Raw genomic sequence first — 56,281 nt, 5'->3', positions numbered from 1 at the left:
CGGCTCGCCGTCGCGAGGGCGGAAAGCGGAAGCCGGTTGCGGTTGATACCCATGTGACCGCCATCCGCGCCATGGAAAGGCACCACATGACAGGGGATCCTCCGCCCCGCCCCGCTGAGTGTTTCGACGAGGTCTTCGACGCCTACTTCGCCGAGATCCACCGGTACGCGGCCAGGCGGCTCGGCCAGGACGCCGCCGCCGACGTCGCGGCGCAGACGTTCCTGGAGGCGTTCCGGCAACGCCGGCGCTACGACCCGGAACGCGCGAGTGTGCGCACCTGGCTGTACGGCATCGCGACCAAGGTGGTGGGCAGGCACCAGCGGGCTGAGACGCGCGCGCTGCGGGCCCGCGCCCGCCTCGGCCCGGGCCGCGACGCCGAGGAGCACACCGAACGGATCGATGCGCGGGTCAGCGCCGAGGGACTGCGCGGCAAGCTCGCCGGGGCGATCGCGGCGCTGCCGCGCGGCCAACGCGACGTGTTGCTGCTCGTGGCCCTGGCCGACCTCAGCCACGACGAGATCGCGGCGGCGCTGGGGATCTCCTATGGCACGGTCGGCTCCCGGCTGAACCGTGCCCGGACCACGCTGCGCAGGGCGCTGGGCGGGACCAATCCGATACTCACTTTGGAGGAACAACATGGATGAAGTGCGGATGGTCCGGGGTCACTATCCCGAGCCCGCCCCACCCACCGCCCAGGAGATCGCCCGGGCGAAGGCGCTGTTGAAGGAGCCGCAACGCCGTTCCCTGCCCCGGCTGCGGTGGGGGCTGGGCGGCATGGTCGCGGTAGGCGTAGCGGCGGCCGTGGCGATCACGCTCGCCGGAGGGAACCCACCCGCGCCGCCCGGTCCGGTGCACCTGGACGACAGGGGGATGTTCCTGGCGGCGGCGGAGAAGGCGGAACGGCAGCCGACCGGCAACTACTGGTACGTCAGCCAGATCGGGGGCCACTCCTACATCATGCGTGCGAGGACCGGGACCTACGCGGTCACCGGTGCGCACACCGAGTCGTTCAGCTGGTGGGGCGCGAAGCCCGGCATGGGCGAGGCGTTCCACAGCCGGGTCATCCCGGCCCGCCCGCCGACCGAACGGGACATGGCGCTGTGGCGCAGGGCCGGGTCACCGTCGAGTTTCCGCGTCTGGTCGGCCGACAGCTACTCCACTTACACCACCAGGGCGGAGAAGTGGCGGGTGGACACCCGCAGCGGCGGCGGGGAGTTCCCGGGCGGGCTGTCGTCCGGGGACCTGCGGAGCCTGCCGACCGCACCGGCCGAGCTCGCCGAGAGGTTCCTGAGCCGGACGGCGATGCGGGCCGCGGGCGCGCTCCGGCCGTCGGCCGGGCGGGAAGCGGAACTCGCCGGCACCAAGTTCATGAGGGTGGCCTCGCTCCTGGCCGCCCCGGTGCCACCGAAAACCCGAGCCGGCCTGATGCGGGCGCTGACGACGCAGCCCGGCGTCCATGCGGTCGGTCGCGCCACCGACCCGCTGGGCCGCCGCGGCATCGCGCTGGCCTCCGACGGCCGCGCCACGACGGTCACCGGTGAGTTCGGTGCCCCGAAGGCCGAGCAGGGGACCTACCACTCCCGTGCAGTGATCATCTTCGATGAGCGCACCGGCGCGCTGCTGTCCCAGCAGGAGGAGCTGACCAGGCCGGGCGGGCCGTACGCGGAGATGAAGCCGGGCTTCGTCATCAACTACTGGACCATCCGCTCGGCGGGGTGGGCCGATGCCAGGCCGACGCTCCCGACCGGACTGCCGTTTGGCTGACCCTCCGGCCAGGTCCCGCCAAGTGGGACATGGACCTGCGGTTCCGCCCCGCCTGACCCGACTGAGCCGGCCCCCCGGGCGGGGGCCGGCTCAGTCGGTGCCTGACTCCAGCGCGACGTGGTCGAGCAGCGCGTCGTCGGGGACCTCTCCGGTGGAGGCGATCGCCTCGGCGCCGCCCTCGGACATCGCGCCGATCAGCCCGGTCGAGGCCGCCTGCGCGGCGCCGATCATGCCGAGCCGGGCGTACTGCTCCAGTTTGGCGCGGGAGTCGGCGATGTCGAGGTTGCGCATGGTCAGCTGGCCGATGCGGTCGACCGGGCCGAAGGCGGAGTCCTCGGTCCGCTCCATGGAGAGCTTGTCCGGGTGGTAGCTGAACGCGGGCCCGGAGGTGTCCAGGACGGAGTAGTCCTCACCGCGCCGCAGCCGCAGGGTCACCTCGCCGGTGACCGCCGTTCCGACCCAGCGCTGCAGTGACTCGCGCAGCATCAGCGCCTGCGGGTCCAGCCAGCGGCCCTCGTACAGCAGCCGGCCCAGGCGGCGGCCCTCGGTGTGGTAGCTGGCGAGGGTGTCCTCGTTGTGGATCGCGTTGACCAGCCGCTCGTAGGCCGCGTGCAGCAGCGCCATTCCCGGCGCCTCGTAGATGCCCCGGCTCTTGGCCTCGATGACCCGGTTCTCGATCTGGTCGGACATGCCCAGCCCGTGCCGGCCGCCGATGGCGTTGGCCTCCAGCACCAGGTCGACGGCGGAGACGTACTCCTTGCCGTTGATGGTCACCGGACGGCCCTGCTCGAAGCCGATCGTGACGTCCTCGGCGAGGATTTCGACCTCGGGGTCCCAGAACCGCACGCCCATGATCGGTTCGACGATCTCGATGCCCGCGTCGAGGTGTTCGAGCGCCTTGGCCTCGTGGGTGGCGCCCCAGATGTTGGCGTCGGTGGAGTAGGCCTTCTCGGTGCTGTCCCGGTAGGGCAGGTCGCGGGCGAGCAGCCACTGCGACATTTCGGTGCGGCCGCCGAGCTCGTGGACGAAGTCGGCGTCCAGCCACGGCTTGTAGATCCGCAGGGAGGGGTTGGCGAGCAGGCCGTACCGGTAGAACCGCTCGATGTCGTTGCCCTTGAAGGTGGAGCCGTCTCCCCAGATCTGGACGTCGTCTTCGAGCATCGCGCGCACCAGCAGGGTGCCCGTGACGGCCCGCCCGAGCGGGGTGGTGTTGAAGTAGCCGCGGCCACCGGAGCGGATGTGGAACGCCCCGCAGGCCAGGGCCGCGAGCCCTTCCTCCACGAGGGCGGCCCGGCAGTCGACCAGCCGGGCGACCTCCGCGCCGTACGCCGTGGCGCGCCCCGGCACCGAGGCGATGTCGGGTTCGTCGTACTGGCCGATGTCGGCGGTGTAGGTGCACGGCACTGCACCCTTCTCCCGCATCCACGCGACGGCCACCGAGGTGTCGAGGCCACCGGAGAAGGCGATCCCGACGCGTTCACTGACAGGCAGAGAGGTGAGCACCTTAGACACAGCTCGGAGTATATGCACAACAGTGCATGAACATGCAAAACGGCTGGGCTTGCAGCGCCGGAACCCGGACGGCGCCGAACGATCAGCCGCGTTCATCTCGCGCGGCCGCCACGACGAACTCGACCGGTCAGGCCCGGTAGTGCCGGAGGACGACCGACCAGCTGCCGGAGTTGTCGCTGGTGCGGGAGTCATTCATGATCGTGTAGAGGAACGTCGCCTGCGGCGTGGTGTTCATGATGCAACCGCTGTTGGTCCCGAAGAAGAGGAACCTGTCGCGGTTACCGAAGTTCATCCCCATCTGGCCGACGAGGGCGTAGCGGCGCTGCGCGGCCGGGAACGAGGCGTCGCCCAGCTGCGAAGTGCCCTCCGGGCCGAAGCTCGGATCCCACGGCCAGCCACCGATCTTGATGGACCCGCTCGCCGTCAGCCGCACCACGTCCCCGGGCCCGATGCCGACAGGGTGCCCGAAGAAGTGCCACGGCGGCGCGGCTGGCGAGTTTCCGATGGTGAAGGGCACCCTGCCGCCCGACGGCTCGGCGTCGTTCAGGCACGCCTGCATGGCCGGCGTGATCGCGCTGTGCGCCGTGGGCGCGGCGACCCCCAGCCCGCCCACCAGACCGGCCAACACGAGAAAGGACACACGACGGCTGGGCATGACGACTCCTCGGCTTGCTCACGCTCATCTAGCCGAAGTGTGCCGATGCGCATCCGATCTGTTTGTGACAGATGACGCACAGGACGGTGAATACCGCCTCGGGGCGGCGTCGATCTTCAGGGGCATCCGGTACCCGGTGGACGGGCGGGAAGCGGGCCGGGTCCACCGGGCACCGGACGGAGTGGGCGGTCGCTCCGGTTGCGAGGACCGCTCCGCACCCGTTCGGTTCCGGTTGTGGGCACCGCTACCGGCCTCCGAATCGGGCATGTTCGTTATGGTCTGGATTCCTCGTAAGCCGGGGAGTTACCTCAAACGGAGCTAAAGCGTTGTAATGCGTAGTCAGGGCGGATCGTCGCCAGGCGCGTGAACAGTGCAGGAAACGACGTGTCACCCGCCCGGCGCGCCTTCGGACAGGTGACGGCGCCGTCAGCCGGGCCACCGGGTCGCGTCCGGCGTCGAGCTCGCGGACGGTGAGCGTCCCTTCGGGGTGTCGGCCCGGCGGGGCAGGACGTTCCGTACGGCCTCGAAGACCCGGGCGAGCAGGTGCGCGTGACCGGCCATCACGGGACCGAGGACAGCCAAAACAAGAACGTAGCCCGCGATGAACGGCGCGAGCCGGCCGTCGAGCCCGGCGCCGGCCGCCATGGCGGCCAGGATCAGCGCGAACTCGCCCCGGGCCAGCAGGATGGTGGCGATGTCGGCGGCGGGCCGGGACCCGTAGCCGTACAGGCGCGCGGCGAGGAGCCCCGCGGCCACGTTCATGGCGATGGTCAGCGCCGCGGCCGCGACCACGGGGATGGCGACGGAGGCGATGTCACCCGGGTCGATGGCCAGGCCGAAGGCGAAAAAGAAGATCGCGGCGAAGGCGTCCCGCAGCGGATGCACCAGTTCGCGGATCCGCGGCCCGGAGGAGGTGCTGCCGAGGATCAGGCCGACCATGAAGGCGCCGATCGCGTCGGCGACCCCCAGGACTTCGGAGACGCCGGCGACGATGACGGCGATGCCCAGGAAGCTGATCACCAGCAGTTCGTCGTCCCGGACCGAGACCAGGCGCCCGATCAGCCGGGTGCCGTACCGGGCGGCCGCGGCCAGCACCAGGAGGAAGGCGAAGGCCTTGGCGGCCTGCAGAATCGTCTCCACGGCGCCGTGGGCGTCGCCGATGACGGGCTGTAGCGTCGCCAGGTACAGGGCGAGGAAGATGTCCTCCACCACGATGACGCCCAGGATCAGGCGTGTCTCCGGGCGGCCGATGCGCCCCAGATCAATGAGGATCTTGGTGACGATCGCGGACGAGGAGATGCCCAGCACCCCGGCCAGGACGAGCGCCTCCCGGGTGCCCCAGCCCAGGGCGAACCCGAAGCCCAGACCCGCGCCGACGTTCAGCAGCAGGTAGATCCCTCCGGCGGCCAGCAGGCGCCTGCCGCCGCTTTTGAGGTCGTCCAGGTGGAATTCCAGGCCCAGGTAGAACAGCAGCAGGACCAGCCCGAGCGCGGACAGCATTTCGAAGTCGTGCGGATCGTCGACCAGGACCAGGCCGGGGGTGTACGGGCCGAGCAGGATGCCCGCGAGCGTGAACAGCGGGATGGTCGGCAGCCCGATCCGGCTGCCCAGCCGGGCCAGGATGGCGGCGGCCAGGAAGGCGCCGCCCAGGGCGAGCAGGGTCTCAGCGTGTCCCACGGGTCACCACCTTCGGCGCGGCAGGCGAAGCCGGAATCGTGCGGTCGTGCGCGGCCGGATGGAGTCCTCCCATGGTCGTGGCGTCCTCCCTTCATCATCACTCGCGCGGGGACGCGGTAACCATCGGTGCCACCACCCATTTCCGCAGGTGACAGACCCCCACGACCCCGGTGCGCGAATGGGTGGCGGCACCGATGGACGCCGGGCCGCCCGCCCCGCAGGCTGGACGTGACGGCCGGGCGCCGGTCGCCCGGCCGTACCGGGGATAGTGGGGACCAGGGGAATGCCAGGAGAACGGAGGAGGTGGTGCGCGGTGCCCCTGTTTTGGCGGATCTTCCTGCTCAACGCCGTGGTGCTGATCGTCGCCATGGCTCTGCTGCTGGGGCCGGTCACCGTCTCCACCCCGGTCCTGCTCACCGAGGCCGCCGTCCTCACCGCGGGCCTGGTCGCCATGCTCGTCGCCAACGCCGTCCTGCTGCGCATCGGTCTGGCCCCGCTGCAACGGCTCACCCGCGCCATGACCACCACCGACCTGCTGCGGCCGGGTGCGCGTCCCGCCGCCGGCGGCCAGGGTGAGGTCGCCGAACTGATCGCGACCTTCAACACCATGCTCGACCGGCTGGAGACCGAACGCGCCACCAGCGCCGCCCGCGCCCTGTCCGCGCAGGAGGCCGAGCGCCGCCGCATCGCCCGCGAACTCCACGACGAGATCGGCCAGACCCTCACGGCCGTGCTCCTGGAACTCAAGCGGGTGGCCGACCACGCACCACCCGACGTCGGCCGGGAGATCCGCCAGGTCCAGGAGACCACCCGGGCCAGCCTGGAGGAGATCCGCCGCATCGCCCGCCGCCTGCGCCCCGGCGTCCTGGAGGAACTCGGCCTGGCCAGCGCGCTCAAGGCTCTCGTCACCGAGTTCTCCGCGCCCGGGCTGGCCGTGCACCGCCGTATCGACGCGGACCTGCCGCCCCTGGACGAGGAGGCCGAACTCGTCCTGTACCGCGTCGCCCAGGAGGGCCTGACCAACACCGCCCGCCATGCGGGCGCCCACCGCGTCGACCTCACCCTCCGCCGCACCCCGGCGGGGGTGGAACTGCGCGTCCGCGACGACGGCCGCGGCATCGGCCGGGCCGCCGAGGGCGCCGGCATCCACGGCATGCGCGAACGCGCCCTGCTGGTCGGCGCCGACCTCGCCGTCGGCCCCGGCCCCGACGGCGGCACCGAGGTGCGCCTGACCGTCCCCGCCCCGCACGGGAGGCACTGACCATGCCCGAGGAGACCGCCACCCGCATCCTGCTCGCCGACGACCACGCCCTGGTCCGCCGCGGGGTGCGCCTCATCCTGGACGGCGAACCCGACCTGACCGTCGTCGCCGAGGCCGGGGACGGCGCCGAGGCCATCGAGGCCGCCCGCGCCCACCGCCCGGACCTGGCCATCCTCGACATCGCCATGCCCCGGCTGACCGGCCTGCAGGCGGCCCGCGAGCTGTCGCGCATCCAGCCGGACCTGCGCATCCTCATCTTGACCATGTACGACAACGAGCAGTACTTCTTCGCGGCGCTCAAGGCCGGGGCCTGCGGCTACGTCCTGAAATCCGTCGCCGACCGCGACCTGGTCGAGGCCTGCCACGCCGCCATGCGCGGCGAGCCGTTCCTCTACCCGGGCGCGGTCAACGCCCTCATCCGCAACTACCTCGACCGCGCCCGGGAGGACGGCGCCGTCCCCGAGCGGGCCATCACCGAGCGCGAGGAGGAGATCCTCAAACTCGTCGCCGAGGGCCACACTTCGCAGCAGATCGCCGACATCCTCGTCATCAGCGTCAAGACCGTCGAGCGGCACCGGGCCAACTTGCTGCAGAAACTCGGCCTGAAGGACCGGCTGGAACTCACCCGCTACGCGATCCGCGCCGGGCTCATCGAACCCTGACCGGCCCCGTCAGCCGCGCGGCGCGTACATGATGACCGCGACGCCGAGCAGGCAGATCGCGCAGCCGGCCAGGTCCCACCGGTCGGGCCGGAACCCGTCGGCGGCCATGCCCCAGGCCAGGGAGCCGGCCACGAACACCCCGCCGTAGGCGGCCAGGATGCGGCCGAAGTGCGCGTCGGGCTGGAGGGTGGCCACGAACCCGTACACGCCCAGCGCGGCGACCCCGGCGCCGATCCACCACAGGCCGCGGTGCTCGCGGACGCCCTGCCAGACGAGCCAGGCACCACCGATCTCGGCGAGCGCGGCCAGCGCGAACAGCAGCAGGGACCGGGCGACCGTCATGCCCCAGACGCTACCGGTCCGGTGTGGAACGGGCTCCGCCGAACTACCGGAATTGTGGGGCATCGGCGCCGGCCGCGTCCGGTGCTCCGGCCTGCGCGCCGTTGAGGGTGAAGTCGGCCACCCGTTCGAGGAAGGCGTCGTCGAGTTCCCTGCCCAGCATGAGCCAGTGGAAGTAGAGCGCGCCGGAGAGCACCTCCAGGAGGAAGTCGGGGTCGGTGCCGGCGGGCAGCTCGCCTCGTTCGACGGCCCGGACGAAGATCGCCCCTGCTACCTGGAAGCGTGCCGGCCAGAACTCGTCGAGGAGTTCGTACAGCTCGGTGTTCTCGGCGGTGCGCGGCCCGGCTTCGCGCAGCAGCGCGGCGACCCAGGGGATCTTCAGGCCGAGCCGGATCTCCTTGAGGAGCTCGATGAGGTCCCCGCGCAGGCTCCCGGTGTCGGCGGGCGGGACCAGCTCGCCGCGCCGCTCGATGATGGCCGTGGACACCAGGCCGGCCTTGGTGCGCCATCGGCGGTAGATCGTCGTCTTGTTGACGCCCGCGCGCTCGGCCACCGCGTCGATCTTCAGCGCGGCGTACCCGACCTCGCCCAGCTCGGTGATGGTCGCGTCGATGACCGCCTGGCCCACGCGCGCGGTCCTGCCGCCTGGCCGGGCGGTCGCGGTGTCGGCGCGCGGATGCTGAGCGTTTTCGAGCGGGTGTCCTGCCATAGGGCCAGCGTAGAACCCTCCGAACGCTAGATGCAACAACTTGGTGCGTTAAGGGCGCCACTAACGCACCGATAGGTTGCGTTAATGGCTCGCGGCACCTAGGGTCACAAACGCAACAACGAGTTGCATCAATGTGCATCGAAGGAGAACCGTCATGATCTACCACCAGGTCCGTCTGGCTCTGCGCCCCGACGCCCCCGCCGACCAGGTCCAGCACGTGCTCGGCCTGATGCGCGAGCTCGGCGACAAGCTCGACGTCGTCGAGTACCACCTGGTCGGCCGCGACCTCAGCGACGACTTCGAGTACGGCGCGATATACGCGCTCAAGGACGTCGACGCCTACCGCACCTACATGTACGACCCGCTGCACCGCCAGATCGACTCCCTCGGCCTGCCGCTGGTGGCCAACATGACCTCGCACGACCTCACCGACGACCCCGACCCCGAGATCGACGCCAAGATCGCGCAGGTGCACAGCGACCGCTTCACCGACCACCCCGAACTGCTCGACCTGGTCGGCGGCCTCGGCTCCTACGAGGGCAGCGGCGTCCCGGACGGCGACGCTCCGAAGAGCGCGTGACACGGCGCCGCCGGCGTGCGGGCGGCGGCATCGAACCTCACGCAGAGCTCCCCTGCACCAGGGCGGCGAGGAGGTAGGGCAGGGTTCCGGCGGTGATGCCGGCGAAGGCCGCGGCGGCGCGGGTGCGGCGGAGCAGTGCGGTTACGCACAGGCCGAGGGGGCCGATCAGCGCAGCGTAGATCACCGTGATGGGGGAGAGAGCGAGCGAGAGCGCGGCGCTCACGGCGAAGATCAGCCAGTGTGTCCGGTCCAGGGACGGCATGGGGTCGCTCACGGTCCCTTCATTCCACAGGGGCGCGGGGCGCGGCGCGCCGGTCGAGGATGGCCAGGGCCTGCCGGCCCCAATGCAGGTTCTCGCGCTCGAACGCCAGCCCGCGCATCAGGGTGAGGTAGGGGCCGATGCGGTCGGCGGTGGCCAGGTGCTCTTCCTCGGTGCGGCCGTCCAGGAGGCGGACGCGGAGGCGTTCGTAGCGGGCGATCTTGGCTTCGGCCCAGGTCACGCGTTCCCGGATGGCGTTCTTGACGGCTTCGGTATCGCCCGCGTCGATCGCCTGGACCTGGACCATCAGTTCCTCGCGCATCGCGCCGGGGCGCGGCGGGGCGGCGGTGAACTCGTGCAGGGTACGGCGGCCCGCGTCGGTGAGGGAGAACAGGCGTTTGTTGGGACGGCGTTCCTGGTGGACGACGCGCGCCTGGACCAGGCCCGCGGCGGCCATCTTCTCCAGTTCCCGGTAGAGCTGCTGGGGAGTGGCCATCCAGAAGTTGGCCACCGAGGCGTCGAAGCTCTTGGCCAGGTCGTATCCGGACGCCTCGCCCTCCAGAAGGGCGGCCAGCACCGCGTTGCGCAACGACATGCCCCGAGCATAACGCGGCACATAGTCACATCGACCATTACTCAACTATGCGACTAGCTCGACCCTCGCCTGCGACCTCGCCGCCCTGGCGGGAGAGCCGTACCGCCGGGAGGCGCCCCGACCCTCCCCTCAGCGACGCGGGCGGAGCCCGTTGAGGGCGGTCTCGACAATGCTGTCGGCGTAGGCGGGGGTGAGCGCCCCGCTGCGCTGGAGCCATCGGTTGAGCAGTGGCCCCCAGAGCATGTCGACGGCCACGTCGAGGTCGAGGTCTTCGGTCAGCTGCCCGGCCCGCTGGGCGCTGCGCAGTCGTTGTTTCTTCAGTTCCCGCATCGGGCCGTCCAGTCGTTCCGCGTAGAGAGCGGCGAGCGCCGGATCATGGGTGATCTCGGTGTTCAGGGCGCGCATCGGCTCGTCGTAGCGCGGATCGTTGAGTTCTTCGACCGTGGCTCGGAGTACCGCCTTCAGGTCCGCCTCCAGATCACCGGTGTCGGGCAGGGCGGCCGCTCCGCCGTCCGGTTGCTCGCTGAGCATGAGGAAGGCGTCGAAGAGGACCGCCCCCTTGGAGGGCCACCAGCGGTAGATCGTTTGCTTGCCGACACCGGCCCGGGCGGCGATGCCCTCGATGCTCAGCCTGGCGTATCCCACTTCCTGCACCAGCTCGAAGGCCGCGGCGAGGATGGCCCGCCGGGAAGCCTCGCTCCGGCGGGCCGTGCCGGAGGGGGGCTTGTGTTGCGTCGTCATGCCGTCAACCTAACAAAAACTAGACGAGACGGTCCGTCTTGACAGGATCGGGGGTGAGGGATACCTTCACCATTCGAGACGAGACGGACCGTCTCGAATGGTGAAGACAACCGATCGGAGTTCTGCACATGCGCACCCCGGATGCCGTTTCTCCCCGCACCTGGTTCATCACGGGAGCCAGCCGCGGCCTGGGCCGCGCGTTCGCCCTCGCCGCGCTGGAGCGCGGCGACCAGGTGGCCGCCGCCGCCCGCACCATCACACGCCAGGACTTCGACGACCGGTACGGGGACCGGCTGCTCGCCCTTCCCCTGGACGTGACCGACCGCGACGCGGTGTTCACCGCCGTGCGCACCGCCGCCGAGCACTTCGGCCGGCTCGACATCGTGGTGAACAACGCCGGGACCATGTCCTCGGGCATGGTCGAGGAGTTCACCGAGGCCCAGGCGCGCGCCCAACTGGAGGTCAACTTCTTCGGGGCGATGTGGGTCTGCCAGGCCGTCCTGCCGCACCTGCGCGCCCAGGCGTCCGGTCACATCGTGCAGGTCTCCAGCATCGCCGCCCTGGGCGGCTTCCCGAGCACCGGCATGTACAGCGCGAGCAAGTTCGCGCTGGAAGGCATGAGCGAAGCGCTGGCGATGGAGGCCGCGCCGTTCGGCGTCAAGCTCAGCATCGTCCAGCCCGGCGGCTACTGGACCGACCTGTACACCAGCATGACGACGACGTCGCCGCTGGCGGAGTACGGCCCGTTGCGCGCCGAGCTGGAAAAGCAGTGGGCCGAGGGCTCGATCGACAGCGAGCCGCGCCTGGCCGCCGAGGCGCTGCTGAAGCTGGTCGACGGCGAAGACCCGCCGCTGCGGCTGCTGCTCGGCAGCATGGTCTACGACCTGGCCTTCGACATCTCCCGCCGGCGGATGACGACCTGGGCCGCCTGGGAACAGGTCAGCCGCGCCGCCGAACACGCCGTGCCCGCCCCCGGAACCACCACCTGACCGACGGAACGGCGGCAGCCCCGGCCTTTCCGGCACCAGAACCACCGCACCACCGCACCACCGTCCACTCGGCCGTGCCGACTTCAGGAGGACGCTTATATGCGCATCGGTCATCCCTCATCCGGCACCCAACTCGTCCTGTCCGGCGTCACCAAGCGGTACGACGACAAGATCGTGCTGAACGAGGTCTCGCTCACGGTCAAGCCCGGCGAAAAGGTCGGGGTGATCGGCGACAACGGGTCCGGAAAATCCACTCTGCTGCACCTGCTCGCCGGACGAAGCCGGCCCGACAACGGCTCCGTCACCGTTGCGGCGCCCGGCGGCGTCGGCTACCTGGCCCAGACCTCGGACCTGCCCGGAACCGCCCTCGTCGGCGACGCCGTCGACCTCTCGCTGACGGACCTGCGCGATCTGGAGGGCCGGATACGGCAGGCCGAGCTCGGCCTGGGCGGCGCCACGCCCGCCGAGCTGGCCCGCTACGGCGACCTGGTCGCCCGGTTCGAGGCCCGCGAGGGATATCAGGCCGACACCCGGGTCGAGATCATGCTGAACGCGCTCGGCCTGCCCGGACTGGATCGCAACCGCCCGCTGGGCACCTTGTCGGGCGGGCAGAGGTCCCGGCTCGAGCTGGCCGCGACCCTGGCCGCGGCTCCCGAAGTGCTGCTCCTCGACGAACCCACCAATGACCTTGACGACCAGGCCGTCGCCTGGCTGGAGAACCATCTGAGCAACCACCGGGGTACCTTGATCGCGGTCACGCACGACCGGCTCTTCCTGGAGCGGATCACCTCCACCATCGTGGAGGTGGACCACGAGCTGCGCACCGTGCACCGTTACGGCAACGGCTACACCGGATTCCTGGCGGCCAAGGCGGCGGCCAGGGCGCGCCGGGAGCGAGAGCACCAGGAGTGGCGCGCCGAGGTGACCCGCCAGGAGGGGTTGGCCGATTCCCATGCGGAACGGCTGGCCGCCATCCCGCGCAAGGCCCCGGCCGCCTTCAGCGGGGCGGGTGCGTTCCGCGCCAGATCACGGGCGCACGGGGCGATGAGCAGGGTCCGCGGCGCTCGCGAACGGCTGCGACGGCTCCATCTGAACCGGGTTCCGCCGCCGCCGCGGCCGCTGCGGTTCACCGCCCACATCACCGCCGCCATCGACACCGCCGCCCCCCTCGTGGAAATGACGGATGTGCGTGTCGGCGAGCGCCTGTACATCGAGTCACTGCGCATCGAACCGGGAGCACGGCTGCTGGTCACCGGCCCCAACGGAGCGGGCAAGACCACGCTCCTGCGTGTCCTGGCCGGTGAACTCGTCCCCGACACCGGCACGGTCCGCCGGGCGCCCCGCGTGGGCCACCTGCGTCAGCAGAACGGCATCGTGCCCGGCGTAGGCACGGTCCTGGAAGCGTTCGCGGCAGGGCGACCGGGAGATCCGGCCGAACACGCCGATGCGCTGCTCGCGCTGGGACTGTTCCGCGCCGCCCATCTCGCCTCGCCGGTCAAAGCTCTCTCTCCCGGCTTGCGCCGCAGGCTCGAACTCGCCCGCATGGTCAGCGAACCGGCCGACCTGCTGCTCCTGGACGAACCCACCAACCACCTGTCCCCGGCCCTGATGGACGACCTGGAGGAGGCGCTGACCGATTACCCGGGTTCACTCGTCATCGTCACCCACGACCGGCGCATGCGGGCCGCCTTCACCGGCTCCCACCTGGAACTCGAGGCGGGCCGGGTGATGAACGCTCGCTGGTGTTCAGGGCAGGAGCAGTGCGGTGGCGGTCGAGGCGAGCTGGGCCTCGGCGTCGTCCCAGGTCCAGCCGCAGTCGCCGACGAGCGTGCGCCATGACTGCGGCCCGAAGCAGTACCACAGCAGGTCGGTGCCCCGCTCGACCGTCATCCCGGCGCGGAGCGCGCCGAGGTCGTCGAGGTGCTTGGCGACCTCGCACAGGGCGATGCGGTAGCGGCCGGTGAGCTGCTCCCACAGCGCGCCGGTGCTCTCGTGCACGGACAGCGCGCCGTAGACGATCGCGATGACCTCGCTGTCCCGCTCGTTGGCCCGCCGCGTGCCGTGCGCCAGGAGGGCCAGCGCGGCGGCCGGGTCGTGGGTGGCGCGTACCTCGGCGACGTTCTCGTCGGCGCCGGACTCGATGACGGCCGTTTCGATGATCTCTCGCAGGATCTCCGCCTTGCCGCCCACGCTCGCGTACACGGTCTTGACCGCCGTTCCCGCCTCCCGTGCGATGTCGGCCACGGTGACCTGGGCGTAGCCCCGGCGCACGAACAGCCGCCGGCCCGCCGCGATCAGTTCGCGGCGGGTCTGGGCCGCCGCCCGGTCGCGGAGCGGCGAGTGGTACGGGCGGGGCTCGGTCATGGCGGACAGCATAGTTCCAGGTCGATGCACTATATTGGCTTTCATTGCACACGATGTAACCTGAAATCGGGGGCAGGCCATGGCGTCACCAGCGGCACGGACCGAGGGTTCGGACCTCTACGACGAGCTCATCACGGTTCACACGATCATGCGCCGGGGGGCGCGGCTCACGGCGGACGCCTTCGCCCGCCGGGCGGCCGGGGAACCGGTCGACACCAAGACCCTGGTGGGCACCACCCACTGGCTGGTGACCTTCGTCCATCACCATCACGCCAGCGAGGACGAGCTGTTCTGGCCGGTGCTGCGCGAGTACTTCCCCCAGACCGTCGCCAAGCTCGACGAGCTGACCGCCGAGCACCACGCCCTGGACGTCGAACTCCAGGACCTCACCAAGGCCGCCGACGCCCTCGCGGCGGGCGGGCCGTCCGCCGGTGACGCCGTGCGGCGCGGCGCGGCCACCGCCGCGCGGGTGCGCGACGTCCTCCTGCACCACCTGGGCACCGAGGAACCGGCCCTGGCGGACCTGATGCCCAAGGTCCCGAACGCGCGGGTCCTCCAGTTGCGCAAGGCCATCGTCGACGGGGCGCCCAAGGCGGGGCCCGACCTGGTGCTCGGCCTGCTGGAGGATCCCGACCGCCCGGCCGGTTACGAGCACATGATGGGCAACTTCCCCCCGCCGGTCCGCTGGCTGCGCCCGCTCCTGCTGCGCCGTTACCGGTCCCGCAAGAAGGCCCTCCTCGGGTCTCACTGAACCGCCTCCACCCGCGCGATCCCCACCGCCGGCCCGCGCGGGGGCACCCGTCCGCCCGCCGGAACGCTCACGTGCGAGCCGCCGGGCGGCGCGCCGCGGTCGGGTGCGCCCGGTTCGGCGGGGGCGGAACCGGGCGTGCTCACCGTCGCCGCGCATGTCCCCGGAACGTCCTGACCGGTGACCGCCGTGCGGCGGATCGGCGGGCCCGGCCTACCGCTTCGGCTCGTAGGTGAGCACGACGATGCCGGAGGCGAACGGCGTGGACCGCACCAGCTTCAGGTGGGTCGTGTCGAGGCCGTCGAAGAGGCGCTGACCGCCCCCGGCGACGACGGGGAACATCCAGAAGTGGTACTCGTCCACCAGCCTGTGCTCCAGGAGCGTCCGGTCGAGTTCGCCGGTCCCGTACTTCAGGATGTTCTTGCCGGGCAGCTTCTTGAGCCGCGCGACCTCCTCGGCGACGTCGCCCTCGATGATCGTGGCGTTCCACGTGGCCTCCGTCAGGGTGCGGGAGGCGACGTGCTTGGGGAGGGCGTTCATCCGGACGGCGGTCTCGTCTCCGGCCTTCTCCATCTGCGGCCAGGCCTGGGCGAAAGCCTCGTAGGTCTCACGCCCCAGCAGGAGGGCGTCGCAGGCGGAGAAGAGCCGGTCGCCGTATCCCGCGTGCTCCTGGTCCCAGTAGGGCGAGCCCCATTTGTGCGGGGAGTCGATGACCCCGTCCAGCGTCACGAACGTCGACTCGATGAGCTTGCGCATGATCCCTCTCTCGGTCCGGCATCGGGGCGGTGCCGGGCCCGTCCGGCCCGCCGCCTCACGTGCCCTCACTCTGGTGGAACCGGTTTACGGATTGTTTACGGCTTCCCGCGGCGCGGCATCGCCGCCGGATACCGTTCGTGCCCTCAGTGCCCGGTTGTCCGGGCCGGCGTCCCGTACCCGAGCGGGCGTGCCGCTCAGCGGGGAGCGGCGGCGATCCGCACGCGACGGCTGTCGCCGTCGGAGAGGAACGACGCCAGTGCCCGCCCCTGCTCGGCGACGTCGGCGCGGTCGGCCGGGGAGAGGCCGCGCAGCGGGGTGACGGCCACGGTGCCGGCCTCGACGTCCCAGGTCGCGGCGACCCGACCGTCGACCAGGACGACGCGGGCACCGGCGACCGACAGGCCGCGGTGGGCGTCGTCGACGATCCGGCCGCGGTCGTGGTAGCCGAGGAGCGCGTTGTCGAACGCCGGCAGGAACCGCACCGGGGCGGGCGTGTCGGGGTCGGGGCGCGGCGCGTCGGGGAGGTCCAGCAGTTCCCGGCCCCGCTCGTCGCGGAAGGCGACCAGTTCCCCGCGTACCGCCGTCACCGCGGCCGGCAACCCGGCGAGGCCGCACCAGGCGCGCAGGTCGGCGGTGGCGGCGGGGCCGAACGCGGCCAGGTAGCGCCGCACCAGAACTTCACCGACCGGATCGGAGCCCTCCGGTGCCGGCGGGTCGATCTCGCGCCCCAGCCAGCGGGGAATCGGGAGGTTGCGCACCCCCGCCTTCGTGCGCCACAGCCCGCGCGGCGGCAGCTGCGCCACCGGGATGAGGGCGATCAGCATTTCGCCCAGCGCCCGCGGCCCCGGCTCCGGCCAGCGCCCGGCCACCGCACGCGCGAGCTCGCTCATCGAGCGGGGTTCCCCGTCGGCCAGCACGGCCCGTCCCGCCGCCGCGAGCTCGTCGAGGTCCACCCCGGCGAGCTCGCGGCGGTAGACCCCGAGCACCCGCTGGCGCAGCATGGCGTCGTGCCGGGACCGCCAGGCCAGGACGTCGTCTGCGGCGACGAGGTGGACGGTGCGGCGCATGAGGTGGGTCCGTACCACGCCCCGCCCGGTCAGCAGGTCCGAGAGCGCCGCCGGGTCGAAGGCGCGCAGCCGCGACCAGAGCCCGACGAACGGTTCCTGCGGCTCCTGTGCCTGCAGGCCGCACAGGTGCGCGACGGCGTCCAGGACCGGCATGTCGGCGCGGTCGAGCAGCAGCTGCCGGGCGAGCGTCGCGCGGTTGAGCGCCCGGGCGTCGAGAACGGTCACCGGCTCGCGCCGCGCCCGGCGCCGGGGGGCGAGGACGGGCGCGGCGGTGTTCGGATCGTTGTCGTTGACTGGCATGCGACCACGATCGCAGGAGAAGCGGTCAGAAAATGACCGCTTCTCGCGGTAATACGGCAAGGACGAGGAGACGCTTCCGGGCCCCGTCGGCCGTGGGGCAGGACTCACCACGTCCCGATGTCGTGAGCGATGCCCTCGGCGATGGCCTGGAGTTTGTCTGGGTTGGCCACGTTGTGGATGGCGGTGATACGGCCGTCGGTGGCGAAATCGAAGGTGACCGTCGCGATCACGCGGCCCGACCCGCTGAATACCACGCCCGGCCCGCCGTTGATCTCGACGAGTTCGGCGTTCATGTCGGCAGGCTCCACGCCCTGGTAGGTGACGGTGCCGAGGGACGCGAACCAGGTGGCCACCGTCGCCGCGCCCACGATCGGACGCATGGCCTGGCGGACCTTGCCGCCACCGTCGGTCCACAGGGTGACGTCCGGGGACAGCAACCGCATCAGCGCGTTGACATCGCCCCCGGCCGCGGCGGCGAAGAACTGCTCGGTGACCTCGCGCTGCCGCGCCCGGTCCGCGGTGAAGCGCGGCCGTCGGGCCCGCACATGCGCACGGGCACGATGCGCGGCCTGCCGCACCGCGGCCTCGGAACGCTCTACCGCCGCCGCGATTTCGGCATGGCTGAAGTCGAAGACGTCCTTCAGCACGAACACCGCGCGCTCGAGCGGGCTCAGCGTCTCCAGCACCACCAGCATCGCCATCGACACCGACTCGGCGCCCGTGACGGTCTCGGCGATGTCGCCGCTGGTGAGGATGGGTTCCGGAAGCCACGGCCCCACATAGGTCTCACGCTTGTACCGGGTGGAGCGCAGCCGTTCCAGCGCCAGGTTCGACACGATCCGCGTCAGGTACGCCTTGGGGTCGGCCACCTGCGAGCGGTCGGCGGCCGACCATTTGATCCAGGCGTCCTGGACCGCGTCCTCGGCATCGGCCGCGGTGCCCAGGACGCGGTAGGCCACCGAGAACAGCAGGTTGCGGTGCTGGTGGAACGCCTGCTGGTCGCGGTCCGAGGACGAGTGGGTCACCGCGCCCCCCGGGCCGAGGTGAAGCGGCCGCCGCGGGGCCAGAACGCGCCCGAGGCGGGCATCTTCTTCATCCGGCCCCACGTGGACCAGGGCGAAGCGGTCACCATCTCCTTATACCGGGCCGCCATGCGGCCGGTCAGGCACACCCGTCGGGGGCTGTCGTCGGGGCGGGTGAACTGCACCACCGCGTCGTGCCGGCCCAGGCTCACCGGCGTGTGGTAAAAGCCGAAGCGGAACGGCTTGGGCTGCTTGCCCTTCAGTACCCGGACGATCGATATCGCGGCGTGCACACCGGTCGGCATGCCCCCCTGGCACGTGCCGTGCATGACGCCGTAACCCTGGCGGATCGCGGCCGCGTCACCCACCGCATACACCTCCGGGTGCGACACCGACCGCAGCGCGGCGTCGGTGACGACGCGACCGCGCTCGTCCACGGTCAGCCCGGCGGTGGCCGCCAGCGACGAGGCCCGCGTACCGCTCGTCCACACGACCACGTCGGCGGCGATGCTCTCCCCGTCCGTCAGCTCGACCGCGTCAGGCAGCACCTTCACCACCTCGACCCCGCTCCGCACCTTGACGCCCAGGCGCTCGAGCGCGGCCTGCAGATATGCCCTGGCCTTCGGGTTCATGGCCGCGCCGGGTTCACGCAGGCCCAGCAGCACGACGTTCGGTTCCGGGTACCGCTCGGCGATCTCCGCGGCCGACTCGACGCCGGTCAGCCCGCTGCCACCGACCACCACCGTGCCGTTTGCGAGCCGCGCCAGCCGGTCGGCCAGCAACTCGGCGTCCTGCGCGCTGCTCAGGGTGTACGCGTGGTCCTCGACGCCCGGCACCGCCGTGTCGGCTTCGCCGCCCAACCCGTACACCAGCGTGTCGTAGTGCAGGGCCCGGTCGTCGTCGATCCGCACGATCTTCGCGTCCGCGTCCACCGCCGTGACCCAGCCGCGCACGAACTGCGCGCCCGTGCCCTCCAGCAGTTCCGGGATGCTCAGCTCGGCGAGCCGCTGCCCGGTCGCCGTCATGTGCAGCCGCAGCCGCTCGGTGAACCGTTCCTGCGCGTTCACCAGGGTCACCCGCGCGTCCTCGCGCCCCTTGAGCCGGGCCGCGAGCTGGATCGCCGCGGACATGCCCGCGTAGCCCGCCCCCAGAACCAGAACGTGGTGTGCGGCCGCCATCCCCGCTTCGTGCTGTGTGCTCATCGTCCCTCCACCTGTCGCTGACGACCACCAGATGCAGGCTGCCCGCCCGTCCGTGACATGAGGTCGATGTGATGCGCGCCACAGCAGGCTGCGGAGAGGGTCACGACCCGCGCCTCACTCCGGTCACCCCGGCGTGCTCCCGGCACCGGTCGCGAACACGGCGGTGACGGTACGGCCCGACTCGTTGCCGTGCCAGCCCCAGCTCGCGGCGATCAGTGCGACGGTGCGCAGCCCGCGCCCGGACTCGGCCAGCGGGCCGGCGTCCCGGGCGACCGGCTCCTCCGGCCCGCCCTGGTCGGCCACGGACACGACGACCCCGCCGCCCCCGCACCCGATGCCGACGGTGAACGACCCGCCGGCCTGCCCGGACTTGGTGTGCCGGACGGCGTTGACGACCAGCTCGTCCACCGCCAGCAGGACGTCGTCCAGGACGGGGAACCCGTCCAGCAGGCAGGCCACGAACCGGCGGGCGGCGCGGGCCTGCTCCGCGCCGCCGGGGAAGGCCCGCCGCCAGTACAGCGGCACGGCCGGGGCGTCGGGAGAAGTCGTCAGGAGCACGGGGGCCTCCGGGGAAGGATGCTCGACATGTGATCGCCATCCGTGAGCGGATGGCGACTCCATGTTCACCGTACGAGCGGGCTTCTCCCCGCCGATTCGGCACCAGGATGCGTGGCCGGGTTCCAATTCACCCTCCGGGCGAGAACCTGCCGGATCAGAAATTTCGCAGGCTGGCCGTTTTCGGCCATGATCCGAGCCCCATTCCCCGGCGGAGCCGCCCGGGATGTCCGACGCCTGGGATATACGTTCGGTAACCAATCGAACACGGGCCACTCGGCCCAGGTCATCGGGGGTCGCCATGACCAGCCCTTTCATCCGCCGCCGACGCCTCGGCGTCAAACTCCGCAAATTGCGCGAAAGCCGCGATATGACCATTGACGATATGGCCCGGGTCATCCTGCAATCGCGCTCCAAGATCTGCAAGATCGAGAACGGCCAGCTCCGCATCGACCTCTACCAGCTCCTGAACTGGCTGGACACCCTGCAGGTCACCGACAGGCAGCGCGAAGACATCGTCCAACTCGCCCGGGAGGCCGCCGAGAAGGGCTGGTGGGACCGTTTCGGCAACAGCATGGGCCCGCGCCAGCGCCTGGCCGCCGACCTGGAGTGGGGCGCCCACACCATCCGCGACTACAACCAGACGGGCTTCCCCGCCCTGATGCAGACACCGGAGTTCACCCGGGCGCTGAGCGACCTCGACCAGGCCGACGGGCCGATCGCCTACGTGCCCGAGCGGATGGCCGAGGCCCGGCTGCGCCGCCAGGAGCACCTGCTCAGCGCGGACGGCCCCCACTACGAGTCCATCCTTGACGAGGTGGTGATCCGCCGGCTCGCCGTGCCCGCCCCGGTGATGAGCGCGCAACTGCGGCACCTGGTCGGGCTCGTCACCGGACACGCCCGCATCACCGTCCGGGTCCTGCCCCACGACGCCCGCATCCCCGGCGGCCTGCTACCCAAGTCGTCGTTCGTCCTCTACACCTTCCCCGACAAGGCCGACCCGCCCATGGCCCTGGTCGACACCGTCACCACCGACCTCCTGCACACCGAGCGCCGCGAGGTGGCACGGTATACCGGACATTACGACCGCCTCCGCGAGGCCGCCCTGTCCCCGGTGCAGAGCCTGGGCTTCCTCAGCGAGGCGGCCGACCGGCTGGACGAGGAGACGGGACGGACATGACCGCGAAGTTCACCCACTGGCGCAAATCCAGCATCAGCGACCCGGACGGCCACTGCGTCGAGGTGGCGCGGGCCGCCGACGGCACCATCGGCGTGCGCGACTCCACCGGCGCCCCGGAGGTCATCGTGGAGTTCACCCGTCGAGACTGGGCCGGCCTGCTCGAGCGCGTTGGCCGGAGAGCGGGCTGAGCACGGAAAACGCCCCTAACCGGAGCGCTCACCCCCGCCTACGCCGACAGCGTTGTCGAAACCGCCCTCAACGGGCTCCGCCCGCAGCACTGAGGCTTGCCGACCACGACCGGGAAGAGTGCATCAGGCCGTGCCGCTCACCAACCCCGGGTGAGGGCGTGCGCCAGGGCCAGGCCGCAGTAGGCCGCCACCAGGCCGGCGGCGACGGAGCCGAGGACGTTGCCGAGGGCGTAGGGGCGGGCGCCGTCCTCGGCCAGCCGCAGGGTCTCGTAGGAGAAGGTGGAGTAGGTCGTCAGCGCCCCGCAGAACCCGGTTCCGGCGGCGGCCAGCACCCGCGGGTCGGCGGGCAGCGCGGCCAGGAACCCCAGCAGCGCCGAGCCCAGGACGTTGACGGTGAACGTCCCCCACGGGAACACCGAGGCGAGGCGGGCCTGCACCAGCCGGTCGATCAGGTAGCGCAGCGGGGCGCCGACGGCGGCGCCGAGCGTGACCAGCGCGAGCGTCACCGCGCCGCCCAGCGGACCATCTCGACCCGGTCGATGACGGCCGGCCCGCCGATCCGCAGCTCGTCCAGGAGGGGCAGGAACTCCCGGACGGCCTGCTCGGTGTCGATGATGACGATGGCCAGCGGCAGGTCCTCCGACAGCGACAGGATCCGGCTGGTGTGGACGCGGCTGGAGGCACCGTAACCCTCGATGCCGCGGATCACGCTGGCGCCGGCGAGCCCGGCCTGGCGGGCGCGGTGCACGATCTCGTGGTACAGCGGCCTGTGGTGCCAGGTGTCGGACTCGCCGACGAAGATCGTCAGGCGGGCGGCCGGGCCGTGCGATCTCATGGCGGCTCCTTGCGCGGGTGCGGGACGGCGACCAGCCGGGTGGCGTGGACGCCGGCGTGGACGGCGGCGAGCGCGGCCGCGCAGGTGCCGGCCAGGTAGGCCAGCGCGGTGTGCGGGGCGCCGGCGGCCAGGTCCTGCTGGATGCCGACAACGTAGGCGGAGAAGGTGGTGAACCCGCCCAGGACCCCGATGCCCAGGAACGGGCGAACCAGCCGGTGGACCTCCCACACCTCGGTGATCAGGACCATGAGCACGCCGATGAGCAGGCATCCGGCGGTGTTGACCGCGAAGATCGCCCAGTCGAACCGGCCCGCCTGGTGGGGGAACGCCACCGACAGGCCGTGCCGGGCCAGCGAGCCCAGCACGCCGCCCGCCGAGATCACCGCCGGTGTCGTCCAGTCGATACGGGGTTCGGGCACCGATTCCTCCCACCAGGATGCCGAGGTCGCTGGTAGGGACCGTTGCCGGTGGTCACCGAGGTTTCCCGCTGCCGCGGGGCGGCGGGCCCCACCGCCGCGATCCCCGCCCGGGGACCTGCCGCCCAGTTTACCGGCCCGGGGGTTCCTGCTCTTCGGCCCGCGCGCGCAGGGCGGTGGCGCGCCCTTCCAGGTAGCGCCGTTCGGGGAGGCTGGTGGTGCGCCGCGCGGCCTCCCGGTAGCCGGACCGGGCGGCGGCGTGGTCGCCGGCCATCTCCAGCAGGTGGGCGCGGACCGCGTGCAGGCGGTGGTGGCCGCTCATCCGCTCGTCGGCGTCCAGGGGGGTGAGCAGGTCGAGCCCGGCCCGCGGCCCGTGCGCCATGGCGGCCGCGATGGCGCGGTTGAGGGTGACCATCGGCCCCGGGGCGAGGCGTTCGAGCACGTCGTAGAGGGCGAGGATCTGCGGCCAGTCGGTGTCCTGGTCGCTGGGTGCCTCGTCGTGGACGGCGGCGATGGCGGCCTGGACCTGGTAGGGGCCGACCGCGCCGCGGGCCAGCGCGTCGGTGACGAGCGCGACGCCCTCCTTGATCAGCGCCGCGTCCCACCGGCCGCGGTCCTGCTCGGCGAGCGGGATCAGCGACCCGTCGGGCGCGGTGCGTGCGGCGCGGCGGGCCTCGGTGAGCAGCATGAGCGCCAGCAGGCCCGCCACCTCACCGTCCCCGGGCAGTTCCCGGCGGACCGCGCGGGTCAGCCGGATCGCCTCGGCGGTCAGGTCGGGGCGTTGCAGGTCGGGGCCGGACGTGGCGGTGTACCCCTCGTTGAAGATCAGGTACAGCACGTGCAGGACCACCCGCAGCCGGTCCGCCCGTTCCGGTTCGGGGGGCGGGCCGAACCGGGCGCCGGCGGCCTTGACGCGCTGCTTGGCCCGGCTGATCCGCTGCCCCATGGTCGTCTCGGGGACCAGGAACGCGCGGGCGATCTGCCCGGTGGTCAGGCCGCCCACGGCCCGCAGCGTGAGCGCCAGCTGGGAGGGCTCGGACAGCGCGGGATGGCAGCACAGGAACAGCAGCGTCAGGGTGTCGTCGTGGTCGTGCGGGGACTCCTGGCCGGGTTCGGCGGGCAGGGCGCCCGGGCCGGTGGGGGCCAGCGCCGCGACGGCGACCTCCCGGCGCCGCCGGGCCTGCTCGCTGCGCCACTGGTCGGTCAGCCGCCGGGACGCGACGGTGACCAGCCAGCCCCGGGGGCTTTCGGGCACGCCCCGCTCGGCCCAGGCGACGGCGGCCTCCAGCAGCGCCTCCTGGACGGCGTCCTCGCAGGTGTCGAAGTGCCCGTGCCTGCGGATCAGCACGCCGAGGACCTGCGGCGCGAGCTCACGCAGCAGCCCCTCGATCCCGGCGTCCACCGGCATGCCCGCTCACCCCGTTCCCTGTCGCCCCGGGCCGGCACCGAACCTACCCGGCCGAACCGACAGTTCCGCGAGACCGTGGAACCGGTGGTTCAGCGCGCGGCGGGCGGGCCGGCGTCGTGGACCAGCAGCGCCACCTGCACCCGGTTGTTGAGCTCCAGCTTGGTCAGCAGCCGGGACACGTACGCCTTGACGGTGGCGGTGCTCAGCGACAGTTCCCGGCCGATCTCGCTGTTGGTCAGGCCCTGGCCGACGAGGTCGGCCACGGCGCGCTCGCCGTCGCTGAGCCGGCCCAGCGCCGCCCGGGCGCGGTCGCGGCGCGGGTCCGTGCCGGTGGCGCCCACCAGCGTCATCATCCGCCGCATCACCGCGGGGGACAGCATGGGCTCCCCTGCCGCGACCCGGCGGATCGCCTCGATGATCTGCGGGGGCGGGGTGTGCTTGAGCAGGAACCCGCCGGCGCCGGCGTGCATCGCGCGCAGGATGTGCTCGTCGGTGTCGAAGGTGGTCAAGATGATGATCTCCGGGGGGTCCCGGCGGGCTCGCAGCAGTTCGGTGGCGGCCAGCCCGTCCAGCAGCGGCATCCGGATGTCCATCAAGACGACGTCGGGCCGGTGCTCGTTGACGGCCGGCACGACCTCGGCGCCGTCGGCGACCTCGCCCGCCACGACGATGTCGCCCGGTTCGGCCAGGATCATCGACAGGCCGGTGCGGACGAGGGCGTCATCGTCGACGATCAGCACGCGGATGGGGGAGCTCATCGAGACCAGGGTAGCCAGGCGCGGAGCAGGTGATCGGCTTCTTGGGTGGGTCCGTGCTCCAGCCGGCCGCCCAGCAGGTCGATCCGTTCGCGCAGGCCGATGAGCCCGGCGCCCGCGCCGGGCATGGGGGAGTGGGCCGGGCCGGGGGGCAGGGCGTTGCGCACCTCGACGGTGACGCCGGTGGCGGGGCCCCCGCCGAGCGCGACCCGGGTGCCGGCGCCGGGCGCGTGTTTGCGCACGTTGGTCAGCCCCTCCTGGACGATCCGGTAGACGTGCCGGCCGATCCGCGGCGGCGGCTCCTGTTCGAGCCGGTCGTCGAGGGCGATGTCGGCGCCGGCGGCCCGCGACTCCTCGATGAGCCGCGGCAGGTCCGCCAGGGTGGGCTGGGGGCGTTCGGGGTCGGCGGGGTCCTGGCGGAGCATGCCGAGCACCTCCCGCAGGTCCTCCATGGCCTCGTAGGCGCACTGCCGGATGACCCCGGCGGCCCGCCGTTCGGACTCCGGCGCGTCCTGCCGGTACTCCAGCGCGCCCGCGTGCACGGCCAGCAGCGAGATCCGGTGGGCGAGCACGTCGTGCATCTCGCGGGCGATGCGCTCGCGTTCCAGGTGCCGGGCCTCCTCCACCCGCAGCCGCTGTTCCTCCTCGGCCTGCCGGGCTCGTTCCCGCAGCGACCCCACCAGTTGCCGCTGGGATCGCACCAGCATTCCGGTCACCAGCAGGACGGCGTTCATCAGCAGGATCACCAAGATGCCCTCCAGCCGCTCGGGAGGGGCACTGCTGTCCAGGGAGAACAAGGTGACGATCACCGCGGCGTTCGTCCCGCCCACGGCGGCGGTCACCCGCCAGGACCGGTGCACGGCGACGCCGAACATCGCCAGGGCGGTCATGGCGATGCTCAGCGACGAGTTCAGCCCGAACGGGATCATCACCAGGGCCAGCGCGACCGGGCGGGAGCGGCGGAACAGCAGCACGGCCAGGCTGGCGGCCCCGCCGACGAACGCCTCCCAGGCCAGCCGCTCGGTGAGCGGCATCCGCAGCTCGCTGTCGCTGAGCTCGCCCAGCAGCAGGAAAGCGCCCAGCAGCACGCCGACCCCCGTGACGGCGAGGTCGGTGGCCCACTCGCGGGCGGTTCGCCTGATACGCACCTGGTCACGCTAGCCGCCCGCCGCAGGGGTGGCAGCGGCTGGAAGTCGACCCCGGTGCCGACCTTGGTCGCTGTGAGGTCGCTGTGAGGTCGCTGTGAGGCCGCTGTGGGCCGGTCAGTGGGCGGAGAAGCCGCCGTCCACGAAGAGCGCCTGCCCGGTGACGTAGCCGGCGGCCGGGCCGGCGAGGAAGACCGCGGCGCCGGCGAAGTCGCCGGGCAGCCCGTTGCGGCCGGCCAGGGTGCGGGTGGCGAGGGCGGCGACCCGGTCGGGGTCGGCGGCGACCTCGGCGGTGAGCGGGGTGAGCACGAATCCGGGCACGAGCGCGTTGCAGCACACCCCGTGCGGTGACCACGCCTCGGCCTGCGAGCGGGTGAGCGCGACCAGCCCGCCCTTGGCGGCGCCGTACCCGCCGCTGTTGCCGAACGCCCGGAACGCCTGCTGGGAGGCGACGTTGAGGATGCGTCCCCAGCCGCGCCGCGCCATGCCCGGCCCGTAGCGGCGGCCCAGCAGGAACGGCGCGTCCAGGTTGACGGCCATGGTGCGGTCCCAGTCCGCGTCGGTGAGGTCCGCCATGGGGGGCCGCAGGTTCACTCCGGCGCAGTTGACCAGGATGTCGGGTTCACCGAAGGGCTCGGCGGCGGCTTCGGCGGCGGTGCGGACCTGCTCGCGGGAGGCCAGGTCGGCGGCGACGAAGGCGGCCTGGGCGCCGTGTTCGGTGAGTTCGCCGACGGTTGTGGCGAGTTCGGCCTCCCGGCGGGCGACCACGACGACGCTCGCCCCGGCCCGGGCCAGCGCCTCGGCGATCGCCCGGCCGATCCCGGAACTGCCGCCGGTGACGACGGCGACCCGGCCGGCGAGGGAGAACAGTTCCTGGAGGTAGGCGGGTGGGAGCGTCATGGCCGCCCACCCTAGTACGGGGTCCGGGGAGGGCCGGGGAGGGTGCCGTGGGGGCGCGGTGGGGTGTGATGAGCGGTCTTCCCCGTGGTTTCTCCGGGCACCTCAGAACTCGGTCAAGGCGCGCTGAGCCCTTATCACACCGGGCCTGTAGCCCCTGAAGGATTTTCTCGCTTTCACTGGATTTTAGTTGTTTTTGCCCGTCCTACCACTGAAAACGCGGTGACTAGCACTTAACGTCGTGAACATCCGCCTCATCCGGTGAGGCAACCAAAAGGAGGAAATCATGGTCCTGGGCAACTTCGACTGCTTCGGCGGCGGCTTCGGCGGCGGCTTCGGCGGTGGCTTTGGTGGCCACGGTGGCCACGGTTTCGGCCACCACCGCCGTCGCCGTTTCCACCGCTTCTTCCACGAGCGGACCTTCTTCTCGTCTGGCGGCGGTGGATTCGAGGACGACTTCTGCTGATAGCCAGTGAAGGCGATCGATCGCACCGAAGAGGCGCCGGCGGGCTTTGGCCCGCCGGCGCCCCTTGCGGCGCCGGATCCTTACAATTCCCGACATTCTTCCTATTCATCGAATTCTTCGCCGGAGGGTGAGCCCGCCTTCCACGTGGAGGTCGCTCCGGCCCCCACAGTGGCGGTCCGGGAGACCTTCCGCCGGTTCTGGCCCTACACCCGGGGAAATCGCCGGTTGCTGGTGCTGGGCGGTGTGCTGGTGGTCGCCGCGGCCGGCCTCGACGTGGTGATGGTCCGCCTGTTCGGCCACATCACCGACCACGCGCTGGTGACGCGGAACCTGTCGGCGTTCTGGACCCCGGCCGTGGCCTGGCTGGGGATCGCGATGCTGGCGGGGGTGGCGTCCTTCGCCAGCTCGTACGCGCTGGCGCTGGCCGCCGAGCGTTTCCTGCTCCGGCTGCGCGATGGTGTCTTCGCGCACACGCAGCGGCTACCGCCGAACTACTTCACCGACCGGCGGCTGGGCGACCTGATGGCCCGGATGACCGACGACATCGAGGCCATCGAGCACCTGGTGGGGTCCGGCCTGGTGCAGGGCGTCACCGCGATCGTCGCCGTCATCCTCTACGCCACCGCGGCGCTGCTGCTGCGCTGGGAGCTGGCGCTGGCGGCGCTGCTGATGGCCCCGCTGTTCTGGGTGGTGTCGCGGGCTTTCGCGGTGCGCTTCCGGGCGGCGGCCGGGCGCGAGCGGACCAGCAACGGGGCGATCAACAGTGTGATCGAGGAGAGCCTGTCGAACCTGACGGTGGTGCAGGCCTACAACCGGCAGGAGGCCGAGCAGGGCCGGCTGCACCGCGAGGGCCGGGTGTGGCTGCACGCCAAGATGACCCAGGTGCGGTTGGGGGCGCTGTACACACCGATCGTCCAGGTCATCCAGACCCTGTGCGCGCTGGTGGTGCTCGGCCTGGGGGTGTGGGAGCTGTCCACCGGCCGGATCACCCTGGGCGGGTTGCTGGCGTTCGCCGCGTTCCTGGCGTTCCTGTATCCGCCGATCCAGGAGCTGACCCGGTTGCGGCTGAGCGTTTCGGAGGCGTCGGCCGGCGCCGACCGGGTGATCGAGCTGCTGGGCGAGCGGCCCACCGAAACCGGCGAGGGCCGGTCGGCGCGGGTCGCCGTGCCGGGGATCGGTGAGGTCCGCTTCGAGGGGGTCGGGTTCCGCTACCCGGGTTCGGACCGGACCGTCCTGGACGGGCTGTCGTTCACCGCCGCCCCGGGCCGGGTCGTGGTGATCAACGGTCCCAGCGGTGCGGGCAAGTCGACCATCGCCATGCTGCTGCTGCGCTTCTACGAGCCGACCGCGGGGCGGATCCTGCTGGACGGGGTGGACGTCCGCAAGCCGTCGCCGCGGGAACTGCGCGAGAACATCACCTTGCTCCAGCAGGAGACGCTGCTGTTCTCGGGGACGGTGCGGGAGAACATCGCCTACGGCCGTCCCGACACCTCGTTCGAGGAGGTCGTGGACGCCGCCAAGATCGCGGGCGCGCACGGGTTCATCACCGAGCTGCCCGATGGGTACGACACGCTGGTCGGCCAGCGCGGGCGGCGGCTGTCGGGCGGGCAACGGCAGCGGATCGCCATCGCCCGGGCGCTGGTGCGCGACACCGCCGTACTGGTCCTGGACGAGCCGACCACCGGGCTGGACCCGCGGTCGGCGCGGGAGGTGATGGGCCCGCTGCGCCGGCTGATGGCCGACCGGACGACCATCCTCATCACCCATGACCAGCATCTGGCCGCCGAGGCCGATCAGGTCATCGTGCTGCGCCGGCAGTACGCGTGGCGCAACGGGCGGCGGCCGGGCGTGTACAGCCGGTGGTTCGCCCGGTGAGCCGGGGACCGGCCCGGTCAGGGCCGGTCCCCGGCCGGACCGCCGTCGGGACCGCCGTCGGGACCGCCGTCGGGACCGCCGTCGGGGTCGCTGCCGGGTCCGTCGGTGGGTCCGTCGGTGGGTCCATCGCCGGAGCGGCGGTCGCGCCAGATGACGACGCCGATGACGGCGACGACGATGAAGGTAGGCACGAAGAACGGCACGGCGGTGATGAGGGGGTGTGTGGCCAGCACCCCGTCGGTACCGGTCATCGCGCCGGTCACAGGACCTCCTTCTCCCGTTCGGCCTCCTTCGCCGGCTCGGCGAGCGTGCGCGACAGCCGCGACACGCCCCAGCCCAGGGAGGTGATCAGGATCAGGGTGCAGGCCAGCACCACGGCGGACGCGGCCGCCCAGACCCCGCCGGGCACGTCGTCCTTGAGCTCGCGCTGCAGGATCTTCCGTTCGTTTTGGGTGGGCCGGGTGAAGCGTTCGGGGGCGGGCAGTTCGGCGGCGCCGATGGCCGCGTCGGCGGGCATGTAGATCGGCACGGCGCTGAGGCTGCGGCCGTCGTGTACCCGGATCAGGGTCTTCCAGCTGCCGTGCAGCGGCATCGGCCGGGTGGTGCGGTAGGTCCCGTCGGCCTGCCGGACCAGGTGGTCGACGTGCAGGCCCTTGCCCTGCCAGGCGGTGACGGCCACCCAGGCGGGCCGGTCGGGGAAGGTGGCGGGGGAGAAGGCGACCCGGGCGTGTGCGGTGCGCCCGGCCCCGGTGGAGGCGTCGGTGAGGGTGACGGTGGCGGTGACGCGTTCGGGCAGGGTGTGGATCAGGCCGCTGGCGACGGCGGCGCCCACCGCGGCCAGCGCCCCGGCGAAGATCGCGCGGGTGACGGCGGGGCGGGGCAGCCGTCCCTCCAGGCCGAGGGCGAGCAGGGCGCCCAGCACCCCGCCCGCCAGCCCGCCGGTCAGCGCCATGAGCAGTCCTTCGAGGAGGATGTCGCCGGTCCAGGGCAGCCGGAACGCCACCTGCGTCCAGGCGTACTCGGCGGCGAATCCGGCGGTGCCCACCAGCGCGCCGCCCACTGCGCCCAGTGCCAGGGGGCGGCGGGCCAGCAGCAGCGCGGCGGCCTCCACGCACAGGGCCTCGGCGAAGTAGAGCGGGACGGTGGCCCACAGTTCGCCGATGACGGGGCCGACGGCGACCGCGACGCCGCCGCGGACCAGCATGTAGAACCCGACGGCGAACAGTGCGCCGCCCCGGCCGATCCACAGCCGGGCGGCGACCAGCGCGCACCCGGCGGCCAGCGCGATGAGCAGCGGCTGGTGCACCTGCCGGAACTGCGGTACCCCGAAGTCCCACTCGGCCTGGAAGACCGACAGGCCGATGAGCAGGCCGCCGCAGGTCATGCCGCGCCGCAGGTAGCGGAAGGCCGGGCCGCGGTCGGGCGTCCCGGCGATCTCGGCCACGCGCCGGCCCTCGCGTTCGAGCACCATCATGGCCACCAGCGACAGCCCGGCGCCGCCGATGAGCATCAGGTGGGTGGGGCCCCACAGGGTGACGTCCTGGCCGAAGATGCGGTGCCACACGTCGTCGAGGGGGAAGCCGAGCAGGGCGTAGAACCCGGCGCCGGCCAGCAGTACCCCGCCGGCGGGGGCGTACCAGTCGCGGGTGATCCGTAGTGCCGCCCGGCCGGGGCGGGTGCCGGGGGCGGGCAGCACCATGGCCAGCGTTCCGGCGGCGAAGATCCCGAACAGTCCGATGAGGATCGGGTAGTGCGCGATGTTGGCCAGCGGTCCCTCGTCCCGGCCGTGGGAGATGTGCAGGGAGATGTCCCAGTACATTCCCAGCAGTGCGGTCACCAGGGAGCCGCCGGCGACGGTCATCGGCAGGGCCGCCCAGCCTGGCAGCCCCCGGGCGGGCCCCTGTTCCGCCCAGGCGGCCATCCGGGCCAGTGCCGTGAACCGGCCGGTGCGGTGCCCCCAGCCCAGGACCAGCAGCGCCGCGGTGAGGACGGTGGCGCCGCCGGTGGCGATGATGATCTGGTCGAGGGCGGCGCCCCCGGCGGGTGGCGCCTCTTCGGCGAGAAGCGCCGGTAGGGCTCTTTCGGCTGCAATTCTCATCCGCGCTCCCTGCGCTCTGGCATCGGGTATCCGATGCGCACCGGTTCGCCGGAGTATGCCATCCTTCAATGTGTCATTGTCCAGTGTCACATTTGTGGCGTGAAGCACCCCGGAGAACCACACCGATGAAACGCCCCGCGCGCCTGGCCGCGCTACCGGCGCTGATCCTCCCGATGATCTTTTCGGTGGCAGCCTGCGGGGAACCCCCGCCGCCGCCGACGTCTTCGGCCGGCTCGCCGGGCGTTCCGTCCCCGCCCGCCCCGCAGGTCACGGTGATCACCGTGACGGTGACCGGCGGGAAGGTCACCCCGCCCGCCCGCCGGATCCAGGTCGACCGCGGCCAGACCGTCCGCGTCACGGTCACCAGCGACATCGCCGACGAGTTCCACCTGCACGGCTACGACCGCACCCTGGACGTGCGGCCGGGCCGCCCGGCGACCCTGGAGTTCACCGCCGACCTGCCCGGGGTGTTCGAGGCCGAAATGCACCACTCGGGCGCCCGCGTGTTCGACCTCCAGGTGGGCTGACCGGTGTCGCCGCTGGCCCACGGGCTGGGCGGGCGCACCGACCTGCCGCTGGACGCCGTCGCCGCGATCGCCGGCGGCGGCATCGCCGTGGCGATCTCGTTCGTGGCGCTGGCCGCCACCTGGCACCGCCCCCGGCTGGGCTCGGGGGCCGGGATCCCGCTGCCGGGCGCCGCCCGCGCACTGACCACCCCCGCCGTGCTGGCCGTGGGCCGGGCCGCCGCGCTGGCCGGCTGGGCCCTGGTCGTCGCCGTCGCGCTGGCCGGGCCGCGCGACACCGCGACGAACCTGGCCCCCTGGGCCCTGTACGTCACGTTCTGGGTGGGGTTGGTGCCGCTCAGCGTGCTGCTGGGCCCGGTATGGCGGGCGGTGAACCCGCTGCGCACCCTGCACCGGGCGCTGTGCCTGCTGACCCGCACCGACCCGCAGGACGCCCGCCGCCGCTACCCCGACCGGCTCGGCCGGTGGCCGGCCGCGGCCTGGCTGGCCGCCTTCGTCTGGCTCGAACTCGTCGCCCCCGGCCGCGCCGACCCCCGGCTGGTCGGCACACTGATCCTGGCCTACACCGCGTTCCACCTGGCGCTGGCCCAGGTGTACGGGCCGGTCTGGTTCGCCCGGGGCGAGGCGTTCGAGGTGTACGCGACGCTGCTGGCCCGGATGAGCCCGCTGGGCCGCCGCGCCGACGGCACCCGCGTGCTGCGGGCCCCGCTGGCGCACCTGCTGCGGCCCGGCCCCGAACCGGGGCTGGCCGCGGTGGCCTGCGTGCTGATCGGCTCGACCGCCTTCGACGGCATCACCCGCACCTCCTACTGGAAGGACACCGCCGACCCCGGCAGCGTGGTCGCCGGCACCCTGGGCCTGGCCGCCGCCATCGCCGCCGTCACCGCCCTGTACGTCGCGGCGCTGCGGGCCCGTGCCGCGCTGCTGGGCCGTCCCGCGGACGGGGCCGCCGACCGGTTCGCCGCCACCCTGTTGCCCATCGCGCTCGGCTACGCGGTCGCCCACTACTTCTCCTTCCTGCTGCTGGAAGGGCAGATGACGGTGATCCTGGCGTCGGATCCGTTCGGCACCGGGCTGAACCTGCTGGGCACCCGGGGGCACCGGGTGGACCATGACGTGGCCGGCCCCGGACTGGTCGCCCTGGTCCAGCTGAACGCGGTGGTGCTGGGCCACCTGGCCGCGACGCTGGCCGCGCACGACCTGGCGCTGCGCGCCGACCCGCCCCGCCGGGCGGCGCTGGGGCAGGTTCCGCTGGCCGCCGCGATGGTCGCGCTGACCTGCGGCGGGCTGTTCTCCCTGCTGAGCGGCTGATCTTCCTGGACTCGAGCGGGACGTTTGCGTCCCTTGACCCCGGGCAGCACAGGGCGGTGACCGACATCCGCGAATGAGGAAGGAGGGATACGGGCCGATGAGCACGATCGAGCAGTCGATCGACATCAACGTCCCTGTCCGCCCGGCCTACGACCAGTGGACCCAGTTCGAGGAGTTCCCCCGGTTCATGGAGGGTGTGGACCGCATCGAGCAGGTCACCGACACCCGCACCCACTGGGTCACCAGCATCGCCGGCGTCCGCCGCGAGTTCGACGCCGAGATCACCGAGCAGCGCCCCGACGAGCGCATCGCCTGGCGGTCCATCGAGGAGCCCCGCCAGGCCGGGGTGGTGACCTTCCACCGGCTCGGCCCCGACCAGACCAGGGTGATGCTCCAGATGGAGTTCGCCCCGCAGGGGCTGGCCGAGCAGGCCGGTGACAAGCTCCACCTGGTGGAGCGGCGCGTCAAGGGCGACCTCAAGCGCTTCAAGGAGTTCATCGAGGAGCGCGGCGCGCAGACCGGCGCCTGGCGCGGCGAGGTCCCCCAGGACCCGACCCGCTGACCGGCCGGTGACCGCGAGGAGGGGCCTACGGGCCCCTCCTTCGCGTATACCAGGGCCTTCACCGGCCGATGGTTCGAGCGCACCGACCGGCTGGTGGTCTTCCACGCCGAACTGCCCGGCCCCCGGGCAACCCCACCGTCCCCGGCCTTCCGGCAGGTGGTGGCGGGCCGGGTGCGCCGCACGGCCGCCCGGGGGTGATGATCGGGAGATGAGCACGCCCGTCATCGCCGCCCGCGCCCGGTTCGCCCCCCAGGTCGTCCACCTCAACACCGCCACCTACGGCCTGCCGCCGCGCGCCGCCACCGACGCCGCCATCGCGGGAGAACAGGCCCGGGCGGCCGGCCTGCTGACGATGGCGGACCTGGACGTCGCCGTGCACCGCTCCCGTACCGCGTTCGCCCGCCTGCTCGGTGTCCCCGCGGAGCGGGTGGCGATCGCGGGCCAGGTGTCCTACTTCGTCGGGCTGGTCGCCGCGGCGCTCCCGCCCGGCGCCACCGTCGTGACGGCCGAGGGCGACTTCACCTCGTTGCTGTTCCCGTTCCTGGCCCGTTCCGGGTTGCGGGTGCGGTCGGTCCCGCTGGAGCGGGTCGCCGACGCGTGCGCCGACGGCGCCGACCTGGTGGCGGTGTCGGCCGTCCAGTCCGCCGACGGCCGCATCGCCCCGGTCGAGGACCTGATCGCCGCCGCCCGGGCCGGCGGGGCCCGGCTGCTGCTGGACGCCACCCAGGCGGCGGGCTGGCTGCCACTGCCCGCCGACCGGATCGACCTGCTGGTCTGCGGCGGTTACAAGTGGCTGCTCGGGCCGCGCGGCACCTGTTTCCTCACCGGCACCCGGGACGCCCTGGACTGGCTGCCCGCGCTCGGCGCCGGCTGGTACGCCGGCGCCGACGTGTGGGACTCCCTGTACGGGGAGCCGTTGCGGCTGGCTGCCGACGCCCGCCGCCTGGACCTGTCGCCCGCGCTGGCCTACCTCGGTCACGCCCCGGCCCTGGAGTTGCTGGCCGAGCTGGGCGTGGACGCCCTGCACGCCCATGACCTGGCGCTGGCCGGGCGGTTCCGGGCGGGGCTGGGGCTGCCCCCCGGCGATTCGGCGATCGTGTCGCTTCCGGTGCCCGACGGCACCGCCGGGTACCTGGCCGAGCACGGCGTCGTCGCCGCGCAGCGCGCCGGCCGGCTGCGCTGCTCCTTCCACCTGCCGGTCACCGAGGCGCAGGTGGACCGGGCCGTGGAGTTGCTGGCACCCCGCCTGCGCTGAACGCCGTGCCCTGCGCCTCGTTTCGGGGCGGGGTTTCGGGGCGGGAGGTCGCCGGGCCGCGGCCCTCTCCCTGATGTGAGTGCGCACAGAACGCGGGGCCGTCCCGCTCCGGGCCAGGTCCCAGGCGCTAGGTTGTGCGCTCATGGCACAGGTGCATGGTGATTGTGACGAGCGGTTCAGCGGGGTGCGCGACGCCCTGGCCGCCAGCCTCGACCGCGACGACGTCGGCGCCAGCGCCGCCGTCTTCCTCGACGGCCGGCCCGTCGTGGACGTGTGGGGCGGGTACGCCGACGCGGCGCGCACCGTCCCCTGGGAGCGCGACACCATCACCAACGTCTGGTCCACCACCAAGACCATGACCGCGCTGTGCGCCCTGATCCTGGCCGATCGCGGTGATCTGGACCTGGACGCTCCCGTCGCCGCGTACTGGCCGGAGTTCGCCGCGGCCGGCAAGGACGCGGTCCTGGTCCGTCACCTGCTCTCCCACACCGCCGGCCTGCCGGTGTGGGAGGAGCCCATCACCGTCGAGGACCTCTACGACTGGGATAAGGCGACCTCCTTGCTGGCGGCCCAGGCCCCGCAGTGGGAGCCGGGCACCGCCTCCGGCTACCACGCCCTCACCCAGGGGTACCTGGTCGGTGAAGTGATCCGCCGGGTCACCGGCACCACCGTGGGCGCTTTCCTGGCCGCCGAGGTCGCCGGGCCGCTGGGCGCCGACTTCCACATCGGGCTGGATCCCGCCCACGACCATCGCGTCGCACCCAACCTTCCCGGCCCCCGCCCCCGGGAACCCAGGGCCGACATCATGGGCAAGTTCACCAACCCGGCGGTGGGGGCGCGTGAGGCCTCGTCCCTGCCCTGGCGGCGTGCGGAGATCCCGGCGGCCGGTGGGCAGGGCAACGCCCGTTCCGTCGCCCTGATCCAGTCGGTGCTGGCCTGCGGGGGAGAGGTGAACGGGGTCCGGTTGCTGTCGGAGGCCGGCTGCCAGACCGTTCTCCGCCAGCAGTCCGACGGCAAGGACCTGATGCTCGGCGTCCCGTTGCGCTTCGGCATGGGGTACGGCCTCAACAGCCCCGCCGTTCCCGTCTCACCCAACCCACGCACCTGCTTTTGGGGCGGTTACGGCGGTTCCCTGATCATCGTTGATCTCGACGCCCGGCTGACCATCGCCTATGTGATGAACCAGATGCTGCACCCGGGCACGCTGGGCGACCTGCGCGGCGCCTCCATCGCCATGGCCGCCTACGGGGCCCTCGCCAGCTGACCTTGCCGAGCGAGGAGCCGGCCGCCCGCGGCTCCTCGCTCGGCGCCGGTGATCGGGTGGCCGCGGCCGGGACGCCATGCGTGACACCCGACGGGGAACCCCGGACCGTCAGAAAACCCCATGTCTGCGAATTGATCGGTAATGATCGTTCATCTACCATCAAGACTTCGCTAAGGAAGATCGCGTTCACTGTCGGCGGGCGCCTGTCCCCGCGCCGCTGTCCAGGGCACCGGTCACCGCAGGGCCGTCCTGCGGACCGCCGCCCCCCGACGGAAAGGGACCTCCGTGACGGAGCGGCTGGCCTCCACCCTGCACCGGCTACGCGCCGGAGCCTCGGCGGGAACCGTACTCACCCTGGCCATCGCCCTGGTCGCCACCGTCCTGGGGGTCGGGGCACTCGGCCGCACCACCGTCGTCTCCGACGGCAGCGCCTGGCTGTGGAGCAACGAACCCGGCCAGGTGAGCCGCGTCAACGCCCACACCGGACGGGTCGACCTGCGCCAGCCCGTCATCGACGCCCGCGGCCACCGCATCCGCATCACCCAAAACGACGGGCACCTGATCCTCCACGACCTCGACACCGGCCAGGTCACCTCCGTCGACCTGGCCTCGCTGGGCTTTTCCGGCCGGATCGAACTCGGCACCCGCGGCGACTACCGCTTCGTCCTCGGCGACCGCGCCGCCTTCATGATCGACCGGACCCGCGGTGAGATCCGCACCGTCGACCCCGCCACCCTCCAACCCACCGGCGCGGCCCTGCGCCTGCCCGGCCCCCTCGTCGGCGGGGACTTCGACGACACCGGGGTGCTGTGGGTGGCCGCACCCGGACAGGGCACCGTCATCGGCGTCAAGGCCGGGCCCGGCCGCCCGGCCGTCGCGCACACCGTTCCCGTCGCCGTACCCGGCCGTGACCTGGCCCTGACCGTCCTGGACGAGGGAGCGCTGGCCGTGGACCGCGGCAGCCGCACCTTCACGCCCGTCATCGACGGCGCCGCCCGCCCCCTCACCGCGCCGATCCCGCTCACCGGCGCCCTGCTCCCCGAACGCACCCACGGCCCGCTGGCGGCCATCACCGTCCCCGCCGCCCGCGCCGTCGTCACCGCCACCGACCTCACCGGCGACCCCAAGATCACCACCACCCGGCTCGCCGCCCCCACCACCGCGACCGCGGTGCCCTTCCGCGGCCGCCTCTACCTGCCCGACCCCACCGCCGGCCGCGTCCGCGTCTACGAACCCGGAGGCTCCCAGGTCCGTGTCGTCACCGTCCCCGGCGGCCGGGGCGAACTGGATCTGCAGGTACGCGAGCAGAACCTGTTCATCAACGCCCCCGGCGGCAAGAACGCCGCCGTCGTCTCCCCGGACGGCGACATCAAGGTCGTCGACAAGACCGAGGGCCCCTCCACCATCGGCGGCGACAAACCCCGCCGCACCCCCACCCCCGGGCAGCCCTCCCGGCCGGCCCCCGGACAGAACCCCGAACGCCCCACCCCACCGCCGGCCCGCCCCACCCCGCCACAGCCCACCCACGACCCCACCGTCGACCCCACCCGGCCTCCGGCGCCGCCCGGCACCCCCTCCCAGGCGCCCGCACCGCCCACCGGCCCGCCCGCCCCCGCACCCGCCGACCCACCCGGCGCACCCGTCCCGGTCACCGCGCTCGCCGGAGACGCCCAGGTCAGGCTGTCATGGGCGCGCGCCCACTCACCGGACGCGCCGGTCCAGGAGTACCGCATCACCTGGAACGGCGGTACCCAGACCGTCGCGGGCACCCGGCTCAACACGGTGATCACCGGGCTCACCAACGGCCGCGCCTACCGGTTCCGCGTCACCGCCGTGAACCAGCACGGCGCGGGCCCCTTCGCCCAGTCAGAGCCCGCCACCCCCACCGCCACCCGCGCCGCCACCCCCACCGACGTCTTCGCCGAGCTCAGCGGCGGCGTCGTCGTCGTGTGCTGGAACCAGGTCCCCGGCGCCGCCAGCTACGTCGTCACCTCCATCGCGCACGAGGGCGGCTCCTACCCGACCCGCACCACCGACGGCAGCGACACCGTCATGGTCGACGGCCGGGTCAAGGTGGAACTGCGGCTGGCAGGCCTGCCGGCCGGATCATGGTCGTTCACCGTCGTGGCCCGCACCGCCGGCGGCGGCAGCAGCCCCACCAGCGCCCCCAGCAACGCCATCCGGGTACACGCAGCCCCCCCGCCGCAGCAGCCCCCCGCACAACCACCCACCAGCCCCGCCCCCCAACCGCCCGGCACCCCGCCCGGCACCGGGGGAGGCGGCATCATTTCCGTCGACCCCGGCGAGGTCGACGACGAACCGGGCATGGTCCCCGGCCATCCACCGGCAGGCTGAACCCCAGCACCCCTCGTGCCCTGACCCGCACCCCGATCCACCGAGGCCCCGTGACCACCCCCGACACCCCCCTGACCGCCAACGAGGCGGCCATCGCCGCCGACGAGGTGGACCGCCTGGCCACCAGCATCGAAGCAGTCGTCCTCGGCAAACCCGACATCGTCCGGCTCGCCCTCACCGCCCTGTTCAGCGAAGGCCACATCCTGCTGGAGGACGTCCCCGGCGTCGGCAAAACCACCCTGGCCCGCGGCATCGCCGCCGTCCTGGCCGGACAGTGGCGGCGCATCCAGTTCACCCCCGACCTGCTGCCCGCCGACGTCACCGGCGTCACCATCTTCAACCAGGCCACCGGCGACTTCGCCTTCCACCCCGGCCCCGTCTTCGCCAACGTGGTCATCGCCGACGAGGTCAACCGCGCCTCACCCAAAACCCAGGCGGCCCTGCTGGAAGTCATGGAAGAACGGCACGTCACCATCGACGGCACCCGCCACCCCGTACCCCGTCCCTTCCTCGTCGTGGCCACGCAGAACCCCGTGGAGATGGACGGCACCTACCGGCTACCCGAAGCCCAACTCGACCGGTTCCTCATGCGCCTGTCCCTGGGCTACCCCGACGCCCCCGCCGAACTGGCCCTGATGCGCGGCGGCGCCGCCCGCTCCCCGGACACCATCGAACCCCGCACCGACACCAGGGGAGTGGCCCTCATGGGCGAACTCGCCGGCCGCGTCCACGTCCACGACCACATCTACGAGTACGTCCTCAAGCTGGCCCGCCACACCCGCGAACACCCCGACCTGCGGCTCGGCGTCTCCCCACGCGCCACCGCCGCACTGGTCCGCACCGCCCGCACCCTGGCCCTGGCCGACGGCCGCCCCTTCGTCGCACCCGAGGACGTCAAAGCACTCGCCGGCCCCGTCTGGGCGCACCGGCTGCTGGTCACCCCCGACGCCGCACTGCGCGACCTGACCGGCACCACCCTCATCGAGCAGATCCTCGACCAGACCCCGGCCCCCCGCCCCGGGGAGACCTACACCGCCCCCGCCTGATCATGCCGACCACCCGTGGCCGGGCCACCGCCGCCGCCGGAGCCGCCCTGGCCGCCGCCGGCCTCGTCCTCGGCCACCCCGAACTCACCCTGCTGGGCGTCCTGGCGATCACCGCCGTCGCGGCGGCCCTGACCCAGGTGCACCGGCCCACCCCCCTCACCGCGACCCGCGTGCTCGCCGCCCGCCGCACCACCCCCGGCACCGCCCTCGACGTCGTCCTGCACCTCACCGCCCGGCACCCCACCCAGGTCACCGAACGCATCGACGGACCCGACGGGCTCACCCACCGCCCCCTGCCCGACCCCCACACCCACCCCGGGCCCAGCACCTACCAGATCACCGCCGACCGGCGCGGCACCCTGGACCTGGGACCGGTACGCACCCTCCGCACCGACCCGCTCGGCCTGGCCGCCGCCACCCGCCACCACGGCGGTACCGACCGCATCTGGGTCCACCCGCCCACCCACCGGCTGCACCCGGCACCCGGCGGCACCCTGCCCGACCACGACGGCGGCACCGACGCCGCCCGCACCGGCGGCCTGACCTTCCACGGACTACGCGACCACGTACCCGGCGACGACCTCCGCCAGGTCCACTGGCGCGCCTCCGCACGCCATGGCCGCCTGCTGGTCCGCGAACACGTCGACACCTCCCACCCCCGCCTGCTGGTCCTCGTCGACGAGCACACCCCGAACCGGGACGCGCTGGACGAGATCGCGGCCGCGGCCGCCTCCCTGCTCATCACCGCCCTACGCGCGGGCCACGGCTGCGAACTGCACCTGTGCGGCGGCCGCCGGCACACCGTCCACGCAGGATCGGCCACCGGCGCCACCGTCGTCCTGGACGCCCTCGCCGAACTCATCCCCACCCCCACCGACCCGGTACGCGCCTGCCGGCTCCTGGCCACCCGGCCACCCGCCGACACCGCCGTCCTCCTCACCGCCTCCACCGACACCGCCACCCTGGCGGCCTTCGCCGCGCTCAGCGCCCACCACCGCACCCTGGTCGCCGCACTGATCGGCGCACCCACCACCACCGCCCACCCCGGAGTGCGTCTCCTCCACGCCGCCACCGCCGCCGACTTCGCCCGCCAGTGGAACAGAACGTGACCGCCCGCCCCGCCCTTCTCCTCGCCGCAGCCACCACCGCCCCCGCACTGGCCTTCGCCCCCGGCTACACCGACCCGGCCGTCCTACTCGCCCTGCTGGGCGTCACCGCCACAACAGCGGTCGCCGCCACCAAAGCCCTGGTGCGCCGCCTCCCACCGACCGCCGCCCTGCTGGCCGGGCTGCCACTGGTCCTGGCCGCCGTCGTGGCCCTCGCCGGCTGGCGTCCCGGGCAGGCCCCCGCAGCTCCCGGGACCCTGGCCGCCGCCATCGACGCGCTCGTGCACTCGGGCGCCCGGGTGCTCACCACCACTCCGCCCGTCCCCACCACCGTCGACACCCTCACCCTGCCCCTGGCCGGCACCTGGCTGGCCGGCGCCGCCGCGACCCTGGCCCTCCACGCCCACCGCCCCCTACTGGCCCTGCTCCCACCCGTCCTGCTGCTGGCCGGCGCCCTCGTCCTGGCCGGCCCGGACGCACCACCGGCGTACTCCGCCGTCGCCGTCCTGGTCGCCGCCGGCACCGCCCTCCTCGGCGACACCGGCCCACGCACCCTGGCCACCGCCGCCGCCCTGGCCGGCGCCGCCCTCCTCGGCGGGACGCTCGTCCCGGCCGACTGGCCAGTACGGCCAGCCGACCCCCGCGCCGCAGCCACCCCACCCAGCGCCCGCCAAGAAGCCCTCAACCCGCTGGGCTACCTCCCCGCCTGGACCGCCCGCCCCGACCAGCCCCTCCTGGACGCCCGCACCACCCGACCGGTCGACCTCCGCTGGGTGACCCTGACCGACTTCACCGGCCTGACCTGGCTACCCGAAAGCGCCTACCTACCCGCCGGCGACACCCTCCCACCCGCCGACCCCACCCCGGCACGCACCACCCCCCACCAGGCCACCCTCACCATCCGCCAGCTCCCCGGCCCCTGGCTGCCCACCCCCGGCCACCCCCGCCACATCACCGGGCTCCCCATCGCCCACGACACCACCTCGGGCACCCTGGTCGCCCGCGACGGACACGCCACCGGCCACCGCTACACCATCACCGCGGACGTCCCGCTGTGGAGCACCGCCGACACCGCCCGCGCCCTGGTCCCCACCGACCCGACCTTCGACCGCTACCGCGAACTACCCCCCGGCGCACCCGCCCGCATCCGGGAGATCGCCGCGATCGTCGCCGGCACCACCAGCCCCTACCAGCAGGCCGCCCGGCTCGCAGACCACCTGCGCACCGGCTACGACCTGGACGTCCGCGCCCGCGGCGGCCACGGCTACGCCAACCTCGCCGCCTTCCTGGTCATGCCGGGGGAGGGGCGCCGCGGCGCGGGCACCGCCGACCAGTTCGCCAGCGCCTTCGCCGTCCTGGCCCGCGCCGCCGGCCTGCCCAGCCGCATCACCGTCGGCTTCCGCCCCGGCCACCCCGACAGCGCCGGCACCCGCCACATACGCACCGGCGACGCCACCGCCTGGGGAGAGATCTACTTCGACCGGGTCGGGTGGGTTCCCTTCGACGTCACCCCGGGCGGCCGCACCACCGGATCCCTCGCCGCCCCCCAAGGCCCCGAAGCGGCACCCGCACCCGCCCGGACCGCCCCCCGCCCGGCGGCCGCCACCCCGACACCCACCCCCGCCCAGCCGCCCGGGCAGGACCCGGACGGCGCCTCCCGGTCCCGATCGCCGCTGCCGGCCGCCGTCGCCCTCCTCGTACTGTCACCGGCCGCCATTCCGTTGCTGCGGCATCGCCGCACCCGGCGCCGCCTCCACCGCGGCACCGCCCAGGAACGGGCGCTGGGATTGTGGGCCGAACTCATGGACGGGTTGCGCCTGGCCGGCCGCCAGCCGCCCGCCGGGCGCACCGCGTCCGACATCATCAGCGACATCACCCGGGCCGAGGACCGTACCCAGCCCGCCCATCTCGAGCGCCTCGCCGCGCACGTCACCGCCGCCGCCTTCGGCCCGCCCGCCACGGCCCGGCCCCTGGACCCCCAGGAGATCGACGCCGCGATCATCGCCGTCCACACCCATCTGCGGGCCCTCCGCCGCACCCGCCCCTGGCCCCAACGCGCACTGTGGTGGCTGGACCCCCGCCCCCTGTTCTGGTGACCCGGCGCTCAGCACGGTTCAGGCCGACGTCCGCGCGCCGAGGCCCGGCGCAACGCGGAACGCCCCGTCACCACCCCGTCACCGCCGCCCGTCAGGCCGCCGGCCCCCTCACCCCGTCCCACGCCGGGTGCAGACGGGCTCGGCCGCGGCCACCTGATCGACCGACAGCACCGCCACGACGGTGAAGCAGTAATTCACAGCCGGGTTGAGCCCCGCCACCTCCGCCCGCGCCGTCCCGGCCGGCGCCTCCGCCAGAGTCGTCGGTGTCCGCCCGGCCGGCCCGCCCACCACATAGTGCGGTGCCTTCCCTCCGGTACGGTCCCGCCACGACAGCGTGGCGACGACCTGGCCGTCCACCACCCGGATCCCCTCCGGAGCCCGCCGCGGGTCCGTGCGCGCCGCCCCCGGCGAACTGGCCGGTGAAGGGGCGGCGGCCGGCTCCTGCCCACCGGACCCACCAGACCAGGCGAGCACCCCCACCACGACCAGGCCCAACACGACCCCTCCCGCGGCAGCCGCGACCAACCGCGACCGCGACTGCGGCCGCCGCGGCAGCGGCTCCGGCGGGCGCGCCGGACCAGGCGGAAGCTCCCAAGGCTGCCACGCGACCTCCTGCGGCTCCTGACCGCCCGACACGCCCGGGCCGACCTCGGCCGTGTGCCAGGCGCCGATCTCCTCCCGCCCCGCCACCACCTGCTCAACCGCCGGCGGCTCCGGCTCCGCGGCGAGCCCCGCACCCTCAGCGGCCCCATCGGTGCCCGCGTCAGTGGCCCTGCCTGAGACTTCTTCGACGGCCTCGCCAGGATCGGCCTCCGCGGCCGGCGCAGGGGAGGGGAGAGGCTGATCGAAGCTCCGCAGCCACCCCCCTTCCAGATCGAGAACGGCCGGCGGCAGGACGGGCCCCGGTTCGGGAACGAACGGCACCAGATCGTCCCCCGACGAACCAGCCGCAGCCCCAGGAGCCGGCCCCGCGGCGGGGGAGCCGGGCTCGGGATCGTCATCGAAGCCGAGGGCGTCATCGGGCCCGCCGTCAAAGAACGTCCAGCCCAAAAGACCCGCACCGGCGTCTTCGCCCTGATCGGCCCCCGGCTCCGAGGGGACCGCCTCGGCCAGGGCTGCGGTGAAGTCCTCGGCGCGGGCGTACCGGTCAGCGGGATTCTTGGCCAGCCCCCGGGCCAGCACCTGCCGCACCCCGTCGGGCACGTCACCACGGGGCACCGGCGGCGCGACCTCGGTCAGCAACCGGTCCCGGTACGCGAAAGGATCCTGCGTGATCCTGCCCGGATCGGCGAACGGGGAATGCCCGGCCAGCAACGTCCACATCGTCGACGCCAACCCGTACACATCCGAAGCGGGCGACCAGGCACCATCCCGCACCGTCTCCGGCGCGGCATGCTCATCCACCGTCCCCGGCCCCGGCAACGCCCGGGAAACCGGGAAACCCACCAGCACCGGGCCCCGCTCGGCCCCCAGCACATTGCCCGGGGTGACCCCGCCGTGCGACAACCCCGCCCGATGCGCCACCGCCAGCGCCTCCGCGACCGCCAAAGCGACCTCGACCGCCTCGGCCACCGGCAGGGGACCACGCTCGGCCAGGATCTCCGCGTACGACCCCCAAGGGCAGTACTCCATCGCCACGTACGGGCGACCCGTCGTGGTCACCCCCGCGGCGAGGACCTCCGCGATGCGCGGGTGCACCGGCGGCCACGGCAGATCGGCCGGCACCCCGTCCCGACGCAACACCTTCAACACGACCTCGGCGCCGGACTCCTCCTGCCGCGCGTGATAAATGACCGCACCATCGCCCCGGCGGAGCAAGGAGATCGAGCGAAACCCCGAAACCAACCGCGAAACCGGTTCATCCCCTTGCATGATCGACATACCGCCGCATCTTCCCACCACCAGCCGACCACAGCCAGACCAGACACGCTCTTCACCTCCCGCCACCCGCACAGGCGACAGGAAGACACCAGGAAGACTCAGTGGCGCGGAATACCCAAAGTGACGAGCAGATCCTCATGCAACTGGAACCAAACGGTGTGGTACGACGAAAGATGATCCACCACATACTCCAGCTCACCGGACCTGACCCGCGTCAGCGCATCGGTCAGCCGCACCCGATACCGCCGGAACCGCGACAACACCGCCGACAGGTCCGCACACACCACATCGGCACGCCGGTCCAGATCCGCGAGCCGCCCCAGAACCCGAGCGTCATAAGCGGGATCAGAATGGTCGTTCGACGTCACCACACCGTCAACGGACCGCATCTGCCAGGCCGTACAAAGATCGAGCAACTCCGGGTTGAGCACCAGAAAACCCTCGAACGCCCTGGCCACCGCAGCCCGAGCACCGGCCGCATCCAACTCGACGGAGATCCGCTCGGCATCCGCCACCCGGCCGGCATCGGTCACACCCCACCCACCGAAGGCACCCGGAACCCGGGTGACAAGACCGGCCACCGCCAGATCAATCAACTCCGACTCAACATCGGCCTCGGGCAGCCCCACCGCCTCCGCCACACGAGCCAGCTCGACGAACCCGACGCACCGAAGAGCATGCAACACCAACAAGTCAGCGCTGGTCGAACGCGACGAGTCCGGCACGCCGTCATGCTATACCGATGACCTGGATCCACCCGCTCACGGCAGACAACACACACACCGCGAGCACCCTCGGCGGCAAAGGACACGGCCTCACCACCCTGCAACGCCTCGGCCTGCCCGTACCCCCGGGATTCATCATCAGCACCGAAACGTGCCGGGCCTTCCTCCGCGACGGGCACCTCCCCACCACCCTCGACGCCGAACTGGCGGCCGCCCTCACCGACCTCGAAACGACCACACGGCGACGCCTCGGCGACCCCGAACGGCCACTGACGGTGGCGGTCCGCTCCGGTAGCCCCGCACCGATGCCCGGCATGATGAACACGATCCTCAACCTCGGGCTCACCACCGAGACCACCGCGGGACTCGCGACCGAAACAGGAGACCCCAGGTTCGCGCTCGACTCACGCCTGCGCTTCCTGTCCAGCTTCGCCTCAGCCGTCCTCGGCCCGCACCCCGCCCACCCCGCACCCGCACACGACACCGACCGGACCCGCCTCACCCAAGCGATCCACCACCTCGAGAACCTCGTCCGCGAACGAACCGGCGAACCCGTCCCCGACGACGCGACACAGCAGCTGAAGACGGCCATCGCAGCCGTGTTCTCCTCATGGGACACCCCACGCGCCACGACCTACCGCGAACTGCACGACATCCCACACGACCTCGGCACCGCCGTCACCGTCCAGGCCATGGTGTTCGGAAACCGCGACGCCCACAGCGGCACCGGTGTCGCCTTCAGCCGTGACCCCAACACCGGAGAGAACGCCCCCTACGGCGACCTCCTACCCGGCGGCCAAGGCGAAGACGTCGTCTCCGGACGATCCACGACCCACCCCCTGACCGAACTGGCCCGACGGGAGCCCACGGTGTGGGCCGACCTCCACCACGCCATGGACCGCATCGAACGGCACTACCGCGACGCGTGCTACGTGGAGTTCACCTACGAATCGGGCCGGCTGTGGCTCCTGCAGGCACGACCCGCCCGCCTCACCGGACGCGCCGCCATCCGCGTCGCGGTCGACCTGGCCGACGACAACACCATCGACCGCAACCAGGCACTGCTCCGCATCACCCCCCACCACCTCCGCCACGCCCGCACACCCCGACTGGCGCCGACCGCCACCACCGACCTGTTCGCCCGAGGACTGGGCGCCTGCCCCGGCGTCGCCACCGGCAAAGTGGCGACCACCGCCGACGCCGCGGCCCGCATGGCCGCCGACGGACCGGTCATCCTGGTACGCCCCCAGACCTCCCCACTCGACATGCACGGCCTGGCCGCCGCCACGGGAGTCCTCACCGCCCGCGGCGGACCCACCAGCCACGCCGCCGTCATCGCCCGAACAATGGGCAAACCCGCCGTCGTCGCGGCCACCGACCTCACCATCAACGCCACCGCCGTACACGCCGGCGGACGCACCCTCCCCGAAGGCACGCTCATCACCATCGACGGAACCGGGGGAGAGGTCGTCGTCGGCCACCACCCCACCACCACGGCCACCACCGACCCCCACCTGCACCGCCTGCTCCAATGGGCCGACGCAATCTCCGGCGACACCGCAGCCCGCACCGAGACCGAACGCCTCACGGCCGCCCACACCGCCCTCCGCACCACCTAGCCACCGGCGACCATCCGACATTCGTCAGAGCGGACACCCCACGCATGCCCTACCGCGGGGGAGGCGTGATCGTGCCTCTTCGCCGAGCCCGGTCAACAAACGTGCGGGTCCGAGACGCGATGACCATGCCGTAACGTAGAGCGATGTACCGGTTGCTGATCGTAAGCTTACCGAGTTACAGTACCTGCCATGAGGAGGAGGAAGGGGTCGGTTAATCCCTCCGTCGCGTTATGGGCGGTTCCCCGTTCGATATCGACAGCGGTTGAACGCATGATCTCAGAACGCGGCGACTTCACGGTCTTCGCCGAGCCCTTTTCAGCGTATTACTACTACAGCGACGAACGGGCGAGCTATCGTTATCTACCGGCCGGCAGCCCCCCGGAAGCCCAATGGTCGTCGATTCTTTCCAAGATCACCGACGCGGCGGATACGAGCGCGGTTTTCGTTCGGGACATGGCGTATCATGTCGCGCCGCGGACGGCCGAGGTAGCGCGACTCCCGTTCGTGCATACGTTCATCATCCGCCATCCGCTCCGAGCATTGTTGTCGCTGCACCGGCTGCTGCCGGACTTCACAGCCGATGAAACAGGGTTCGAGGCGCAGTACCGGCTGGCCCGAGAAGTGCAGGCAGTCACCGGAAATCCGCCACTGATAATCAACGGTGACGAACTGCGTGACGCGCCCGAGAACATCGTGCACTCATATTGCGACAGGGTCGGCATACCTTACCTACCCGATGCCCTCAGCTGGGAACGGGGAATGAGGAAGGAATGGGGCCCGTGGGCGAGGTGGCATCATGATGTGGCCGCAAGCACCGGGTTCCGGCCGAGGGACGCGATCGACCATAGCGCCACCACGCTCCCGGCGAGGGTAGATGCGGTCTACGAGAAATGCCTCGACGCCTACCTGGGCATGGTCGCGTTGAAGGAAGCGGCAGATAATGCGATATAACAGCATCCCAGCTTCAGTGAAGAAGTACGTGATCGAAGATCAGGAAGCCGTCGACTCGTACCTCACGACACTGGGCGGTGGACACTTCTCCGACACAGCGACGGGCGGCGATTACGCCTCGTCGGTCAGTTCGATCCCCTACTGCAAAAACATCGGGATCAGGGGCCTGCTCGGCGCCGTCAGCCCCGCCCCTGGCGCGGACGTGTTCGACATGCTCGGCGGATCGGGCCAGGTCGCTCTCGCCGCCCAACAGTATGGGCTGTGCAGTTTTGCAGATGCCATCATCACCGCTGATATCGAGATCGACCAGGTGGAACGAGCCCTGCGGCGAGGACTTCGCGCCGTTCCCCTGGATCTGGCAGATCCCCGCATCATTCGGAACTCCTCGGTTCACCATCTTCTGTACGCCTATGGCTTTCACCACCTGAGCCCGGACGCGAGAGCCTCCGCCGCGCGGGAGGCGTACCGGATCCTGAAGCCGGGAGGAACCGCAGTCTTCTACGACGGAACCATCGGCACCACCACCGAGCGGATATCGTCACTCGTCGTCGATCGGTTGTCCGACCACCCGCACAAGTACCCGCATCCGACCGTGGACGAGATCGAGGCCGCGGCGGAGGCGGCAGGGCTGGAGCTACGCGGAACCTTCCGAATCCTTGATCCACAGATCTTCCTGTCCGCAACCGGCAGCCAGGCACGGCAACTCGCCGCCCAGTACTACGCAGACCACTACGCGATCGACTCGCTGTCGTGGGAACTCCTGCACGACCACCTGACCGATGCGTACCGTTCGAGCAACCCGATCGACGCGCCGGAAATGAGCACCGGTCGGCAGGAACTGGCCGGCTGGCTTCCCTGGAACGAAACGTACTCCGGACCGACGAGCGCCAAACTACTCCAGGCCATTTTCCCGTGCGGATGGGATACGCCCGACGAGTCCTGCCGGGAATGCGTCGTCATTCCCCGCGAAGGCGTCGCAGTGATCTACAACAAACCCCAATAGCCACTGGTACGGGGATGAGATGACAGAAAAGATCCTACTCATCGGTATCGGCTGCGTGACCATGAAGTACGCACCAGCGGCGCTCCGACGTGCAGGCTACGAAGCCGTTGTTCTCGGTAATATCCAACAGTTCTCCGGCGAATCCCGCACCGCACTTCGAACGTGCGCATCCCATCAGACCGACATCGAAGACCCGGGTAGCGTAACGAGTCTACTCGCGGAGCGTCCAGAGATCCTGGCCGGCGTCGTCGCGGTGACGTCCCTATGGGATGAAAAGTTCCCGCTGGTGGAGCAAGCGGCGGATACACACCACATTTCCGGCCCGGACCGGGCAATCTCATTACTCTCACAAAAGGCCGTCGTCAACCGGACGATTCCCGAGTACTGCCCACGCGGATCGATCATCCACCGCCGCTCGATCGCCGACGCCGACCTCACCGCGATTGCCGCGTCACCCTCCGGGTCGGTATTGAAACCTTCACTGAGCGCCGGCGCGCTCGGACAAGCCTACTTTCCGTCCGCTGACGTATCGATCGACGAGGTGCGCGCAGCGATAGACACATCAGAACTGCCCGACGCGGATACCCAGGAGTGGATCCACCAGGAACGCATCAACGGAGACCTGTTCAGCCTGGAGGGTTTCGTTGAGCAGGGTGCCATCACTTTCCTTGGATTCTCGCAACGGATGCGGGTGGGATTGACCGAGGTCGGTAACGCTTTCCCCGCGGACGTATCGCTTTCACCCGCAGCCCGACAACGGTGTCGCGATAGCGTGACCACGCTGGTACACCGCTCCGACCTCCGAAACGGTTACTTCCACTGCGAGTACCTCGTGGCAGGCGACGAGTCCTACCTGATCGACGCGAACATCGGACGGATCGGCGGCGGAACGATCGTCGAGCAGATCGCGCTTGCCTACCATGTCGACCCTGTCGAGATCATGGAACATGTCGTCCTACTGCCACTCGGCAGATCAATACGCGCACCCTCCTACGACAGCAGTGGGCCGCTGACCCAGACCATGGCGTTCTGGTACGGGCTGGAGTCCGGCGGAACCGTGCTGGGCACCGTTCCGCCGAGCGACTCGGTGTGCACTCATACGCAGTTCGCGGAGCCAGGGGGACTGGTTCCAGCCATCGGCACATCGGACCGCGCCTGGGTGGGCATGCTGACCGGCCCCTACGAGGACGCCATTCGCGATATCGAACATGTGAAGATCGAGACCAATTCCGGGTGGGTCAAGCCGTTCCACACAAGGATCGGCGGCTGAGGCGCGTGAAGGAACACCGCCTACGGGTAGCCGTGATCGGTCACGGGGTGGAAGGCCAAGCCGCCGTCGAGTACTGGCGGGCACAAGGGCACGCAGTGGTGATCCATGAGCGCAGCGGTACGGTCGAACCCTACGGGGGAGTCGAGGTCGCCGATGAGTACCTGGCCGGCGTAGAGAGCGCCGAGCTGATCGTTCGCAGCCCCAGCGTGCGTCCCGATTCCCTGCCCACCGGGATCCCCGTCACCAGCGTGATCGGCGAGTTCATGAAGCGGTGCCCGGCGCGGGTGATCGGTGTGACAGGGACCAATGGCAAGGGCACCACGGCCACCGCCGCCACCGCAATCCTGCGTGCCGCAGGCCGCACGGCGTTCGTGGCCGGCAACATCGGTACCCCGCCGCTGTCCCTGCTCAGCAGGATCAAGGCCGAGGACGTGGTCGTGCTGGAGCTGTCCAGCTTCCAACTGATGGACTTGACGCTCTCCCCACAGGTGGCGGTGGTCCTGCCGATCACACCGGACCACCTGAACTGGCATCACGACCTCACCGAGTACGAACAGGCGAAGGCGGCGATCGCCGCCTTCCAGTCACGGCAGGACATCGTGGTATACGCCGCCGACAGTCCCCCCGCTGCCCGGATCGCCGCCCTCAGCCGGGCTCAGCGGCGAGTCCCACTCGGGCGCCCGGAGGGCATGGACATCCGCCCCAACGGGATCTACCTCGGGGGAGAGCAGGTAGTGGACGCCCGCGATGTGACCCTGCCCGGGCGGCACAACCTGTTCAACATCGCCGCAGCCGTCGCCGTCACCTACGACCTCGTACATGGTGACCTCGACGCTGTGCGCACCGGGGTACGGGCGATGGAAGGGCTGCCGCACCGACTGCAGACCGTGGCCATCGCGGGCGGCGTGCGGTGGGTGGACGACTCATTGTCCACCACACCGCAGAGCACCCTGGCCGCCACGGACGCCTACGACGGACCGAAGGTCCTCATCCTGGGTGGTTCGAGCAAGGGCGTCTCCTTCGAGGACCTCGCAGCCGGTCTGCGGGAGCGGCAGGTCCGAGCCGTGCTGCTCATCGGCGAGGAGGCCCCCCACATCGCCGCAGCCCTCGACGCCGCGGGCGTGCACGGCTATGAACACGCGCCCGGCCCGATGGCTGATCTGGTGGCCCGCGCTGCCGCGGTGGCTCGGCCGGGTGACACGGTTCTGTTGTCCCCGGCCTGCGCCGCTGTCGGGGAGTACCGCGACTACGCCGACCGCGGCAAACAGTTCGACGAAGCGATCCGCCGGCGTGTCCTCTGAGCCGCTGATGTGATCAGCGGCCGTCTTGCTCGGGGCGAGAAGGCCGGTGCCCTCCGGGGCAGGAGGTGTGCGCTCGATAGCCGACACGATTACCAGCCAAGGACACTTACTTAACATAATGTACATTATCGACCAATCTTGAGTCAGGGGAGAACCCGCCCAGCAAGGTGTGTTCGGCGCCTGTCGGCGCCTGGATGCGATGACGACGCGCCCGAGGTGGATGCCGCGCCCGGTCGGCACCTTGCGCTTGACGCAGTGCCGCCTGGCCGGGCGCACGTGGCGTCAGCGGCCGGCCCTCCAGCGATGATCTTCAGATGGCAGCCGGGTGGCGTTCGCGCCAACCCGCCGCCGCGGCCCGAGGCGTTCGTGATGGCGAGCCTTCTCCCGATCGCGAGCACCATCACCGATACCACCCGAGCCGGTCGCCCCACCTGCACTCGTCGCATCGCCCGAGTCTGACGACCCGGAAACTCGTGACGAAACCGCATCGACGCTATACCAGACAGAAGGGGGATTCTGTCCGGTATAGCGTATTTTCTGGGTTCGGGACGGTGCCACTGCCGGCTGCCTTGGCCCGTGCGTGAAGCCGGTCGGCGGCGCGCTGCCCGGTGACGGCGGCCGGCGAGCCGGCCGCCGTCACGGTGGTGTCGCCGCTTGCCGGATGTTCTGGAGTGGACGCTTCTTGTGGCCTCTCCCCCGGCCGGCAGGACCCCGACGGCAGGGGAAACCGCCGCCAGGGTCCTGCCGGCCGCCCGGTATATGCACAGGCGATGCGTTGCCGGTCGTCGCTGGGCAGGCGGTGCGACCTGTACCTGTGGTTCCTCAGGCGGGTCTGGTGGCGATGACGACGGTGGCGTCCAGTTCGGCCGATCGGGCCAGTTGGGGGGTCAGCCCGTGGTGGGCGGCGGCTCGGGTGGCGTGTGGCGCCTGGGTGTGGCTGGTCTCGAACAGCAGGTGGCCGCCGGGGGCCAGCCAGCCGGCGGCTTCGGCGGTCACCTTCCGCAGGACGTCGAGGCCGTCGGCTCCGCCGTCGAGGGCGACGCGTGCCTCGTGGTCGCGGGCTTCGGGTGGCAGCAGTTTGAGCTGGCCGGTGGGGACGTAGGGGACGTTGGCGAGCAGGGTGTCGATGCGGCCGCGGAGGGTGGCGGGCAACGGGTGGTAGAGGTCGCCCTGGTACACCGGGTGGCCGGGAAGGTTCCGCCGGGCGCAGCGCACGGCGGCGGGGTCGATGTCGGTGGCGTGCAGGTCGATTCCGGGTACGGCGGCGGCCAGGGCGGCGCCCAGCGCGCCCGACCCGCAGCACAGGTCGACGACGACGCTGCCGGGTCGGGTGAGGGTGGTGGCGTGGGCGATGAGGAATTCGGTGCGCCGGCGGGGGACGAAAACGCCGGGGTCCACGGTGATCCGCAGGCCGCGGAACTCCGCCCAGCCGAGGACGTGTTCCAGGGGCAGGCCGGCGGCGCGCCGGTCCACCAGGGTGGTCAGGTGGGCGGGGGTGCGTGCCGCGGAGATGAGGAGGCGGGCTTCGTCTTCGGCGAAGACGCATCCGGCGGCGCGTAGGGCGGCGGCGGTGGCGGTGAGGGTGGGGAATGCCGGATCCGGCATGGAGGGCCTTTCGGGGTGTGGGGTGCGCCCTCCGCGGTCGGCTACGGTGCGACCGCCCGGTCGTGCGGTGAGGGCGTTCGGCCTGGTGTGGCGATCGTTCTCACCTCCCGGGTCGGTCCGGTTGTCTGCACCGGCCACTTTACCTGTGGGGTCGAGGTGGTTCGGGGGTGGTGTGTCGGTGGGCGGCGTTAGCCTGGCGGGCATGCGTCCCGCACAGGTTCCCGATATCACCGTGGTGGAGGCCGCTGACCGGTATGCGGAGATGGTGCGGGCCAAGGCCGCCACTGGTGCCCTCTCCCCCGGTACGGCCGAGATCTACACGCGGGATGTGGCGACGTTCGCGGATCTGACCGGTCATGCGGGGGTGTTGGACGATCTGACCGGTGAGGATGTCGATGCGGTGTTGCTGGCGTTCGCGCGTAAGCCGGATGGGCGTCGCCGGTCGGCTCCCCCGCCGGGTGCGGGCGGTGTTCCGGTGCAGAGCCCGTCGTCGCAGGCCCGGTTCCGCCGTTCGGTGTCGGCGTTCTTCCGGTACGCGGCGGTGGCGGGGTGGGTGCAGCGCAATCCGATGGATGCGGCGACGGTGGTGCCCCGGGCGCGGGGTGGGTTGCCGGAGCGGCGGAGGGCGCTGACGCAGGAGCAGGCGGCCGGGATGGTGGGGGCGGCGCGGCGGTTGGCCGGTGAGCGGGTGGAGGGGCGTTCGGATCAGCGCACTGAGTTGCGTGATGCGTTGATCGTGTTGCTGTTGGTGTCGGTGGGGCCGCGGGTGTCGGAGTTGACCCGGGCCGATCTGGATGACTTCTTCGTGAACGCGGGGGTGCGGTACTGGCGGATCCGCGGGAAGGGCGGGCGGACGCGGGATGTGCCGTTGCCCGGTGAGGTCGCGGCGGTGCTGGACGCCTACCGGCGGGAGGGGCGGGCGTTGCTGGAGCGGGGGGTGGAGGAGCGGGCGTTGTTGCTGTCGTGGCGGGGGCGGCGGCTGGCGCGCGGGGATGTGCAGGGGGTGCTGGATCGGGTGCGGGCGCGGGCTGATCCCGATCATCGGCGGGTGGTGACGCCGCACGGGCTGCGGCACACCACGGCGACGCATCTGCTGGCGGCGGCGACGGACATGGATGCGGTGCGGCGGGTGCTGGGCCATTCGGATCTGTCGACGCTGGGCCGGTACCGCGATGAGCTGCCCGGTGAGTTGGAGGCGGCGATGCGGGTGCATCCGTTGCTGGCCAGGGGGCGTGCGGCGCGTTCTGAGCCTTCGGCCGAGGGCTGAGGGGCCTGGCGCGGGGTTGACGAAGGTCGGGGGTGGCGGGTGCCGTTCGGGTGATGGGGGTGTTCCCGGTGGCTTCCTAGTGTCGTCGGCATGCTTGATGAGGTCATGCGGGTGGTGGGCGGTGCGGTGACGTCGCCGTGGTTCTACGCGGTGTTGTTCACGGTGGCGTTGGTGGACGGGTTCTTCCCGGTGGTGCCGAGCGAGAGTCTGGTGGTGACCGCGGGGGTGTACGCGGCCTCGGGTGAGCCGTCTTTGCCGGTGGTGGTGGTGGTCGCGGCGGCGGGGGCGTTCGTGGGTGATCACGTGTCGTGCTGGGTGGGGCGGCGGTCGGGTGGCCGGTGGGAGCGTGGGTTGCCGGTGGGGTCGCGGCGGCGTTCGGCGTTCGACCGGGCGGGGTCGGTGCTGGCGGAGCGGGGCGGGGTGGTGCTGGTGGTGGCGCGGTATGTGCCGGGTGGGCGGACGGCGGTCACGTTGACGATGGGGGCGACGGGGTATCCGGCGGGGCGGTTCGCGTTCTTCGCGGCGGTCGCGGCGGTGAGCTGGGGCGGGTATTCGGCGCTGGTCGGTTATGTGGGTGGTGCGGCGTTCAAGGAGGACCCGTTGCGGGGGTTGCTGCTGGGGTTGGGGCTGGCGGTGTCGGTGGCGGGGTTGGCCGAGGCGGTGCGGTGGGTGCGCCGGCGGCGGGAACGGCGGTGAGTTCCGGTCGCCTGCTGGGTGGTCTTTGTTCGTGCTGGCGTGAATCCGTAGCTCCTCGGTCGGCTTGGTGTTCGCGCAGGTCACAATCTGCTTTGCGTACTCTGTGCCGAGTGATGGGTGTTCCGTCTGAAGAGTCCGATGTGGAGTTGCTGCGTGCCGCGCGCAACGGTGAGGTGGCCGCGGTGGGCGCGCTGCTCGAGCGACACCGGGCCGGTATGCACGCGGTGGCGCTGAGCGTGCTCGGCAACGGACCTGACGTGGAGGACGCCGTGCAGGACGCGTCGCTGATCGCGCTGCGGCGGATGGGTGAGGTGCGGCAGCCGGAGTCCGTCGGCGCGTGGCTGCGCATGGTCGTGCGTAATGTCTGCCGCTCCCGGCTGCGCGCGGCGGCCATCACGACGCCGGTCCCGGATCCGGGAGCGGTCGCGGCGGGGGCGGGCCCCGAGGGGGTCATCGAGCAGCACGCGATGCGCGACTGGCTCTGGCGGGCGATCGACGAGCTGTCCCCCACCCTGCGTGTGACGGTGATGCTGCGGCACTTCAGCCCACGCACCCCCTCCTACCACCAGATCGCCGCCCTGTACGGAGTGCCGGTGGGCACGGTGCGCAGCAGGCTCGGCCAGGCCAGGGCCAAGCTGGCCGAGGCGATGGCCGCGACCGCCGCCTCGGCGCACGACGATGCCGTCGCGCGGTGCCGGGCCAGCGCCCGGGAGGCGGTGGAGACACTGGCCGCGGCCGAGCAGGGGCGGTTCGCGGAGCTGACGGCCGAGCGGTGGACACCGGATGTCGCCTACTACCGCGGACGGCGGCGGGTGGGGGGCCGGGACTTCCTGATCCGGGGCATGGCCGGTGACCTGGAGGCGGGTGTGCGGCAACGCTTCGTGGCCGCGGTCACCGGCCGGGACGCGACCATCTGGGAGATGGATCTGGTGAACCCGCCGGAGAAGCCAGGGCACTGCCCGCCGGCCGTCGCCTGGCTGATGTCGCTGCGGGACGGCCGGATGCACCAGCTGCGGCTGTTCCACGCCCCCGCCGGTTGAGCCCGGGGGCCGCGGGGGCGCCCGCGGCCCGGGCGGCGTTGTGCCGTGAGTCACTCCTCCCGGATCGAACTTCTCCGGATCGGTCGCGTCTTGTCGGTGTTCGCAGCACCACCCCCCTACGGAGAAACCGATGCAGAACGAATCGACCGACCTGCTGTCCCCCGGATCCCACGACGTCGTGGTGGACGGCCTGAACCAGCGGTACCACGTGCACGGCTCGGGCCCGGTCTGCCTGGCCGTGCCCGGCGGCCCGGGCGTGACCTGGACGTCCCTGCGCGTGCCGGCCGCCGAGGAGTTCCTGACCATGGTGTACGTCGAGCCGCTGGGCACCGGCGGTTCGCAGCGCCTGCCGGCGCACCCCAACGGGTACACCCGCCAGCGTTA

The 56,281-nt window shown here is 71.9% G+C and carries 56 protein-coding genes (1 of these 56 running past the window's edge); 29 read left to right on the top strand and 27 right to left on the bottom strand.

Translation table 11 applies throughout. The annotated features are described in order from the left end of the window. Positions 1 to 86: 86 nt before the first annotated feature. Positions 87 to 644 (top strand): RNA polymerase sigma factor, encoded by a 558-nt coding sequence (locus DPM19_RS17535; protein ID WP_111868988.1) that lies wholly within the window; start codon positions 87 to 89, stop codon positions 642 to 644. Beyond that, on the top strand, positions 637 to 1,764 hold the full coding sequence (locus tag DPM19_RS17530) for a CU044_5270 family protein (protein WP_146778900.1): 1,128 nt from the start codon (positions 637 to 639) through the stop codon (positions 1,762 to 1,764). The genes DPM19_RS17535 and DPM19_RS17530 overlap by 8 nt, the downstream gene beginning before the upstream one ends. A gap of 90 nt (positions 1,765 to 1,854) precedes the next feature. Here the strand turns inward: DPM19_RS17530 and argG are convergent, their stop codons facing one another. The 3 genes from argG to DPM19_RS17515 form a co-directional block, all read right to left on the bottom strand. Next, entirely contained in the window at positions 1,855 to 3,276 is a 1,422-nt protein-coding gene (argG, locus tag DPM19_RS17525; RefSeq protein ID WP_111868986.1) for an argininosuccinate synthase, read from the bottom strand. 127 nt (positions 3,277 to 3,403) lie between these two features. Beyond that, positions 3,404 to 3,931: a hypothetical protein gene (locus DPM19_RS17520; RefSeq protein WP_146778899.1), complete on the bottom strand. Its 528-nt coding sequence runs from the start codon at positions 3,929 to 3,931 to the stop codon at positions 3,404 to 3,406. 426 nt (positions 3,932 to 4,357) lie between these two features. Continuing rightward, positions 4,358 to 5,608: a cation:proton antiporter gene (locus DPM19_RS17515; protein ID WP_111868984.1), complete on the bottom strand. Its 1,251-nt coding sequence runs from the start codon at positions 5,606 to 5,608 to the stop codon at positions 4,358 to 4,360. Positions 5,609 to 5,921: 313 nt separating this feature from the next. Between DPM19_RS17515 and DPM19_RS17510 the strand changes: the two genes are divergently transcribed. Together DPM19_RS17510 and DPM19_RS17505 are read left to right on the top strand one after the other, a co-directional pair. Next, complete coding sequence (locus DPM19_RS17510; protein ID WP_111868983.1) at positions 5,922 to 6,869, top strand: sensor histidine kinase; 948 nt, start codon at positions 5,922 to 5,924, stop codon at positions 6,867 to 6,869. 2 nt (positions 6,870 to 6,871) lie between these two features. Next, on the top strand, positions 6,872 to 7,531 hold the full coding sequence (locus DPM19_RS17505) for a response regulator (protein ID WP_111868982.1): 660 nt from the start codon (positions 6,872 to 6,874) through the stop codon (positions 7,529 to 7,531). A 9-nt stretch (positions 7,532 to 7,540) separates the two neighbouring features. Here the strand turns inward: DPM19_RS17505 and DPM19_RS17500 are convergent, their stop codons facing one another. Together DPM19_RS17500 and DPM19_RS17495 are read right to left on the bottom strand one after the other, a co-directional pair. Further along, entirely contained in the window at positions 7,541 to 7,873 is a 333-nt protein-coding gene (locus DPM19_RS17500; protein ID WP_111868981.1) for a YnfA family protein, read from the bottom strand. A 43-nt stretch (positions 7,874 to 7,916) separates the two neighbouring features. Next, entirely contained in the window at positions 7,917 to 8,579 is a 663-nt protein-coding gene (locus DPM19_RS17495) for a TetR/AcrR family transcriptional regulator (RefSeq protein WP_111868980.1), read from the bottom strand. 154 nt (positions 8,580 to 8,733) lie between these two features. On the opposite strand from DPM19_RS17495, the gene DPM19_RS17490 reads away from it, so the two are divergent. After that, positions 8,734 to 9,159: a Dabb family protein gene (locus DPM19_RS17490; protein ID WP_111868979.1), complete on the top strand. Its 426-nt coding sequence runs from the start codon at positions 8,734 to 8,736 to the stop codon at positions 9,157 to 9,159. Positions 9,160 to 9,196: 37 nt separating this feature from the next. On the opposite strand, the gene DPM19_RS17485 is transcribed toward DPM19_RS17490, so the two are convergent. The 3 genes from DPM19_RS17485 to DPM19_RS17475 all read right to left on the bottom strand — a co-directional run bounded on the left by DPM19_RS17485 (position 9,197) and on the right by DPM19_RS17475 (position 10,754). Continuing rightward, positions 9,197 to 9,433 (bottom strand): hypothetical protein, encoded by a 237-nt coding sequence (locus DPM19_RS17485; RefSeq protein WP_146778898.1) that lies wholly within the window; start codon positions 9,431 to 9,433, stop codon positions 9,197 to 9,199. 7 nt (positions 9,434 to 9,440) lie between these two features. Continuing rightward, entirely contained in the window at positions 9,441 to 10,013 is a 573-nt protein-coding gene (locus tag DPM19_RS17480; protein ID WP_199485139.1) for a PadR family transcriptional regulator, read from the bottom strand. 129 nt (positions 10,014 to 10,142) lie between these two features. Next, the gene (locus DPM19_RS17475) at positions 10,143 to 10,754 is read right to left on the bottom strand and encodes a TetR/AcrR family transcriptional regulator (RefSeq protein WP_111868977.1); all 612 of its coding nucleotides are present in this window, start codon (positions 10,752 to 10,754) and stop codon (positions 10,143 to 10,145) included. A gap of 128 nt (positions 10,755 to 10,882) precedes the next feature. Here DPM19_RS17475 and DPM19_RS17470 point away from each other — a divergent pair, with 128 nt between their 5' ends. Together DPM19_RS17470 and abc-f are read left to right on the top strand one after the other, a co-directional pair. Then, a complete protein-coding gene (locus DPM19_RS17470; protein WP_111868976.1) occupies positions 10,883 to 11,743 on the top strand; it encodes an SDR family oxidoreductase in 861 nt (286 codons plus the stop codon). A 99-nt stretch (positions 11,744 to 11,842) separates the two neighbouring features. Further along, positions 11,843 to 13,582 (top strand): ribosomal protection-like ABC-F family protein, encoded by a 1,740-nt coding sequence (gene abc-f, locus DPM19_RS17465; RefSeq protein ID WP_111868975.1) that lies wholly within the window; start codon positions 11,843 to 11,845, stop codon positions 13,580 to 13,582. On the opposite strand, the gene DPM19_RS17460 is transcribed toward abc-f, so the two are convergent. Further along, positions 13,490 to 14,107, bottom strand: a complete 618-nt coding sequence (locus DPM19_RS17460; protein WP_111869095.1) for a TetR/AcrR family transcriptional regulator — start codon at positions 14,105 to 14,107, stop codon at positions 13,490 to 13,492. The genes abc-f and DPM19_RS17460 overlap by 93 nt on opposite strands. A gap of 79 nt (positions 14,108 to 14,186) precedes the next feature. Between DPM19_RS17460 and DPM19_RS17455 the strand changes: the two genes are divergently transcribed. Next, positions 14,187 to 14,858, top strand: coding sequence for a hemerythrin domain-containing protein (locus DPM19_RS17455; protein ID WP_111868974.1), 672 nt, complete (start codon positions 14,187 to 14,189; stop codon positions 14,856 to 14,858). A 210-nt stretch (positions 14,859 to 15,068) separates the two neighbouring features. Here DPM19_RS17455 and DPM19_RS17450 read toward each other — a convergent pair whose 3' ends face one another. The 5 genes from DPM19_RS17450 to DPM19_RS17430 all read right to left on the bottom strand — a co-directional run bounded on the left by DPM19_RS17450 (position 15,069) and on the right by DPM19_RS17430 (position 19,760). Then, entirely contained in the window at positions 15,069 to 15,611 is a 543-nt protein-coding gene (locus DPM19_RS17450; protein WP_111868973.1) for a dihydrofolate reductase family protein, read from the bottom strand. 194 nt (positions 15,612 to 15,805) lie between these two features. Then, the gene (locus DPM19_RS17445) at positions 15,806 to 16,903 is read right to left on the bottom strand and encodes a winged helix DNA-binding domain-containing protein (RefSeq protein ID WP_111869094.1); all 1,098 of its coding nucleotides are present in this window, start codon (positions 16,901 to 16,903) and stop codon (positions 15,806 to 15,808) included. Between the two features lie 179 nt (positions 16,904 to 17,082). Next, positions 17,083 to 18,003: an RNA polymerase sigma-70 factor gene (locus DPM19_RS17440; protein ID WP_111869093.1), complete on the bottom strand. Its 921-nt coding sequence runs from the start codon at positions 18,001 to 18,003 to the stop codon at positions 17,083 to 17,085. Continuing rightward, on the bottom strand, positions 18,000 to 19,202 hold the full coding sequence (locus DPM19_RS17435) for an NAD(P)/FAD-dependent oxidoreductase (RefSeq protein ID WP_111868972.1): 1,203 nt from the start codon (positions 19,200 to 19,202) through the stop codon (positions 18,000 to 18,002). Before DPM19_RS17435 ends, DPM19_RS17440 begins: the two co-directional genes overlap by 4 nt. Before the next feature lie 123 nt (positions 19,203 to 19,325). Further along, positions 19,326 to 19,760: an ATP-binding protein gene (locus tag DPM19_RS17430; RefSeq protein ID WP_233510232.1), complete on the bottom strand. Its 435-nt coding sequence runs from the start codon at positions 19,758 to 19,760 to the stop codon at positions 19,326 to 19,328. Positions 19,761 to 20,058: 298 nt separating this feature from the next. On the opposite strand from DPM19_RS17430, the gene DPM19_RS17425 reads away from it, so the two are divergent. Both DPM19_RS17425 and DPM19_RS17420 read left to right on the top strand, forming a co-directional pair. Beyond that, on the top strand, positions 20,059 to 20,937 hold the full coding sequence (locus DPM19_RS17425; protein WP_111868970.1) for a helix-turn-helix domain-containing protein: 879 nt from the start codon (positions 20,059 to 20,061) through the stop codon (positions 20,935 to 20,937). Continuing rightward, complete coding sequence (locus DPM19_RS17420; protein WP_111868969.1) at positions 20,934 to 21,125, top strand: DUF397 domain-containing protein; 192 nt, start codon at positions 20,934 to 20,936, stop codon at positions 21,123 to 21,125. The genes DPM19_RS17425 and DPM19_RS17420 overlap by 4 nt, the downstream gene beginning before the upstream one ends. A gap of 137 nt (positions 21,126 to 21,262) precedes the next feature. On the opposite strand, the gene crcB is transcribed toward DPM19_RS17420, so the two are convergent. The 8 genes from crcB to DPM19_RS35760 all read right to left on the bottom strand — a co-directional run bounded on the left by crcB (position 21,263) and on the right by DPM19_RS35760 (position 27,143). Further along, positions 21,263 to 21,631 carry a fluoride efflux transporter CrcB gene (gene crcB, locus DPM19_RS17415; protein ID WP_111868968.1) on the bottom strand — a complete coding sequence of 123 codons (369 nt, stop codon included), beginning with the start codon at positions 21,629 to 21,631 and terminating at the stop codon, positions 21,263 to 21,265. Continuing rightward, entirely contained in the window at positions 21,628 to 21,960 is a 333-nt protein-coding gene (locus tag DPM19_RS17410; RefSeq protein ID WP_111868967.1) for a DUF190 domain-containing protein, read from the bottom strand. Before DPM19_RS17410 ends, crcB begins: the two co-directional genes overlap by 4 nt. Beyond that, positions 21,957 to 22,379, bottom strand: a complete 423-nt coding sequence (locus DPM19_RS17405) for a fluoride efflux transporter FluC (RefSeq protein ID WP_111868966.1) — start codon at positions 22,377 to 22,379, stop codon at positions 21,957 to 21,959. The genes DPM19_RS17410 and DPM19_RS17405 overlap by 4 nt, the downstream gene beginning before the upstream one ends. A gap of 127 nt (positions 22,380 to 22,506) precedes the next feature. Continuing rightward, the gene (locus tag DPM19_RS17400) at positions 22,507 to 23,784 is read right to left on the bottom strand and encodes an RNA polymerase sigma factor (protein WP_111868965.1); all 1,278 of its coding nucleotides are present in this window, start codon (positions 23,782 to 23,784) and stop codon (positions 22,507 to 22,509) included. An 89-nt stretch (positions 23,785 to 23,873) separates the two neighbouring features. After that, positions 23,874 to 24,542 (bottom strand): response regulator transcription factor, encoded by a 669-nt coding sequence (locus DPM19_RS17395; RefSeq protein WP_111868964.1) that lies wholly within the window; start codon positions 24,540 to 24,542, stop codon positions 23,874 to 23,876. After that, positions 24,539 to 25,687: a sensor histidine kinase gene (locus tag DPM19_RS17390; protein WP_111868963.1), complete on the bottom strand. Its 1,149-nt coding sequence runs from the start codon at positions 25,685 to 25,687 to the stop codon at positions 24,539 to 24,541. Before DPM19_RS17390 ends, DPM19_RS17395 begins: the two co-directional genes overlap by 4 nt. A gap of 114 nt (positions 25,688 to 25,801) precedes the next feature. Then, positions 25,802 to 26,584, bottom strand: coding sequence for an SDR family NAD(P)-dependent oxidoreductase (locus DPM19_RS17385; RefSeq protein WP_111868962.1), 783 nt, complete (start codon positions 26,582 to 26,584; stop codon positions 25,802 to 25,804). 223 nt (positions 26,585 to 26,807) lie between these two features. Next, the gene (locus DPM19_RS35760; protein ID WP_199485158.1) at positions 26,808 to 27,143 is read right to left on the bottom strand and encodes a hypothetical protein; all 336 of its coding nucleotides are present in this window, start codon (positions 27,141 to 27,143) and stop codon (positions 26,808 to 26,810) included. A gap of 48 nt (positions 27,144 to 27,191) precedes the next feature. Between DPM19_RS35760 and DPM19_RS17375 the strand changes: the two genes are divergently transcribed. Next, complete coding sequence (locus DPM19_RS17375) at positions 27,192 to 28,922, top strand: ABC transporter ATP-binding protein (RefSeq protein WP_233510230.1); 1,731 nt, start codon at positions 27,192 to 27,194, stop codon at positions 28,920 to 28,922. A gap of 17 nt (positions 28,923 to 28,939) precedes the next feature. Here the strand turns inward: DPM19_RS17375 and DPM19_RS17370 are convergent, their stop codons facing one another. Next, complete coding sequence (locus DPM19_RS17370; protein WP_111868961.1) at positions 28,940 to 29,185, bottom strand: hypothetical protein; 246 nt, start codon at positions 29,183 to 29,185, stop codon at positions 28,940 to 28,942. Beyond that, complete coding sequence (locus DPM19_RS17365) at positions 29,182 to 31,020, bottom strand: hypothetical protein (RefSeq protein WP_111868960.1); 1,839 nt, start codon at positions 31,018 to 31,020, stop codon at positions 29,182 to 29,184. The genes DPM19_RS17370 and DPM19_RS17365 overlap by 4 nt, the downstream gene beginning before the upstream one ends. Positions 31,021 to 31,145: 125 nt before the next feature. On the opposite strand from DPM19_RS17365, the gene DPM19_RS17360 reads away from it, so the two are divergent. From DPM19_RS17360 to DPM19_RS17320, 9 genes are all read left to right on the top strand, one after another. Further along, positions 31,146 to 31,547, top strand: a complete 402-nt coding sequence (locus DPM19_RS17360) for a cupredoxin domain-containing protein (RefSeq protein ID WP_111868959.1) — start codon at positions 31,146 to 31,148, stop codon at positions 31,545 to 31,547. A gap of 3 nt (positions 31,548 to 31,550) precedes the next feature. Next, a complete protein-coding gene (locus DPM19_RS17355; protein ID WP_111868958.1) occupies positions 31,551 to 32,855 on the top strand; it encodes a hypothetical protein in 1,305 nt (434 codons plus the stop codon). Between the two features lie 97 nt (positions 32,856 to 32,952). Continuing rightward, the gene (locus tag DPM19_RS17350; RefSeq protein ID WP_111868957.1) at positions 32,953 to 33,417 is read left to right on the top strand and encodes an SRPBCC family protein; all 465 of its coding nucleotides are present in this window, start codon (positions 32,953 to 32,955) and stop codon (positions 33,415 to 33,417) included. Positions 33,418 to 33,625: 208 nt separating this feature from the next. Further along, positions 33,626 to 34,672: an aminotransferase class V-fold PLP-dependent enzyme gene (locus DPM19_RS17345; RefSeq protein ID WP_111868956.1), complete on the top strand. Its 1,047-nt coding sequence runs from the start codon at positions 33,626 to 33,628 to the stop codon at positions 34,670 to 34,672. Positions 34,673 to 34,814: 142 nt separating this feature from the next. Continuing rightward, positions 34,815 to 35,936, top strand: a complete 1,122-nt coding sequence (locus tag DPM19_RS17340) for a serine hydrolase domain-containing protein (RefSeq protein WP_111868955.1) — start codon at positions 34,815 to 34,817, stop codon at positions 35,934 to 35,936. 285 nt (positions 35,937 to 36,221) lie between these two features. Then, positions 36,222 to 38,291, top strand: a complete 2,070-nt coding sequence (locus tag DPM19_RS36790; protein ID WP_111868954.1) for a fibronectin type III domain-containing protein — start codon at positions 36,222 to 36,224, stop codon at positions 38,289 to 38,291. 50 nt (positions 38,292 to 38,341) lie between these two features. Next, positions 38,342 to 39,337: an AAA family ATPase gene (locus DPM19_RS17330; protein ID WP_233510229.1), complete on the top strand. Its 996-nt coding sequence runs from the start codon at positions 38,342 to 38,344 to the stop codon at positions 39,335 to 39,337. A gap of 2 nt (positions 39,338 to 39,339) precedes the next feature. Beyond that, positions 39,340 to 40,446: a DUF58 domain-containing protein gene (locus DPM19_RS17325; RefSeq protein WP_111868952.1), complete on the top strand. Its 1,107-nt coding sequence runs from the start codon at positions 39,340 to 39,342 to the stop codon at positions 40,444 to 40,446. Beyond that, positions 40,443 to 42,539: a transglutaminase domain-containing protein gene (locus DPM19_RS17320; protein ID WP_111868951.1), complete on the top strand. Its 2,097-nt coding sequence runs from the start codon at positions 40,443 to 40,445 to the stop codon at positions 42,537 to 42,539. Before DPM19_RS17325 ends, DPM19_RS17320 begins: the two co-directional genes overlap by 4 nt. Before the next feature lie 108 nt (positions 42,540 to 42,647). Here DPM19_RS17320 and DPM19_RS36785 read toward each other — a convergent pair whose 3' ends face one another. Further along, positions 42,648 to 44,486, bottom strand: coding sequence for a serine/threonine protein kinase (locus DPM19_RS36785; protein ID WP_146778897.1), 1,839 nt, complete (start codon positions 44,484 to 44,486; stop codon positions 42,648 to 42,650). Between the two features lie 32 nt (positions 44,487 to 44,518). After that, complete coding sequence (locus tag DPM19_RS17310; protein WP_111868949.1) at positions 44,519 to 45,145, bottom strand: transcriptional regulator; 627 nt, start codon at positions 45,143 to 45,145, stop codon at positions 44,519 to 44,521. A 17-nt stretch (positions 45,146 to 45,162) separates the two neighbouring features. Between DPM19_RS17310 and DPM19_RS17305 the strand changes: the two genes are divergently transcribed. The 5 genes from DPM19_RS17305 (at position 45,163) to murD (ending at position 51,289) form a co-directional block, all read left to right on the top strand. Beyond that, positions 45,163 to 46,764 (top strand): pyruvate, phosphate dikinase, encoded by a 1,602-nt coding sequence (locus DPM19_RS17305; RefSeq protein WP_111868948.1) that lies wholly within the window; start codon positions 45,163 to 45,165, stop codon positions 46,762 to 46,764. Between the two features lie 189 nt (positions 46,765 to 46,953). Further along, entirely contained in the window at positions 46,954 to 47,715 is a 762-nt protein-coding gene (locus DPM19_RS17300) for a sulfotransferase-like domain-containing protein (RefSeq protein ID WP_146778896.1), read from the top strand. A gap of 16 nt (positions 47,716 to 47,731) precedes the next feature. Beyond that, on the top strand, positions 47,732 to 48,718 hold the full coding sequence (locus tag DPM19_RS17295; RefSeq protein ID WP_158566808.1) for a class I SAM-dependent methyltransferase: 987 nt from the start codon (positions 47,732 to 47,734) through the stop codon (positions 48,716 to 48,718). A 19-nt stretch (positions 48,719 to 48,737) separates the two neighbouring features. Beyond that, positions 48,738 to 49,988 (top strand): hypothetical protein, encoded by a 1,251-nt coding sequence (locus DPM19_RS35290; RefSeq protein ID WP_158566807.1) that lies wholly within the window; start codon positions 48,738 to 48,740, stop codon positions 49,986 to 49,988. After that, positions 49,952 to 51,289: a UDP-N-acetylmuramoyl-L-alanine--D-glutamate ligase gene (gene murD, locus DPM19_RS17290; protein ID WP_158566806.1), complete on the top strand. Its 1,338-nt coding sequence runs from the start codon at positions 49,952 to 49,954 to the stop codon at positions 51,287 to 51,289. The genes DPM19_RS35290 and murD overlap by 37 nt, the downstream gene beginning before the upstream one ends. Positions 51,290 to 52,111: 822 nt before the next feature. On the opposite strand, the gene DPM19_RS17285 is transcribed toward murD, so the two are convergent. Then, positions 52,112 to 52,894: a putative protein N(5)-glutamine methyltransferase gene (locus DPM19_RS17285; RefSeq protein ID WP_111868944.1), complete on the bottom strand. Its 783-nt coding sequence runs from the start codon at positions 52,892 to 52,894 to the stop codon at positions 52,112 to 52,114. Between the two features lie 202 nt (positions 52,895 to 53,096). Between DPM19_RS17285 and DPM19_RS17280 the strand changes: the two genes are divergently transcribed. The 4 genes from DPM19_RS17280 to DPM19_RS17265 all read left to right on the top strand — a co-directional run. After that, a complete protein-coding gene (locus DPM19_RS17280; RefSeq protein ID WP_111869091.1) occupies positions 53,097 to 54,161 on the top strand; it encodes a tyrosine-type recombinase/integrase in 1,065 nt (354 codons plus the stop codon). Between the two features lie 90 nt (positions 54,162 to 54,251). After that, on the top strand, positions 54,252 to 54,857 hold the full coding sequence (locus DPM19_RS17275) for a DedA family protein (protein ID WP_233510228.1): 606 nt from the start codon (positions 54,252 to 54,254) through the stop codon (positions 54,855 to 54,857). Positions 54,858 to 54,997: 140 nt separating this feature from the next. Beyond that, positions 54,998 to 55,897, top strand: coding sequence for an RNA polymerase sigma factor (locus tag DPM19_RS17270; RefSeq protein ID WP_199485138.1), 900 nt, complete (start codon positions 54,998 to 55,000; stop codon positions 55,895 to 55,897). Positions 55,898 to 56,027: 130 nt separating this feature from the next. Next, positions 56,028 to 56,281 carry the start of an alpha/beta fold hydrolase gene (locus DPM19_RS17265; protein WP_111868941.1) on the top strand. Its footprint extends 643 nt past the window's final position, so the window shows 254 of its 897 coding nt (coding positions 1–254); the start codon lies at positions 56,028 to 56,030; its stop codon lies beyond the right edge, outside the window.

This window comes from Actinomadura craniellae, assembly GCF_003289645.1.
Classification (GTDB): Bacteria; Actinomycetota; Actinomycetes; order Streptosporangiales; family Streptosporangiaceae; genus Actinomadura_D; species Actinomadura_D craniellae.
Note: the sequence above shows the minus strand (reverse complement) of the source record. Positions and strands in the feature narration are given on the sequence as shown.

Excerpts from the sequence above, each read along its gene's own strand:
- DPM19_RS17535 (WP_111868988.1), top strand. The coding sequence starts at position 87 with ATGACAGGGGATCCTCCGCCCCGCCCCGCTGAGTGTTTCGACGAGGTC.
- DPM19_RS17530 (WP_146778900.1), top strand. The coding sequence starts at position 637 with ATGGATGAAGTGCGGATGGTCCGGGGTCACTATCCCGAGCCCGCCCCA.
- DPM19_RS17520 (WP_146778899.1), bottom strand. The coding sequence starts at position 3,931 with ATGCCCAGCCGTCGTGTGTCCTTTCTCGTGTTGGCCGGTCTGGTGGGC.
- DPM19_RS17505 (WP_111868982.1), top strand. The coding sequence starts at position 6,872 with ATGCCCGAGGAGACCGCCACCCGCATCCTGCTCGCCGACGACCACGCC.
- DPM19_RS17500 (WP_111868981.1), bottom strand. The coding sequence starts at position 7,873 with ATGACGGTCGCCCGGTCCCTGCTGCTGTTCGCGCTGGCCGCGCTCGCC.
- DPM19_RS17495 (WP_111868980.1), bottom strand. The coding sequence starts at position 8,579 with ATGGCAGGACACCCGCTCGAAAACGCTCAGCATCCGCGCGCCGACACC.
- DPM19_RS17490 (WP_111868979.1), top strand. The coding sequence starts at position 8,734 with ATGATCTACCACCAGGTCCGTCTGGCTCTGCGCCCCGACGCCCCCGCC.
- DPM19_RS17480 (WP_199485139.1), bottom strand. The coding sequence starts at position 10,013 with ATGTCGTTGCGCAACGCGGTGCTGGCCGCCCTTCTGGAGGGCGAGGCG.
- DPM19_RS17475 (WP_111868977.1), bottom strand. The coding sequence starts at position 10,754 with ATGACGACGCAACACAAGCCCCCCTCCGGCACGGCCCGCCGGAGCGAG.
- DPM19_RS17470 (WP_111868976.1), top strand. The coding sequence starts at position 10,883 with ATGCGCACCCCGGATGCCGTTTCTCCCCGCACCTGGTTCATCACGGGA.
- abc-f (WP_111868975.1), top strand. The coding sequence starts at position 11,843 with ATGCGCATCGGTCATCCCTCATCCGGCACCCAACTCGTCCTGTCCGGC.
- DPM19_RS17460 (WP_111869095.1), bottom strand. The coding sequence starts at position 14,107 with ATGACCGAGCCCCGCCCGTACCACTCGCCGCTCCGCGACCGGGCGGCG.
- DPM19_RS17455 (WP_111868974.1), top strand. The coding sequence starts at position 14,187 with ATGGCGTCACCAGCGGCACGGACCGAGGGTTCGGACCTCTACGACGAG.
- DPM19_RS17450 (WP_111868973.1), bottom strand. The coding sequence starts at position 15,611 with ATGCGCAAGCTCATCGAGTCGACGTTCGTGACGCTGGACGGGGTCATC.
- DPM19_RS17435 (WP_111868972.1), bottom strand. The coding sequence starts at position 19,202 with ATGAGCACACAGCACGAAGCGGGGATGGCGGCCGCACACCACGTTCTG.
- DPM19_RS17425 (WP_111868970.1), top strand. The coding sequence starts at position 20,059 with ATGACCAGCCCTTTCATCCGCCGCCGACGCCTCGGCGTCAAACTCCGC.
- DPM19_RS17420 (WP_111868969.1), top strand. The coding sequence starts at position 20,934 with ATGACCGCGAAGTTCACCCACTGGCGCAAATCCAGCATCAGCGACCCG.
- DPM19_RS17410 (WP_111868967.1), bottom strand. The coding sequence starts at position 21,960 with ATGAGATCGCACGGCCCGGCCGCCCGCCTGACGATCTTCGTCGGCGAG.
- DPM19_RS17400 (WP_111868965.1), bottom strand. The coding sequence starts at position 23,784 with ATGCCGGTGGACGCCGGGATCGAGGGGCTGCTGCGTGAGCTCGCGCCG.
- DPM19_RS17395 (WP_111868964.1), bottom strand. The coding sequence starts at position 24,542 with ATGAGCTCCCCCATCCGCGTGCTGATCGTCGACGATGACGCCCTCGTC.
- DPM19_RS17385 (WP_111868962.1), bottom strand. The coding sequence starts at position 26,584 with ATGACGCTCCCACCCGCCTACCTCCAGGAACTGTTCTCCCTCGCCGGC.
- DPM19_RS35760 (WP_199485158.1), bottom strand. The coding sequence starts at position 27,143 with ATGTCGGGAATTGTAAGGATCCGGCGCCGCAAGGGGCGCCGGCGGGCC.
- DPM19_RS17365 (WP_111868960.1), bottom strand. The coding sequence starts at position 31,020 with ATGAGAATTGCAGCCGAAAGAGCCCTACCGGCGCTTCTCGCCGAAGAG.
- DPM19_RS17360 (WP_111868959.1), top strand. The coding sequence starts at position 31,146 with ATGAAACGCCCCGCGCGCCTGGCCGCGCTACCGGCGCTGATCCTCCCG.
- DPM19_RS17350 (WP_111868957.1), top strand. The coding sequence starts at position 32,953 with ATGAGCACGATCGAGCAGTCGATCGACATCAACGTCCCTGTCCGCCCG.
- DPM19_RS17345 (WP_111868956.1), top strand. The coding sequence starts at position 33,626 with ATGAGCACGCCCGTCATCGCCGCCCGCGCCCGGTTCGCCCCCCAGGTC.
- DPM19_RS17340 (WP_111868955.1), top strand. The coding sequence starts at position 34,815 with ATGGCACAGGTGCATGGTGATTGTGACGAGCGGTTCAGCGGGGTGCGC.
- DPM19_RS17325 (WP_111868952.1), top strand. The coding sequence starts at position 39,340 with ATGCCGACCACCCGTGGCCGGGCCACCGCCGCCGCCGGAGCCGCCCTG.
- DPM19_RS17305 (WP_111868948.1), top strand. The coding sequence starts at position 45,163 with ATGACCTGGATCCACCCGCTCACGGCAGACAACACACACACCGCGAGC.
- DPM19_RS17300 (WP_146778896.1), top strand. The coding sequence starts at position 46,954 with ATGAGGAGGAGGAAGGGGTCGGTTAATCCCTCCGTCGCGTTATGGGCG.
- DPM19_RS35290 (WP_158566807.1), top strand. The coding sequence starts at position 48,738 with ATGACAGAAAAGATCCTACTCATCGGTATCGGCTGCGTGACCATGAAG.
- DPM19_RS17285 (WP_111868944.1), bottom strand. The coding sequence starts at position 52,894 with ATGCCGGATCCGGCATTCCCCACCCTCACCGCCACCGCCGCCGCCCTA.
- DPM19_RS17280 (WP_111869091.1), top strand. The coding sequence starts at position 53,097 with ATGCGTCCCGCACAGGTTCCCGATATCACCGTGGTGGAGGCCGCTGAC.
- DPM19_RS17275 (WP_233510228.1), top strand. The coding sequence starts at position 54,252 with ATGCTTGATGAGGTCATGCGGGTGGTGGGCGGTGCGGTGACGTCGCCG.